This window comes from Falsiphaeobacter marinintestinus (assembly GCF_007923355.1).
GTDB classification, from domain to species: Bacteria; Pseudomonadota; Alphaproteobacteria; order Rhodobacterales; family Rhodobacteraceae; genus Phaeobacter_A; species Phaeobacter_A marinintestinus.
Map to the genome: position 1 here is coordinate 224850 of NZ_VOGO01000006.1, position 56802 is coordinate 281651.

Annotated in this window: 52 protein-coding genes and 1 pseudogene (1 of these 53 cut by a window edge); 25 read left to right on the top strand and 28 right to left on the bottom strand. The window is 58.3% G+C overall.

Annotated elements, in window-relative coordinates:
- Nucleotides 1-189 precede the first annotated feature (189 nt).
- Nucleotides 190-1329, top strand: coding sequence for a lytic murein transglycosylase (locus FOY56_RS14655; protein WP_146346608.1), 1140 nt, complete (start codon nucleotides 190-192; stop codon nucleotides 1327-1329).
- Between the two features lie 114 nt (nucleotides 1330-1443).
- Here FOY56_RS14655 and FOY56_RS14660 read toward each other — a convergent pair whose 3' ends face one another.
- Entirely contained in the window at nucleotides 1444-2406 is a 963-nt protein-coding gene (locus tag FOY56_RS14660; protein WP_146346609.1) for an acetyl-CoA carboxylase carboxyltransferase subunit alpha, read from the bottom strand.
- A 96-nt stretch (nucleotides 2407-2502) separates the two neighbouring features.
- On the opposite strand from FOY56_RS14660, the gene FOY56_RS14665 reads away from it, so the two are divergent.
- The 3 genes from FOY56_RS14665 to FOY56_RS14675 are packed head-to-tail and all read left to right on the top strand — an operon-like array spanning nucleotide 2503 to nucleotide 4415.
- Nucleotides 2503-3363, top strand: coding sequence for an AraC family transcriptional regulator (locus tag FOY56_RS14665; RefSeq protein ID WP_342779805.1), 861 nt, complete (start codon nucleotides 2503-2505; stop codon nucleotides 3361-3363).
- A gap of 7 nt (nucleotides 3364-3370) precedes the next feature.
- Nucleotides 3371-4021 carry a GyrI-like domain-containing protein gene (locus FOY56_RS14670; RefSeq protein WP_246139495.1) on the top strand — a complete coding sequence of 217 codons (651 nt, stop codon included), beginning with the start codon at nucleotides 3371-3373 and terminating at the stop codon, nucleotides 4019-4021.
- On the top strand, nucleotides 4011-4415 hold the full coding sequence (locus FOY56_RS14675) for a DUF1801 domain-containing protein (protein ID WP_146346610.1): 405 nt from the start codon (nucleotides 4011-4013) through the stop codon (nucleotides 4413-4415). The genes FOY56_RS14670 and FOY56_RS14675 overlap by 11 nt, the downstream gene beginning before the upstream one ends.
- Here the strand turns inward: FOY56_RS14675 and FOY56_RS14680 are convergent.
- On the bottom strand, nucleotides 4391-4987 hold the full coding sequence (locus FOY56_RS14680) for a LysE family translocator (protein WP_146346611.1): 597 nt from the start codon (nucleotides 4985-4987) through the stop codon (nucleotides 4391-4393). The two genes, FOY56_RS14675 and FOY56_RS14680, sit on opposite strands and share 25 nt — an antisense overlap.
- A 72-nt stretch (nucleotides 4988-5059) precedes the next feature.
- On the opposite strand from FOY56_RS14680, the gene FOY56_RS14685 reads away from it, so the two are divergent.
- Nucleotides 5060-5512 carry an Lrp/AsnC family transcriptional regulator gene (locus FOY56_RS14685; protein WP_146346612.1) on the top strand — a complete coding sequence of 151 codons (453 nt, stop codon included), beginning with the start codon at nucleotides 5060-5062 and terminating at the stop codon, nucleotides 5510-5512.
- A 106-nt stretch (nucleotides 5513-5618) separates the two neighbouring features.
- Entirely contained in the window at nucleotides 5619-6194 is a 576-nt protein-coding gene (locus tag FOY56_RS14690) for a PA14 domain-containing protein (RefSeq protein WP_146346613.1), read from the top strand.
- Between the two features lie 3 nt (nucleotides 6195-6197).
- Here the strand turns inward: FOY56_RS14690 and FOY56_RS14695 are convergent, their stop codons facing one another.
- Both FOY56_RS14695 and FOY56_RS14700 read right to left on the bottom strand, forming a co-directional pair.
- Entirely contained in the window at nucleotides 6198-6800 is a 603-nt protein-coding gene (locus FOY56_RS14695; RefSeq protein WP_146346614.1) for a hypothetical protein, read from the bottom strand.
- A 102-nt stretch (nucleotides 6801-6902) separates the two neighbouring features.
- Nucleotides 6903-7862: an L-malyl-CoA/beta-methylmalyl-CoA lyase gene (locus FOY56_RS14700; RefSeq protein ID WP_146346615.1), complete on the bottom strand. Its 960-nt coding sequence runs from the start codon at nucleotides 7860-7862 to the stop codon at nucleotides 6903-6905.
- 14 nt (nucleotides 7863-7876) lie between these two features.
- On the opposite strand from FOY56_RS14700, the gene FOY56_RS14705 reads away from it, so the two are divergent.
- The 4 genes from FOY56_RS14705 to FOY56_RS14720 all read left to right on the top strand — a co-directional run bounded on the left by FOY56_RS14705 (nucleotide 7877) and on the right by FOY56_RS14720 (nucleotide 11537).
- Nucleotides 7877-8437, top strand: coding sequence for a hypothetical protein (locus tag FOY56_RS14705; protein ID WP_146346616.1), 561 nt, complete (start codon nucleotides 7877-7879; stop codon nucleotides 8435-8437).
- A 167-nt stretch (nucleotides 8438-8604) separates the two neighbouring features.
- The gene (gene dgcN, locus FOY56_RS14710) at nucleotides 8605-9606 is read left to right on the top strand and encodes an N-acetyltransferase DgcN (RefSeq protein WP_146346617.1); all 1002 of its coding nucleotides are present in this window, start codon (nucleotides 8605-8607) and stop codon (nucleotides 9604-9606) included.
- A 75-nt stretch (nucleotides 9607-9681) separates the two neighbouring features.
- A complete protein-coding gene (dgcA, locus tag FOY56_RS14715; RefSeq protein ID WP_146346618.1) occupies nucleotides 9682-10647 on the top strand; it encodes an N-acetyl-D-Glu racemase DgcA in 966 nt (321 codons plus the stop codon).
- 26 nt (nucleotides 10648-10673) lie between these two features.
- On the top strand, nucleotides 10674-11537 hold the full coding sequence (locus FOY56_RS14720; RefSeq protein ID WP_146346619.1) for a D-amino-acid transaminase: 864 nt from the start codon (nucleotides 10674-10676) through the stop codon (nucleotides 11535-11537).
- 34 nt (nucleotides 11538-11571) lie between these two features.
- Here the strand turns inward: FOY56_RS14720 and FOY56_RS14725 are convergent, their stop codons facing one another.
- The 4 genes from FOY56_RS14725 to FOY56_RS14740 form a co-directional block, all read right to left on the bottom strand.
- Nucleotides 11572-12369 carry a DODA-type extradiol aromatic ring-opening family dioxygenase gene (locus FOY56_RS14725; protein ID WP_146346620.1) on the bottom strand — a complete coding sequence of 266 codons (798 nt, stop codon included), beginning with the start codon at nucleotides 12367-12369 and terminating at the stop codon, nucleotides 11572-11574.
- Nucleotides 12370-12479: 110 nt separating this feature from the next.
- A complete protein-coding gene (locus FOY56_RS14730; protein ID WP_146346621.1) occupies nucleotides 12480-12794 on the bottom strand; it encodes a DUF1244 domain-containing protein in 315 nt (104 codons plus the stop codon).
- A gap of 96 nt (nucleotides 12795-12890) precedes the next feature.
- Nucleotides 12891-13130, bottom strand: coding sequence for a DUF6868 family protein (locus FOY56_RS14735; protein ID WP_146346622.1), 240 nt, complete (start codon nucleotides 13128-13130; stop codon nucleotides 12891-12893).
- An 86-nt stretch (nucleotides 13131-13216) separates the two neighbouring features.
- Complete coding sequence (locus tag FOY56_RS14740) at nucleotides 13217-13954, bottom strand: N-formylglutamate amidohydrolase (RefSeq protein ID WP_146346623.1); 738 nt, start codon at nucleotides 13952-13954, stop codon at nucleotides 13217-13219.
- 129 nt (nucleotides 13955-14083) lie between these two features.
- Between FOY56_RS14740 and pyk the strand changes: the two genes are divergently transcribed.
- The 4 genes from pyk to rplT all read left to right on the top strand — a co-directional run bounded on the left by pyk (nucleotide 14084) and on the right by rplT (nucleotide 16586).
- Nucleotides 14084-15529 (top strand): pyruvate kinase, encoded by a 1446-nt coding sequence (gene pyk / locus FOY56_RS14745; RefSeq protein WP_146346624.1) that lies wholly within the window; start codon nucleotides 14084-14086, stop codon nucleotides 15527-15529.
- Between the two features lie 57 nt (nucleotides 15530-15586).
- Nucleotides 15587-15811 carry a hypothetical protein gene (locus FOY56_RS14750; RefSeq protein WP_146346718.1) on the top strand — a complete coding sequence of 75 codons (225 nt, stop codon included), beginning with the start codon at nucleotides 15587-15589 and terminating at the stop codon, nucleotides 15809-15811.
- A gap of 194 nt (nucleotides 15812-16005) precedes the next feature.
- Nucleotides 16006-16206, top strand: coding sequence for a 50S ribosomal protein L35 (gene rpmI / locus FOY56_RS14755; RefSeq protein WP_027263382.1), 201 nt, complete (start codon nucleotides 16006-16008; stop codon nucleotides 16204-16206).
- 14 nt (nucleotides 16207-16220) lie between these two features.
- A complete protein-coding gene (gene rplT, locus FOY56_RS14760; RefSeq protein ID WP_146346625.1) occupies nucleotides 16221-16586 on the top strand; it encodes a 50S ribosomal protein L20 in 366 nt (121 codons plus the stop codon).
- Nucleotides 16587-16866: 280 nt separating this feature from the next.
- Here the strand turns inward: rplT and FOY56_RS14765 are convergent, their stop codons facing one another.
- From FOY56_RS14765 to FOY56_RS14785, 5 genes are all read right to left on the bottom strand, one after another.
- The gene (locus tag FOY56_RS14765) at nucleotides 16867-18786 is read right to left on the bottom strand and encodes a beta-galactosidase (protein ID WP_146346626.1); all 1920 of its coding nucleotides are present in this window, start codon (nucleotides 18784-18786) and stop codon (nucleotides 16867-16869) included.
- A gap of 4 nt (nucleotides 18787-18790) precedes the next feature.
- A complete protein-coding gene (locus FOY56_RS14770; protein WP_146346627.1) occupies nucleotides 18791-20875 on the bottom strand; it encodes an alpha-galactosidase in 2085 nt (694 codons plus the stop codon).
- Nucleotides 20872-21720: a carbohydrate ABC transporter permease gene (locus tag FOY56_RS14775; RefSeq protein ID WP_146346628.1), complete on the bottom strand. Its 849-nt coding sequence runs from the start codon at nucleotides 21718-21720 to the stop codon at nucleotides 20872-20874. Before FOY56_RS14775 ends, FOY56_RS14770 begins: the two co-directional genes overlap by 4 nt.
- 1 nt (nucleotide 21721) lies before the next feature.
- Nucleotides 21722-22609: a carbohydrate ABC transporter permease gene (locus FOY56_RS14780; RefSeq protein ID WP_146346629.1), complete on the bottom strand. Its 888-nt coding sequence runs from the start codon at nucleotides 22607-22609 to the stop codon at nucleotides 21722-21724.
- A gap of 72 nt (nucleotides 22610-22681) precedes the next feature.
- Entirely contained in the window at nucleotides 22682-23920 is a 1239-nt protein-coding gene (locus FOY56_RS14785) for an ABC transporter substrate-binding protein (protein ID WP_146346630.1), read from the bottom strand.
- Between the two features lie 165 nt (nucleotides 23921-24085).
- On the opposite strand from FOY56_RS14785, the gene FOY56_RS14790 reads away from it, so the two are divergent.
- Nucleotides 24086-24865, top strand: coding sequence for an IclR family transcriptional regulator (locus tag FOY56_RS14790; protein WP_146346631.1), 780 nt, complete (start codon nucleotides 24086-24088; stop codon nucleotides 24863-24865).
- Nucleotides 24866-24881: 16 nt separating this feature from the next.
- On the top strand, nucleotides 24882-25943 hold the full coding sequence (locus FOY56_RS14795) for an ABC transporter ATP-binding protein (RefSeq protein ID WP_146346632.1): 1062 nt from the start codon (nucleotides 24882-24884) through the stop codon (nucleotides 25941-25943).
- Nucleotides 25944-26012: 69 nt separating this feature from the next.
- On the opposite strand, the gene FOY56_RS14800 is transcribed toward FOY56_RS14795, so the two are convergent.
- Genes FOY56_RS14800 through dctP form a run of 5 tightly spaced genes read right to left on the bottom strand, consistent with a single transcriptional unit; the run spans nucleotide 26013 to nucleotide 31696 of the window.
- Nucleotides 26013-27527 (bottom strand): malonate--CoA ligase, encoded by a 1515-nt coding sequence (locus tag FOY56_RS14800; RefSeq protein ID WP_146346633.1) that lies wholly within the window; start codon nucleotides 27525-27527, stop codon nucleotides 26013-26015.
- A gap of 4 nt (nucleotides 27528-27531) precedes the next feature.
- A complete protein-coding gene (locus FOY56_RS14805) occupies nucleotides 27532-28791 on the bottom strand; it encodes a malonyl-CoA decarboxylase (RefSeq protein ID WP_146346634.1) in 1260 nt (419 codons plus the stop codon).
- Complete coding sequence (locus FOY56_RS14810) at nucleotides 28788-30104, bottom strand: TRAP transporter large permease (RefSeq protein ID WP_146346635.1); 1317 nt, start codon at nucleotides 30102-30104, stop codon at nucleotides 28788-28790. The genes FOY56_RS14805 and FOY56_RS14810 overlap by 4 nt, the downstream gene beginning before the upstream one ends.
- A gap of 2 nt (nucleotides 30105-30106) precedes the next feature.
- Nucleotides 30107-30652: a TRAP transporter small permease gene (locus FOY56_RS14815; protein WP_146346636.1), complete on the bottom strand. Its 546-nt coding sequence runs from the start codon at nucleotides 30650-30652 to the stop codon at nucleotides 30107-30109.
- 57 nt (nucleotides 30653-30709) lie between these two features.
- Complete coding sequence (gene dctP / locus FOY56_RS14820; RefSeq protein ID WP_146346637.1) at nucleotides 30710-31696, bottom strand: TRAP transporter substrate-binding protein DctP; 987 nt, start codon at nucleotides 31694-31696, stop codon at nucleotides 30710-30712.
- 137 nt (nucleotides 31697-31833) lie between these two features.
- Between dctP and FOY56_RS14825 the strand changes: the two genes are divergently transcribed.
- From FOY56_RS14825 to FOY56_RS23795, 3 genes are all read left to right on the top strand, one after another.
- Nucleotides 31834-32490 (top strand): GntR family transcriptional regulator, encoded by a 657-nt coding sequence (locus tag FOY56_RS14825; RefSeq protein WP_146346638.1) that lies wholly within the window; start codon nucleotides 31834-31836, stop codon nucleotides 32488-32490.
- Nucleotides 32491-32657: 167 nt separating this feature from the next.
- Nucleotides 32658-34664 (top strand): DEAD/DEAH box helicase, encoded by a 2007-nt coding sequence (locus FOY56_RS14830; protein WP_146346639.1) that lies wholly within the window; start codon nucleotides 32658-32660, stop codon nucleotides 34662-34664.
- A 491-nt stretch (nucleotides 34665-35155) separates the two neighbouring features.
- Complete coding sequence (locus FOY56_RS23795; RefSeq protein WP_146346640.1) at nucleotides 35156-37912, top strand: sulfatase-like hydrolase/transferase; 2757 nt, start codon at nucleotides 35156-35158, stop codon at nucleotides 37910-37912.
- Nucleotides 37913-38545: 633 nt separating this feature from the next.
- Here the strand turns inward: FOY56_RS23795 and FOY56_RS14840 are convergent.
- The 3 genes from FOY56_RS14840 to FOY56_RS14850 are packed head-to-tail and all read right to left on the bottom strand — an operon-like array spanning nucleotide 38546 to nucleotide 41345.
- Nucleotides 38546-39343 carry an SDR family NAD(P)-dependent oxidoreductase gene (locus FOY56_RS14840; protein ID WP_146346641.1) on the bottom strand — a complete coding sequence of 266 codons (798 nt, stop codon included), beginning with the start codon at nucleotides 39341-39343 and terminating at the stop codon, nucleotides 38546-38548.
- A 10-nt stretch (nucleotides 39344-39353) separates the two neighbouring features.
- Entirely contained in the window at nucleotides 39354-40322 is a 969-nt protein-coding gene (locus FOY56_RS14845) for an LLM class oxidoreductase (protein WP_146346642.1), read from the bottom strand.
- A 27-nt stretch (nucleotides 40323-40349) separates the two neighbouring features.
- Complete coding sequence (locus tag FOY56_RS14850) at nucleotides 40350-41345, bottom strand: zinc-binding alcohol dehydrogenase family protein (protein ID WP_146346643.1); 996 nt, start codon at nucleotides 41343-41345, stop codon at nucleotides 40350-40352.
- A 107-nt stretch (nucleotides 41346-41452) separates the two neighbouring features.
- Here FOY56_RS14850 and FOY56_RS14855 point away from each other — a divergent pair, with 107 nt between their 5' ends.
- Nucleotides 41453-42358, top strand: a complete 906-nt coding sequence (locus tag FOY56_RS14855) for a LysR family transcriptional regulator (RefSeq protein WP_146346644.1) — start codon at nucleotides 41453-41455, stop codon at nucleotides 42356-42358.
- Between the two features lie 79 nt (nucleotides 42359-42437).
- Here FOY56_RS14855 and FOY56_RS24135 read toward each other — a convergent pair.
- A pseudogene (locus FOY56_RS24135) lies at nucleotides 42438-42617 on the bottom strand (transposase); the annotation flags it as partial.
- Nucleotides 42618-42701: 84 nt separating this feature from the next.
- Between FOY56_RS24135 and FOY56_RS14865 the strand changes: the two are divergent.
- Nucleotides 42702-44102: a M20 family metallopeptidase gene (locus FOY56_RS14865; RefSeq protein ID WP_146346646.1), complete on the top strand. Its 1401-nt coding sequence runs from the start codon at nucleotides 42702-42704 to the stop codon at nucleotides 44100-44102.
- A gap of 19 nt (nucleotides 44103-44121) precedes the next feature.
- On the opposite strand, the gene FOY56_RS14870 is transcribed toward FOY56_RS14865, so the two are convergent.
- From FOY56_RS14870 to FOY56_RS14885, 4 genes are read right to left on the bottom strand one after another with little or no spacing between them, the layout of a single operon-like run.
- The gene (locus FOY56_RS14870; protein ID WP_342779807.1) at nucleotides 44122-45822 is read right to left on the bottom strand and encodes a dipeptide ABC transporter ATP-binding protein; all 1701 of its coding nucleotides are present in this window, start codon (nucleotides 45820-45822) and stop codon (nucleotides 44122-44124) included.
- Between the two features lie 8 nt (nucleotides 45823-45830).
- Nucleotides 45831-46760, bottom strand: coding sequence for an ABC transporter permease (locus FOY56_RS14875; protein ID WP_425468368.1), 930 nt, complete (start codon nucleotides 46758-46760; stop codon nucleotides 45831-45833).
- Between the two features lie 5 nt (nucleotides 46761-46765).
- Nucleotides 46766-47734, bottom strand: coding sequence for an ABC transporter permease (locus FOY56_RS14880; protein ID WP_146346649.1), 969 nt, complete (start codon nucleotides 47732-47734; stop codon nucleotides 46766-46768).
- Nucleotides 47735-47785: 51 nt separating this feature from the next.
- Complete coding sequence (locus FOY56_RS14885) at nucleotides 47786-49345, bottom strand: ABC transporter substrate-binding protein (protein ID WP_146346650.1); 1560 nt, start codon at nucleotides 49343-49345, stop codon at nucleotides 47786-47788.
- Between the two features lie 386 nt (nucleotides 49346-49731).
- On the opposite strand from FOY56_RS14885, the gene FOY56_RS14890 reads away from it, so the two are divergent.
- From FOY56_RS14890 to FOY56_RS14905, 4 genes are read left to right on the top strand one after another with little or no spacing between them, the layout of a single operon-like run.
- On the top strand, nucleotides 49732-50724 hold the full coding sequence (locus FOY56_RS14890; RefSeq protein WP_146346651.1) for a TRAP transporter substrate-binding protein: 993 nt from the start codon (nucleotides 49732-49734) through the stop codon (nucleotides 50722-50724).
- A 36-nt stretch (nucleotides 50725-50760) separates the two neighbouring features.
- Nucleotides 50761-51258, top strand: coding sequence for a TRAP transporter small permease (locus FOY56_RS14895; protein WP_146346652.1), 498 nt, complete (start codon nucleotides 50761-50763; stop codon nucleotides 51256-51258).
- Nucleotides 51255-52529 carry a TRAP transporter large permease gene (locus FOY56_RS14900; protein WP_146346653.1) on the top strand — a complete coding sequence of 425 codons (1275 nt, stop codon included), beginning with the start codon at nucleotides 51255-51257 and terminating at the stop codon, nucleotides 52527-52529. Before FOY56_RS14895 ends, FOY56_RS14900 begins: the two co-directional genes overlap by 4 nt.
- A gap of 7 nt (nucleotides 52530-52536) precedes the next feature.
- Nucleotides 52537-53409 (top strand): isocitrate lyase/PEP mutase family protein, encoded by an 873-nt coding sequence (locus FOY56_RS14905; RefSeq protein WP_146346654.1) that lies wholly within the window; start codon nucleotides 52537-52539, stop codon nucleotides 53407-53409.
- 43 nt (nucleotides 53410-53452) lie between these two features.
- Here the strand turns inward: FOY56_RS14905 and FOY56_RS14910 are convergent, their stop codons facing one another.
- Entirely contained in the window at nucleotides 53453-55000 is a 1548-nt protein-coding gene (locus FOY56_RS14910; RefSeq protein WP_146346655.1) for an acetolactate synthase large subunit, read from the bottom strand.
- Nucleotides 55001-55061: 61 nt separating this feature from the next.
- Nucleotides 55062-56802, bottom strand: partial view of a TRAP transporter permease gene (locus FOY56_RS14915; protein ID WP_146346656.1) — the 3' portion only. It continues 266 nt past the right edge of the window; the window shows 1741 of its 2007 coding nt (coding positions 267-2007); its start codon lies beyond the right edge, outside the window; it ends in the stop codon at nucleotides 55062-55064.

Consider the following 56802-nt stretch of genomic DNA (forward strand, 5'->3'; position numbering starts at 1 on the left):
GTTACACATGAAAGCTTAGGGGCGGGACGTTTTGCGCGGCAAGCCCCGGCTTGGGTGACGTGGGGTCGGTACCAGGCGGTCTGAGCGATGAAACCCGCGAAACATCGCTGCATTGATGCCTGATCGCTTGGAGCGGCACCGGGTTTGAGATACCTTGTACAAAAGACAAGAAACCTGAGGCAGTTCAAAATGTATTTTACCCGTAGAACCGTGTGTTTCGGTATGGCCGCGACACTGTTGACCGCCTGTGGCGGCACCCCGCAAACGTCGGCATCAACGTCGACGCCCATGAAAACCGTGCCCAACGCAGGCTATGACGCCTGGGTGGCGTCATTCAAATCCCGCGCGTTGGCTAAAGGCATAACCCAGTCGACGCTGGATCGCGCATTCCGGGGAGCAGGGTACCTGCCTGAGGTGATCGAACGCGACCGGAACCAGACCGAATTCACCCGCACGCTTGAGGATTACCTTGCCATTGCGGCCTCGGATGACCGGATCACGACGGGTCGTCAGATGTTGCAGCAACACAAATCCCTTCTGAACAATATCGAAGCAACCTATGGCGTTCCCAAAGAGGTTGTCACGGCGATCTGGGGGCTAGAGAGCCGTTATGGCCAGCGACGCGGCGATATACAAGTGATGTCGGCCTTGTCGACGCTGGCTTATGACGGGCGACGTGGCGCGTTTTTCGAAAGCCAGCTGATCGCAGCGCTCAAGATCCTGCAAAACGGCGATACCACGCCGGACAAGATGACCGGCAGCTGGGCCGGGGCTATGGGGCATACCCAGTTCATCCCGACGTCTTATGAGCTGTATGCCGTTGATTTCACAGGCGATGGCCGCCGCGACATCTGGTCAGATAACCCGGCTGATGCGCTGGCCTCGGCCGCGGCCTATCTGAACCGATCCGGCTGGGTCAAAGGCCAGCCCTGGGGCGGCGAGGTCGGCTCGGCCGCAGCCAATTCGGGAACACCCTCGGCGATCCTGCAACCGCAGGCGCCAGGCCCGAAGTTCGCGGTGTTCAAGAACTTCAGCGTGATCAAACGCTATAACAACTCGGACAAATATGCGATTGGCGTCGGCCACCTGTCAGACCGGATCGCCGGGGGCGGACCGCTGAAGACCCAGTTCGGTCCGGACTCAACCGGGCTGACCCTGAACGACCGCAAGGAATTGCAGACCCGATTGACCGACGCCGGGTATGACACCGGCGGGGCGGACGGCGTGATCGGTTCGAAAAGCGAGGCTGCGATCAGTTCGTATCAACGGGCCAATGGGTTGCCGGTGACAGGCGACCCTTCGCTCGAACTGCTCAAGCGGCTCAGGTAAGGCCGAGGTCAAAGGTCAAGCACAACGCCTGCTCAATGCAGGCGTTGTGAATTGCAGCTCTTCACAATGGGAACATAGGTATGTCGCTGACCGTCTTTATTCTGGTCAGAACCTTCAGGCTGCCAACCCGCGCGATCCCATGTCCAGGAACTTGCGGCGGCGGTTGTGTACCAGTTCTTCGCCGCTTTGATTGTCAAACGACTTGAGCATTCGTTCGATGGTTTTGCCGACAGCCTGAATTGTGGTGTCGCGGTCGCGATGTGCGCCGCCCCTTGGTTCCGGGATGACGTCGTCAACCACATTCAGCTTTTTCAGATCCTGCGCGGTCAGGCGCAGCGCTTCGGCGGCTTCGCGCATCTTTTCGGCATCTTTCCACAGGATTGACGCACAGCCTTCGGGGCTGATCACGGAATAGATCGAATGCTCCAGCATGGCGATCCTGTTGGCGGTCGCAAACGCCACGGCTCCGCCCGATCCGCCTTCGCCTATGATCACGCTGATCAGCGGCACCTTGATCTGCAGGCAGGTTTCGGTTGCGCGTGCGATGGCTTCGGACTGGCCGCGTTCTTCTGCGCCCTTGCCGGGATAGGCGCCGGGGGTGTCGACCAACGTGACCACTGGCAGGCCGAACTTGTCGGCCATCTGCATCAAACGGATCGCCTTGCGGTATCCTTCGGGGCGGGCCATGCCAAAGTTTCGTTCGATCCGCGATTTGGTATCGTCGCCCTTTTCGTGCCCGATCACCATCACCGGCGTGTCGTTCAGCCGTGCCAGACCGCCCATTACGGCGTGGTCGTCGGCGAAATTCCGATCCCCGGCAAGTGGTGTGTATTCCGAGAACAATGCGTCGATATAGTCGCGGCAATGCGGGCGCTCAGGATGACGCGCCACCTGGCATTTCCGCCAGGGGGTCAGATCTTTGTACAGATCTTCCAGCATCTTGCTGGCTTTGGCGTCAAGGGTGGTCGCCTCGTCGCTGACGTCCATTTCTTCGTTGGCACGCGCCATGGCGCGCAGCTCTTCGGCTTTGCCTTCGATTTCGGCCAGGGGTTTTTCGAAATCCAGATACTGGGTCATGGGCTCTCTCGCGGCGAATTCTGATGGCTATATGGCCTTCAGGCGGGTCAGATGCAACTCAGCAAGATTTGTTCAGGGCATTCATGCGAGGACAAGATGGCGAAACAGGGCGGGACCCATATGGCCGAAACCTATGAGAAGCGGATGCTGCGGGTACTGGACTATATCCACGTCAACCCCGACGGAGATCTGTCGCTTGACCGGCTGGCAGATGTCGCCGCGATGAGCCGGTTTCACTGGCACCGGGTGTTTCATGCGATGACCGGTGAAACCTGCGCCCAAGCGGTGCGCCGTGTCCGGATGAACCGGGCGGCCTGCTGGCTGGTTCAGACTGACTGGCCCGTCGCTGAAATCGCGGCGCGTGTCGGGTATCCTGCCATTCAAAGTTTCGGCCGGGTGTTTCGCCAGACCTTTGGTCTGACCCCGGCCAAATTCCGGACTCAGGGCACGATCTGTGCCCCGGGCCTGCAAACCCGAGAAAGGCCAACCAGAATGTATGACGTAACCATTGAACAGGAACCGGCCCGCCAATTGGCTGTTGTGCCGCACAAGGGGCCTTATCTCGAAATCGGCAAGGCCTTCGAATCGATCGGTGCCATTGCGACCGCTCGTAATCTGTGGCCCGATATCGAACGGATGGTGGGTGTGTATCTGGATGATCCCGGTACTGTCGCGCCTGAAGATTTGAGGTCTATGGCCGGGTTGGAACTGAAACCGGGCGTCGACGCGCCGCAGGATCTGGACAGCCACCAAATCGCAGGCGGCAAGGTTGCGCGGTTGCGATATGTTGGGCCGTATGCGGGGCTATCCAACGCTTATGATTATCTGTTCTGCAGTTGGCTGCCCGAGTCCGGCGCGGACCCAGACGATGCTCCGTGCTATGAAGTGTACATAAACTCCCCGGCTGTTTCTGCGCCGGAAGAACTGATTACAGACATTTGTCTGCCGCTGAAGTGAGGCTGACGTGACTGAAAAGCTGGATTTCAAGAAGGCGGATAAGGCGTTTTACACCGGAAAACAGGGCCGATGGGATCGGCTGGCTCTGCCCCTGATGCAGTTTGTGATGATTGACGGACAGGGCGATCCGAATGGGCCTGATTACGCCAAGGCTTTGCCCTCACTCTATCCGGTCGCCTATGGGATCAAGGCGATATGCAAGGCGGCAGGGCAGGATTTTACCGTGCCGCCATTGGAAGCCGTGTGGTATGCAAAGGATCCTTCGGCGTTTGTTCGCAATAACCGGGCAGAATGGCGGTGGACGGCGATGATCAGGATGCCGGATCACGTGATGCACGACGTATTTGATGCGGCGTTGACTGCAAGCTTGGCGAAATCGGCCAAAAAGAAGGACGCTGCGACCGACGCCGACACGATGAAACGCGTACGATTTGAAGCGGTAGAAGAGGGAGATTCCCTCCAGACGTTACATATCGGGGCCTATACGGACGAAGCTGCCACACTGGCCGACCTGCATGATCGGCTGATGCCAGAGCTTGGGGTGACGTTTAACGGACCGCATCACGAAATCTATCTGAGCGATCCACGCCGAACTGCGCCGGAAAACCTGAAGACGATACTGCGCCAACCTGTGAAAGGGACCCGGGATGAAAAATGACGTGGCCGCTGCCTTTGCGGCTTTTCCACCGCAGGCACGTGCGGGCCTTCTGGCCCTGCGCGAACAAATCTTTGCCGTGGCCAGTGAAACCCCCGGTGTGGGGCGAGTGTCTGAGGAACTGCGTTGGGGCCAACCGGCCTATTTGACCCCCGAGACCAAGTCGGGCTCGACCGTCCGCCTCGGTGTGCCCAAGACCGGGGGATTCGCGCTGTATGTCCATTGTCGGACCCGGCTGATCCACGACTTTTGCGCGATGGCCGGGCCGACCTGGCAAGTTGAGGGCACCCGTGCCGTTTTGTTCGCAGACAAGGACCAAACCAGTGATCCGGCCATCCGCGACCTGATCCGGAATGCGCTGACGTATCATCGTCACCCGGCACGCAGCACCGGGTAAAGCGACGCCACCAACAGCGTGGCCATTGTCCAGTTGAACATCGTCAGACGTCGCGGGTTGGTTAGCCAGCGTGCCAGTTGTTGTCCCAAAATCGTCCAGGTGCTGACCGACGGCAGATTGATCGCCCCGAAAACGATCGCCACCAGAAGGATCGCTGTCAGGGTTTGACCGGGCGCATAGGCGCTGATCGCGGTCAACGCCATCGCCCAGGCCTTGGGATTGACCCATTGGAACGACGCGGCTTGCAGAAAGCTCATCGGGTGGCCGCCAGCGTCGCGTTTCCGGATTGGGGCTGCATTGGCGATTTTCCACGCCAACCACAGCAGATAGGCCACGCTCGCAACTTTCAGCACGATGTAACTGACGGGAAACGCATCGAACACCTGCACAAGACCAGCGCCAACCATCACGATCATGAACGTAAAGCCGATCCCGATCCCGAGCATATGCGGAATGGTCCGGCGAAAGCCAAAATTTGCGCCCGAGGCCATCAACATCAGGTTGTTGGGACCGGGGGTGATCGACGAGACGAAGGCAAACACGGCCAATGCAAGGAACAGTTCATAAGTCATGGCGGCATAATTCACTGGTTCTCAGCAAATGAAATTGCGTTTTCACTCACCTGTATCCAATATACGCAATAAATGGCCGATTTGGACGATATCAACACGCGCATATTGCGCGAGCTTTCGCAGGATGGACGGATCAGCAATCTGGAGCTTGCTGACAGGGTCGGGCTGTCACCCTCGGCCTGTTTGCGTCGCGTGCAGGATCTGGAACGCAAGGGCATCATCACCGGCTATCGTGCTGTGCTGGATCCGTCGGCCATGGGGGTCGGCTTTGTTGCCTATATTGGCGTCGGGCTGGGCGAACATACCAAGGCCGTGCAGGAAGGGTTCGAACGGGCCGTGGCGAAATCGCCGGAAGTGGTCGAATGCCACAACATCACCGGAACCCTCGAATATTTGCTGCGAGTCGAATGCGCCGATCTGAAATCATACAAGACCCTGCACACTGATGTTCTTGGCACACTTCCGCATGTCACATCGATGATTACCTATGTTGTTATGGGGTCGCCCAAGGATTTGCGCTCATGAGTTCGTGAACCGGGCTTGTCGCATGTCAATTCGATGCCTACCTTCTATCTCGGACGGATGCATTCTTTGCGGCGGCAGGCCGCCAAAAAACGGAGAGGTACGATTGATGAAGACTATCGTTTTGAGCACAATTGCAGCCATGGGCATTCTTGCCGCGGCGGCTGCGTCGGCGGCACCGACACTCAAGCCGGCAAGCAAACAGTCGGGCATCAAGTCCGGGCTGTCTGTTAAATATGCATGGGGCGGAAACCCTCCGTCGAAAATCCAGAGTATGTCTCAGGCAATTTCGATGCTGGGTTCGGCGAAGTCCGGCAAGCCGCTTCGTGGGTTGGATTATCGCGACACCAACGAAGGCGACCCTGTTCTGACGCATAAGGAACACTTTAACGTCGCAGCCGATATTCGTGGTTATATCCGTTTTGATGCGCCGGGTGTGTATGAATTGGAAACCTGGTCGAACGACGGCATTGATGCACAAATCGGCGGTCAGTCCGTTGGACGTGTGGACGGGCGTCAGGGCTGCGAGGCAAACCAGCGTGTGACTGTCGAGGTTCCGCAGGCCGGTTGGTATGATCTGCGGATCAAGTACTTCCAGAAATACGGCACCGCCTGTCTGATGATGAAATGGGGCAAGCAGGGTCAGGGTTTGGCCTGGGTTCCCAACAGCGCCCTCGGACGCTAAGGCCTAGCGCCTGAACAGGTCGCGCAAGGCTTGTTCAGGCGACGACAACACTGGTGTCGGGCTGCGAATCAACGCGGTCGCGCCAGACATCGACGCTTGCGCCAGAACAGTGCATTTGACTTGTTGTTGCTGCAACGCGTCTTCCACGTGATCAGCAATCGCGTGTTCGAACGCGTCGGATCTGCCGCTTTCGAACAACGGCCAGACCTGACCCAGACTCAGCATCGCGACATCAGGTGTATTTGGGGCAAATGCCTGCTTCAGCAGGTCCAGTGACGGCCCTAACGTGCTTTCCAGGCAATACACGAAGAGGATGGGGGCGCCGATTTCGGCGGCGCGGGACATCATGGGCCGGTCCACACGGATAGCACCAACCGTTTCGGCCATGGGGCCGATTGTCGTGCAGGTGCACATCGCAGGATCGGTTGCTTGGCCGATCTCTTCACATATTTCCGCCTGCAGATCGGCACTGATGCCGTTTTGCGCCCGCGCAAGCCAGTCTTCGCGCACGTGGTGGTTCAGCACGGCGTCGGGGGCAATCCGATCCCGGATCCGGTCAAACCGGTCAACATGGCTGTGCGAGGTGTGAAACAGCGTGGCTTGCATCAGGTGCTCTCATTTTCATTCAGACAGGTGCAAAACCTGTAAACAAAGCGGCCCTCGTCTGTCGACGAAGGCCGCGATGAAATGTCAGCGGTATTCTAAGACTCAGCTTCCGGCGATCAGTTCAGACTGGCGCACAATGACTTCGGCCTGCTTGATCGACGCGATATCGACCAGGCGACCTTTGTAAACGGTTGCGCCTTCGCCGTTTGCCTTGGCCGTTTCCATGGCGGCCAGAATCTCGCGGGCTTCGGCAACGGCCGCTTCGGACGGGGTGAAAACCTCGTTGGCCAGTGCGATCTGCTTGGGGTGGATCGCCCACTTGCCGACCATGCCCAGCGTCGCCGAGCGCAATGCCTGCGCGCGAAAGCCTTCATCGTCCGAGAAATCACCGAACGGACCGTCGACCGGCAGAACGCCGTGGGTGCGGCAGGCGGCGACAATGGCGGCCTGTGCCCAGTGCCATGGGTCGGACCAGTGCTTTACGCCGTCGCGCAGCATGTAATAGTTTTCCTGCGTGCCGCCGATGCCAGTGGTCTGCATGCCCATCGACGCGGCAAAATCGGCAGCGCCAAGGCTCATCGCGACCATGCGGGCCGAGGCGGCGGCGATTTCTTCGACATGGGCGATACCGGCAGCGGATTCGATGATCACTTCGAAATCGATCCGTTTGGTGCGGCCCTTGGCGGCCTCGATCGCAGTGACCAGAGCGTCAACGGCATAGATGTCGCCAGCGCAGCCCACTTTCGGGATCATGATCTGGTCCAGACGCTCGCCTGCCTGTTCCAGCAGATCGACCACATCGCGGTACCAGAACGGTGTGTCCAACCCGTTGATCCGGACGCTCAGCGTTTTGGTGCCCCAATCCACGGTGTTGATCGCTTCAATTGCATTGGCGCGCGCCATGTCCTTGTCGCTCGGTGCCACCGAATCTTCGAGGTCGATATTGATCACATCGGCGGCTGAGGCGGCCATCTTGGCAAAGAGCTTGGTGTTCGAGGCCGGGCCAAACAACTGGCAGCGATTGGGGCGGGCCGGGGCGGCAGGTTGAAGACGGAAGCTCATGAGCGATGACCTCTATGGGTAAGGAAATTACGTTTTTCTGGGTTCAGGAGGTATTAAATTGCGCGAACCCACGCAAGCGGAATTATGCAGGTGCAGCATTCTTCTGCCGTGCAATAGGGGCTTATATTGACAGAAGGGCTGACCGCATGGCTTGCTTTGATGATTACTTATTGGACATGAAGAGTTTGGCGGTTTGTTTGGTTTTCTCGATTTCAGTCGGTTTGGGGGCTGGGGCGGCAGCGGCAGCGGCAGCGGCTTGCGGGTCATCCGCGCCAAAAAATGGCTGGAACCTGCACAGCGATGATCAGCGTGTGACTGCCGATTTTCTTGCCAAAACGTTGGAAGGAAAGGAGGTCAAGTACGACGGTGGCACCGAAACGTACCGTACGGATGGAAGCTATGCCTACAAAGCTGGATCAGAGACATGGAAAGCGCCGGGGTACAGGTTCTACAAAGACGGTGTTCGGTGTATCGACTATTCGAAGCCGCGCTATGATCTTTACGTCGTCAACAACGGAAAGCTCGTTTTGGTAAACTGGGGTGGCGGACGGTATGAGGGTCGGCTGACGAAATAGGGACCGTTCGAATCGTGTGCATTTTTCGGGCGGGTCTGGAGTTTCTTCGACAAAAGTTTGATTTGATCGAAGAAGATTGCACGGCAGCGGCGCGTTAGAACGAAAAACGCGAAACACTCGTTCCTGCAATTTCCTAGAGTTCGCGAGAACAAAAGGAGAGCCGCGCGATGATCGAAACCCCGTATCTGTTGTTCCTGGGCGATGCGCCTGACCAACTGGCCGCCAAAGTGGCTCAGGGTATCAAGGACTGGCGCCCCGAGAACGCGGTTGGCCAGTACCGGATGGATGGCTGCAAGGCTGATCTGGGCCTGCAAGACATGGACCTGCTGGCGGCAAAGGCTGCCGGTGCGAAGACGCTGGTGATCGGTGTTGCCAACAGGGGTGGCGTGATCAGCCCCGAGTGGAAAAAGGTTCTGGTGATGGCGCTGGAAGAAGGCTTTGACCTTGCCAGCGGCTTGCACAACCTTTTGCGCGAGGAACCCGATCTGGTGGCCGTGGCAGAAGCAACGGGCCGTGCCCTGCATGACGTTCGCGTCCCGGAAGTGGAGTATCCGATTGCCAACGGCGTCAAGCGCACGGGCAAACGGTGTCTGGCTGTCGGAACCGATTGTTCGATCGGCAAAATGTACACGGCTTTGGCGATGGACGCCGAAATGCGATCGCGTGGTATGAAATCGACCTTCCGCGCCACGGGCCAGACCGGTATTCTGATCACCGGCGATGGTGTTCCGCTGGATGCGGTGATTGCCGATTTCATGGCCGGATCCGTTGAATGGCTGACCCCTGACAATGACGAGGATCATTGGGATATGATCGAAGGGCAGGGATCGCTGTTCCACGTGTCCTTTTCCGGGGTGACGATGGCCTTGGTGCATGGCGGTCAGCCGGATGCGCTGATCCTGTGCCACGAACCGACCCGGACGCATATGCGCGGGCTGCCCGGATACGCGTTGCCGACGCTGGAAGACCTGCGGGATACGGCACTGCCATTGGCACGGGTCGCAAACCCCGCGTGTCAGGTCGTTGGTATTTCGGTCAACACGCAGAATTTGGCTGATGACGACGCACGAGCCTATCTCGCAAAGCTGGAAGCAGACATGGGGCTGCCCGCGACTGACCCGTTCCGGTATGGTGCAGGTAAGCTGGTGGATGCGCTGGCCGCTATCTGATCAGGCGTCGGCAAGACTGTCGGGGGCTGGGATGCCTCCGGCGGGAGTATTTTCAAAGAGAAGAAGGGCAGGGCAGTGAAAATCGAAGTCACGCGAGATGTTTTCAAACTGGCGCAGGCCTTTACGATTTCGCGCGGCTCGCGGACCGAAGCGAAAGTGTTGACGGTTCGGCTTACGCAGGATGGCATCACCGGCTGGGGCGAATGCGTGCCCTATGCCCGTTACGACGAAACGCTGGACAGTGTGACCGACGAGATCAGCGGCCTTCCCGAGGCGTTTGATCATGACAGCCTGCGCGATTTGCTGCCAGCGGGCGCGGCGCGCAATGCCGTGGATTGCGCCCTTTGGGATCTTGAGGCCAAGGCCGCAGGCAAGCGGGTTTGGGATCTGGTCGGGCTGCCCGCACCGGGGCCAGAAATCACGGCGTATACCTTGTCGCTGGATACGCCGGAGGCGATGCAGGCGCAGGCGGCATTGAACGCGTTTCGACCGCTTTTGAAGATCAAACTGGGCACACCCGACGACATGCCGCGGTTGGAAGCGGTGCGGGCGGGCGCGCCCGCGGCGCGGATCATCGTTGACGCAAACGAAGGATGGTCGGCCGAGGTATATGCCGATCTGGCGCCGCATCTTGTGCGATTGGGTGTTGATCTGGTGGAACAGCCCTTGCCCGCCGGTGAGGATGACGCCCTGCTGGGGATGGAGCGTCCGGTTCCGGTGTGTGCCGATGAAAGCTGTCATGATCGCGACAGCCTGCCGGGACTGAAAGGCAAGTACGATGTCATCAACATCAAGCTGGACAAGACCGGTGGTCTGACCGAGGCGCTGGCCTTGAAAGCAGCAGCTCAAGCCGAAGGTTATGGTATCATGGTTGGCTGCATGGTCGGCAGTTCTCTGGCGATGGCGCCGGCTGTTCTGTTGGCGCAGGGTGCGGCCGTGACAGACCTTGACGGGCCGCTTTTGTTGGCGGAAGACCGAACCAACGCTTTGACATTTGACGACCGGGGCGTTCATCCGCCAGCAGCCGCGCTGTGGGGATGACCCGGCCAGAGACAAGGAACTGACAGATGAGCCGCATTGTATACGTGAACGGTGAGTACCTGCCCGAGGAAGACGCAAAGATTTCGATCTTTGACCGCGGGTTCCTGATGGCGGATGGCGTTTATGAAGTGACCTCGGTTCTGGACGGCAAGCTGGTTGATTTTGAGGGCCACGCCGTTCGGCTGGAACGGTCATTGACTGAACTGGACATGGCCGCGCCGGCCACCAAGGACGAATTGCTGGCCATTCACCGCGAGTTGGTCGAGCGTAACGGGATTGTTGAAGGCATGATCTATCTGCAGGTCACGCGCGGCGCGCCCGGTGACCGCGATTTCGCCTTTCCTGACCCGGAAGAAACTCCGTCGACCCTGGTGCTGTTTACCCAGAACAAGCCGGGGCTGGCCGACAATCCGGCGGCGAAAAAGGGCATCAAGGTTATCTCGATCGAGGATATCCGCTGGGGTCGGCGCGACATCAAAACGGTACAGTTGCTGTACCCGTCGATGGGCAAGATGATGGCCAAGAAGGCCGGTGCAGACGATGCCTGGCTGGTCGAGGACGGGTTCGTGACCGAAGGCACCAGCAACAATGCCTATATCGTCAAGGGTCGCAAGATCATCACCCGCGCGCTTTCATCCGACATCCTGCATGGCATTACCCGCGCTGCGGTTCTGCGGTTCGCCAAAGAGGCGCAGATGGAAGTGGAAGAGCGCAACTTTACCATCGAAGAAGCGCAAGATGCCGATGAGGCGTTCATCACGTCTGCCAGCACGTTTGTGATGCCGGTGGTCGAGATTGACGGCGCGCAGATCGGGACCGGCACGCCGGGCGAAGTCGCGCCGCGCTTGCGCGAAATCTATCTGGAAGAAAGCCTGAAGGCGGCTGTCTGAGGCGCCTTCAAGACTGGCAGAATTCGGCTTGGGGTTACCCGAACCGGTAGCTTGATGCCGTGACGCCACCGAAAATGTCGGTCTGGTGATACACCCGAATGGCTGTGTCATGTTCTGCAGCACCGAGTGCCACGAACAGCGGGACAAGGTGATCTTCTTGTGCGTGACAATCGCGTGCGCTGGGGGCCTTTTCCCAGTCGAGCACCGTTTCGGTGCGCTGGTCCGGGGGCAAAGCCAGTGATTGGGTGAGCCAGTTGTCAAAGGCTGTCGACGGTGCTTTTGCCTGCGGGCCGAATTCGCGCAGGTTATGATAGCTGAGGCCGGATCCGATTATCAGGACACCCTCGTCGCGAAGCGGAGACAGCGTCTGACCCAAGGCAAAATGTTCGGCCGGATCATAGCTGTGCCGCATCGACACCTGAAACAGCGGCACATCAGCTTTTGGGTACATGACCGCCATCGGCACAAAGGTGCCGTGGTCGAACCCGCGGTCAGCGTCCTGCTGAACCGGCAGACCCGCGTCCCCGATCATCTGCGCAACGCGACCGGCGAGTGCAGGTGCGCCCGGGGCCGGGTACTGGATTTCGTACGTTTCGTGCGGAAAATTGTAATAATCGTACAACATCGGCGGGTGTGGCGAAGTCATGACCGAAAAGTCATTGGTTTCCCAATGGCCCGAGATCATCAGGATCGCTTTGGGCGTCTGACCGATCTCTTGCGGGATCCGGGCCAGAGAAGCAGCCAGTGGCTTAAGTTGCGCTGCCATGTTGGGGAGCCAGGGCCACGGACCGCCGCCATGTGAAATGAAGTAGGTGGGCAAACGATCAGGCATACGGCGCTCCGGTGGATTGGACGGTTTGTGACCCGCTCACCATAGTCCTGATAACTCAAGCACAGAAGTTGATAAGCCGAACAAATTCTGTGCGCCACTGCACCAAAAGATTAGCTTTTCTTGGTGACGTTTTCGTCAAATGCAACTTCGAAGGCGGCTTGTTTGTCTGCGCTGGCTTCGGTCTGATGTGCGGTTTTCCAGTCGTCATAGGGCATGCCGTAATAGATTTTGCGCGCCTCGTCCTTGCTTATCTCGATGCCTTGCTCAGCGGCGGCTTCCTGATACCAACGGCTCAGGCAGTTCCGGCAAAACCCGGCCAGATTCATCAGATCGATGTTCTGTACATCACGCCGATCCTCCATCAGGTGCTTTTGCAGGCGGCGGAAGGCGGCGGCTTGAAGTTCGATTTCGGTCTGTTGATCCATGATGGGCTCCGAGTGTTGGGGTGTGCTTTGTATGAGGCGTAGCAATCGCAGGCGATGGTTACAACAAACGGTGGTTTGTGTGGGTCGTTTTCGCCGTCACATCAGCCTCAAGGCCAGATAAGGCCCAAGGGCAAAGATGAACGTCATCACCTTGTACTGGGCAAGATAGCGGAAATAGGCGGCGCGCACATCTGCCGGTTCCATGCGGAACATGCGGCCGTGTATGCCGGTTACCCAATCCATCATCGTGACCATCGCGATGCTGGTAAAGGCCAGAAAGCCGATATTCAGTACGGTCATCCAACCAAAGAAGGTTGTCAACGTTTCTTGTGTCATGTGCTTCTCCTCGCGGGACCATCAGGAACCTGCACGTTTTATGCAAGGAGCGGGGGGCTTGGTGCAAGGTTTGCGGCTGGGTCGGGTCAGACGCCGCTGCGATCCAGCGCCTCTTGCAGCACCGGAGCCAGCCGTTCGGCCCAGGCCTTTTGTTCTGTATGGTCCGCGATCAGATCGTTTCGAAGTTCGATTAATAGATTGGGGCGTCCAAACGCGATGGCGTGTTTGTCGACGGCGTCGCCGGGCAGGTGGCCGGAATAGGGTTCATTGTCGCCAACTGTCAGGTCGCTGTCTGCGCTCAGGATATCAATGAAGGGTCGGGCCAGCCGGTCATCTTCGGCATAGAGCGCCCCAACTTCCCAAGGGCGGGGCGGACGTCCGCGCAACTGCCTTGTATAAGAATGGATCGACAGGATCACAGCATGCGGCAGGGCGGCCATGCGGGCCAGTTGTTCATGATAAGGCCGATAGCACAGGTTCAACCGGCGTTCGATCTCGGCGTCATCAGCATCGCGATTTCCGGGGATGATGGAGCCGTCATAGAGCTTCATCAGAAGTGTCGGATCATCTTCGCCCCGGTTCGGATCGATCACAAGGCGCGAGAAGTTCGACGCGATCACCGGGGCGTCCAGCAAAACACCAAGATGCTGCGCCACCCCGTATGATCCGGGATCAAAGGCGATGTGGCGTTCCATATCCTCGCGCGCCAGCCCCAGATCGCCGCTGTTCACCTGTGGCGGCACAGTGTTGGCGGCGTGATCACAGGTGATCAGCCAACGCGCGGGGCGGGTTTCGCCATGAATGAAAAACGGAGTATATGTCATATGCCTGCCACCAGTGTTGCGGCAGATATGTAGGGGAGTTGCCCGGGAATGGGAATTGGGCGATAAGCACCCAATGAAATTGTTTGCGGTAACATATCGCAATTCCGGAACATTGGAGAGAGCGGGACCATGCGACGTCTGAGAAATGTGAAAATTGTGGCGACTCTGGGCCCGGCCTCTGAGACCTATGACATGATCCGCGCCCTGCACGAGGCTGGCGCGGATGTCTTTCGCCTAAACATGAGCCACGGCACCCATGACGAGATTCGCGAAAAACACAGGATTATTCGCGAGGTTGAGCGCGATTTGGACAGCCCGATTGCCATTCTTGCCGATTTGCAAGGCCCCAAGCTGCGGGTTGGCAGCTTTGCAAATGGATCCGAAGAATTGGAAGACGGCGCAAGCTTCCGGCTGGATCTGGACACCGCTGAAGGCGATGCAACCCGCGTCTGCCTGCCTCACCCCGAGATTTTTGCGGCCCTCAAGATGGGGGCATCGCTGTTGGTCAACGATGGCAAGATTCGGCTGAAGGTCGAAGATTGCGGACCGGATTATGCCGAATGTACCGTGGTCGCAGGCGGCACCATTTCGAACCGCAAGGGCGTGAACGTGCCCGATGTCGTGTTGCCGCTGGCTGCGCTTAGCGAAAAGGATCGGGCCGATCTGGAAGTCGCTTGTCGCCTTGGCGTCGACTGGCTGGCGTTGTCCTTTGTTCAACGCCCTGAAGATGTGGCTGAGGCGCGCGAATTGGCGGATGGCCGGGCGGCGATTCTGGCCAAGATCGAAAAGCCCTCGGCGGTCGAACATTTCGATGAGATTCTGGAAGTATCTGACGGGATCATGGTTGCACGCGGGGATCTTGGGGTCGAGTTACCGCTTCAGCAGGTGCCGCCGATCCAGAAGCGTCTGATCCGCAAGTGTCGCTATGTGGCCAAGCCGGTGATCGTCGCGACCCAAATGTTGGAAAGCATGATCGAAAGCCCGGTTCCGACCCGCGCCGAAGTGTCGGACGTTGCGGCAGCAATCTATGAGGGCACGGACGCGATCATGCTGAGCGCGGAATCGGCCGCCGGCCAATTCCCGATCGAAGCAGTCCAGACCATGGACAAAGTCGCGATCGAGGTCGAAGCCGACCCGAATTATACCGGCATCATCGCCGCGTCTCGGGGTGGGCGGAAGCACGGCGTGGCCGACGCCATTGTCGGGGCGGCCCGCGAGATCGCCGAAACCACCGACATCAAAGCGATCTGTGTTTTCACGCAAAGCGGCACAACGGCGCTGCTGACCGCGCGTGAACGGCCCGGTGTGCCGATCATTGCAATGACCTCGTTGCGGGGCACGGCGCGCAGGCTCTGCCTGAGCTGGGGCTGCAATTGCGTGATGACAGAAGTGCTGGAGCGGTTCAAAAGCGCGGTGGTCAATGCGGCGCGTGCGGCGCGCTCGGGTGGGTTTGCTGTGGAAAGCGACCAGATTGTTGTTATGGCCGGTGTGCCGTTCAACATGCCAGGCACAACCAACATTCTTCGCGTTGCCCCTTGTGATGAACGTTTGATCTATAGCACGGATCCGGGTTAATCTTTTCGGCGCGATACTGACCTATCGTCTGTGGATTATTTAAAGGGTGGGAACGTGATGAATACGGATGTGCTCCTTATCGTGGGCTTGATACTGGGGGTGCTTTGCATTCCGGCAATCATGTCGGCCTTCAGTGAATCCCGCCCACCCCGCGCGCCCATATTCATCATCATCATTTCGGCCGCCATGGTGATCTATGCGGTGAAAACGCATCCAGGCGGGTACGAGATCAGCGACGTGCCGGATGTTTTTCTGAAAGTTGTTGGCAGCATCATCCCCTGATCGGTCCACTGTATGTGGCAAAGAAGCAGGGTTTGATGGCGGTGTTCGGACCGTCGGTCATGTTCGTTGGCCTGATACGGCGGTTTTCCCTTGCCTGTCCCGCCTATCTTTCGTATTGGGCGCCTCTATTCGTACGGCCGGCCGATCGAGGCATGCCGAGTCGTGCGTAACGAAATCGACTCAAGGAGACGAAAATGCCCAAGATGAAGACGAAGTCGAGCGCCAAGAAGCGCTTTAAGGTGACTGCCACCGGCAAGGTTATGGCTGGTCAGGCCGGCAAACGCCACGGCATGATCAAACGCACCAGAAAATTCATCCGTGATGCCCGCGGCACCACGACCCTTTCCGCCCCCGACGCCAAGATCGTCAAGGGCTTCATGCCCTACGACCGTTAAGAGGAGATTTAGATATGTCCCGCGTAAAAGGTGGAACCACAACTCACGCCCGTCACAAGAAGGTTATCAAGGCCGCCAAAGGTTACTATGGCCGCCGCAAGAATACCTTCAAGGTCGCCCGTCAGGCCGTTGACAAGGCAAACCAGTATGCAACCCGCGACCGCAAGAACCGCAAGCGGAATTTCCGCGCGCTGTGGATCCAGCGGATCAATGCTGCTGTACGCTCGCATGACGAAGCTCTGACATATTCGCGCTTCATCAATGGTCTGAACATGGCTGGCATCGAAGTGGACCGTAAGGTTCTGGCCGATCTGGCCGTGCATGAGCCCGAAGCATTCAGCGCTATTGTTGAGCAAGCCAAAGGCGCACTGGCCGCCTGATCCGGCACCAACTGCGAACAAGTAAGATGTAGAGAACCCCGCAGATAGCTGCGGGGTTTTCTTTTTTGAGGGTCACCTTGGGTGCCAGTCAGCATCATGCATCCGGAGATGGTTGGATCGGGCAGGCATTCTGCGGTGCAGGAACTCTCAGACCTGTTCGCCGCTCTCCGTCTGACAACTGGCTTGAAGAGTTCTGAGGCCACCCGTGTTCGACGTCGGCCACGACATCCTCACATCGAACCGAACTGCCCGATGGCGTAAGCTTGATTTGCAGGACGTGTCATGGCGTGTCTCGTGACACCGATGCGGCAGGGAAAACTCTGCCGGAAAAGGTCACGGGCTTGGCATTGTGGTTAAACCAGAAGCGCTCGGTTTCGGTGTCGCGCAGGCGCAGGCCTTCGGGCAGGTTCAGGGTGTCAACACCGGCCTTCGTGCAAGCCTGACGTAAAACCCGCCGCCAACCTTGATGGTCGAGCCAACCACCGACGTACTGAGTATTCATACCGGACATGGCAATCGCAGCACCATCCTGTGAAACCAGGTCAACCGTCGCGCTGCCTTCCAAGGCTTCCACATAATGCGTAACCGCGCCGTCGCCCTGCAGTGGGACGGGCATGTCCGGTCGCAGGCTTTCGACATAGGATACGGTTACGTCAATTCCGGGCAGCGCAGGTGGCAGTGGCACCGGAATGGACATGTCCTGATCCCGCGCCCCGCTTCTTGGCCCGACGACAACCTGTGCCCCGCTTTGCAACAACGCCTCTTTCAGGGCATCCGGCATGTGCATAAGCCCTGGCGCGGCGATCAGGCGATAGCCAGAGAAATCTGTGGTGTCCGGCGGCAGGATGTCGATGGATAAACCAAGAGTGCGCATCGCCTGATACACCTGAAAAACCAGTCCGAAATAGCTGAGCCCCTGCCCATGTGGCTGGACGGACCAGGCGAAATCGGCGTCGTAGTCGAATATCAGCGCGACCGACGTGCAAGACGCCCCGACCGCCGGGGCGCCAGAGATCTCTGACGCCAGTTGTCGGACCTCGTGCATTGCCGGGGCCTCGGCGTTGTCGGGTCGCAGCAACCCTGCATGCATCTGTTCCTGGGCCATCGGGGCTTGCCTCCAGCGGAAATAGCACACGGCTTCTGCACCATGAGCGAACGCTTCCCAGCTCCACAGCCGGACCATGCCGGGCAAGGGGGCGGGGTTATAGGGTGCCCAGTTGACCGGTCCCGGCTGTTGTTCCATCACCCACCAGCGGCCGCGGCCCACGGCGCGGTACAGGTCATGGTGAAAGGCCTGAAAATCGGGATCGCCCTGTCTGGCAAAGCGGCGTTGATGATCCGGTGTGGCCCCGACGCGATCTTCAAGAAAGCCCAGCGGATAGCTGTCCCAACTGGCAATATCCAGATCTGCCCCGACGGCGAAATGGTCAAAATCTGTGATCCGCCCCATGTAATTATGCGCGATGGGCGCATTTGTGCGCGCCCTCAGGATGTCTGTCTGAAGCCGGTTGAACCGAACCACCTGATCCGAACTGAAACGCCGAAAGGCCAGACTGTGCGCCGGGTTCGGTTCGGTCACTGTCAGGTTGGGTAGACCGATCTGGTCGAAGTCGTCGTATTTCATCGACCAGAACACATTGCCCCAGGCCCCGTTCAGTGCGTCGATGTCGCCGTCATTGCCGTCGCCCGGATACCGCGCCCGCAACCAAAGCCTGAAGGCTGATCGCGCGGCTTCGCTGTATGAGATCGTGGTGTCGTGGCAACCGTATTCGTTGTCGGTTTGCCAGGCTGCGACATGCGGGTTGCGGCCATAGCGTCTGGCCAGTGCGGTTACGATCCGGGCGCATTCCTGTTTATAGCCTTCGTGACTGAAACAGTAATGGCGGCGCGACCCGAATTTGCGGGGTCTGCCCTTGGGATCCATGGCCAACATGTCGGGATGACGATCCAGCATCCAGCGCGGTGGTGTCGCGGTGGGCGTGCCAAGAACCACACGCAATCCGGCAGCGCCAAGCGTTTCTATCGCGTCATCAAGCCATCCGAAGTCATAGGCTCCGGCGGTCGGTTCCAATTGTGACCATGCGAATTCACCGATGCGGACCCATGTCAGACCCAGATCGGCCATGCGGGTAGCATCGTCCTTCCAGGTGCTTTTGGGCCAGTGTTCGGGATAATAGCAGGTGCCAAGTGTACGTTTCATGAGGTCACAGACGGGTCCCTTCGATCACCCACATCGTTTCCGGAAAGCTCCACGGCAAGGTTAAACCGTGCTGCATCAGGTATTGCCCGCTCACCGTGATGGCGCCTGTTTTCAGGGCCGGATTGCCGCGCGACAGGGCGGGTGCGTCGTCCCGGTTGATCAGGTCGACCCGATAGTATGCGTCCGGCGACAGTTGGGTCAGAGGCAAAGGCCGGGGCGCGATCTGGCGTGAGGGTTCGGCCCGTCCTGCAAACACCACAAATCTGTCACCACCTTGCGCCAATTGCTGCTCGGCGATCACGGCAGGGTCCGGGCTGTCCAAGCGCAGAATATCGGCGTGGAGCATCCAGTCACGATTGGCTTTCCACCATCCCGTCACGCCCGTCAAAACCTCGGCTTCTTCATCGGTCAGTTCGCGCGGGTCCATTTCGAACCCCATATGCCTCTGCGCGGCCACCCAGGCGCGAAACCTGATATCCATCACCCGCCCCGAGGTATGACACCGCCGTGGTCCGACATGGCTACCGGTCACCGCCATGGGCAGGAAAAGCGCAGCATTGTGCTGTATCTTCAGACGTTCCAACGCGTCGTTGCTGTCTGACAGCCACACCCGGTGCGTTCGGGACAGAATGCCAAAGTCGATCCGCCCGCCGCCTGAAGCGCAGCTTTCGATTTCCACTTTCGGATATGCGGCGCGCAGACGGTCGATCAGGGCATAGGTCCCCTGTGTCTGGGTCGCGTCCGGCAGGGGCAGCACGCGGTTATGATCCCATTTGACATAATCGATCTCGTGGTCGCGCAGCACGGCAGAGATACGGTCAAACAAGAACTCGCAAACCTCGGGCAACGCCATGTTCAGCGCCATCTGATGCCGCCCGAGGATTTGGTCGGTGTCGCCGAGTGCCCAGTGCGGGTTGGCGCGATAGACGTCTGAATTCGGGTTGATCATCTCGGGTTCAAACCAGATGCCGAAGGTCATGCCCAGCTTGTGAACATGATCGATCAGCGGGGTCAGCCCGTCGGGGTATTTGCGCCGGTCGATATGCCAATCTGACAACGCCTGGGTGTCGTCGTCTCGTGTTCCAAACCAGCCGTCGTCCAGCACAAAGCGTTCTGCCCCCAGTTTGGCGGCCCGGTCAGCGATGTCTGTGAGGACTGGCAGGCTGTGATCAAAATAGACCGCTTCCCAGCAGTTATAGTGAACTGGTCGCGACCGTGCTGGGGTGGGAAACCGGACAATCTGGTCTCGCACATGCCGTTGAAAGGCCACGGCGCATCCGTTGAACCCAGCGTCCGAGAACACGGCGTACAGCGGCGCTGTTTCGAACCTCGTACTGGAAGCGTTTTCTAACCCAGTGGCGTGACCAAACTGAATTTGGCGGCGCCCGTCCGGCAGTTCTTCGGCGACCATGCGATGACCGCCAGACCAGCCATAGTGAAACGCATACGCGTCGCCGGCGGTGTTCGTCGCCCCTTTGCACGGGACAATCAGGCCGGGAAAATGTTCGTGCCCGGTGCGGCCGGTCCGGTTTTCACGAAGCCGGATACCCGGGGACCAGGGCGTGACATTCACCTGAAATTCGCCACACCAACGCCCGGAAAAATCGATCATCTCGTCCGAGTGCTGCGGAGCAGGAAAGACCGGCGCGGAAAGCCAATGCACGCGAACGGGGCGAGATGCCTCAAGCGTGGCCCGCGCTTCGATTACATGGGTTTTGGCGTTGATCAGGAACCGCGCCGAATAGGTCAGAGCAGCAGCGCTGTCCGTGTAGGTCAGGGTCAGCTGATCGTCTGTCTTCTGCGCCTCCGACAAACGGAAACGGGGCAGCAGCGGTGAGCCATTTGTGTCGTGCAGGACCATTCCGGGTTGGCCGGGAAAGGTGCGGGTGGCTTCGGGGCACACGGAGAGTTCAGGGTTGGCGTCCAGCATTCCGCCGGTCACGTCCAGATCGTGCGCCGCATAAAGCGTGGCCAGATCTTCGTCGTTGGGCAGCCGCGCCCCCCAATAGATCACCTCGGCAAGGCGGTCATGGCGGGATCCGAGCACAACCGTCTGACGCGCGTCGTCAAGCCGCCAGCATCGGATCATTTCACGGCCCCCAACGTCAGACCGGCGATAAAGTGGCGTTGCATCAGGAAGAACATCAAGACCGGCGGCAGGGCCGCCACAATGGACCCGGCTGACACCAGATGCCATGCCGCAACCCACTGGCCGTTCAATGAATAAAGGCCTGCAGTTATGGGCTGCGTGTCTGCGCCCTGCGTCAGCACGGTGGCCCAGAAATAGTCGTTCCAGATAAAGGTAAAGATCAGCACCGAAAGCGCGGCGATTGCCGGTTTCATCAGCGGAAGCACGACGTACCAGAAAATCTTGATTTCGCTGACGCCTTCGACCCGCGCCGCCTCGATCAGTTCAAACGGCATGGCCTTGATGAAATTGCGCATGAACAGGGTGCAAAAACCGGTCTGAAAGGCGATGTGAAACAGCGCCAGCCCGGCGGTGGTGTTGTAGATCCCCATGTTCAGCGTCAGGTCGCGGACGGGCACCATCAGGATTTGAAAGGGCACAAAGTTACCAGCGACGAACATGAAAAACACGATCAGATTGGCACGGAATTTATAGACTGCCAGCGCAAAGCCAGTCATGCAGCTTAATGCGACCGAGCCGATCACAGTCGGGATCGTCACCTTGAATGAGTTCAGGATATATTTGCCGATCGGCGTGTTTTCGAAGATCGCGGTATAGTTTGCCAACAGATTGAAGCTGGTCGGCCACCCCCAATAGTTGCCCGCTGTGATATCCCCCGCCGATCGTACCGAGGTCAGCGCGACTGCAATCAGTGGCAACAACCACAGGACCAGCGCAACCGGCAGCGCGATCTTATAGGCGATCTGGGTGCCAGAGGATGTCCTTGCTATCGGGGTCGGAAACACCTCAGTACCCTCTCTCGTCGCGGTACATCTTGTACAGGAAGACCGAGATATAGATCATCATGATGGCGAACAGCACGACCGCAATCGCGGCGCCGTAGCCCATCCGGAAGCCGTATTCGCTGAACGCTTGTTCATACATGTAAAAGGCAAGCACGCGGGAACTGCCCCAGGGGCCGCCATCGGTCATGATCGAAATCAGATCGAACGACCGCAAAGCGCCAATCACTGTCACCACAACCGCGATGAAGGTGGCGGGCTTGAGTTGCGGCAACACCACGTACCACAGCAACTTAAAGCCTTTCGCGTTGTCCAGCCGCGCCGCTTCGATCTGTTCGGGATCAACCGCGTTCAAACCGGTCAGATACAGGATCATGCAATAGGCTGTTTGCGGCCACAGGCCAGCGGCGATGATGCCGTAGGTTACCCAGGTTTCGTCAGCCAGAACTGGTATCGCCTCGAACCCGAGAGAGGTCAGAAAGATGTTCAGTAGCCCGTATTTGGGATCATAGAACCACGAAAAGACCAGACCGACCACAACCTGAGAAATGACAAAAGGGAAAAAGAACAAAGACTTATAAATGCGGATGCCGCGTACGGTTTGGTTCAGAAACAGGGCCACGAACAGGCCGGCAGGAATGGCCAGCATGTAAAGGACCAGCCAGAGGACGTTGTTTTTCAAAGAGGTGTAAAACGCCTCGTCGTCCATCAGTTCGACATAGTTGCCCGCGCCGACCCATTCGCGTTCACCCAAACCGTCCCAGGCATAAAAGCTGATGTTCACTGACTGGAAGATCGGAATGATCACGTACATCAGGAACATGAAGATTCCCGGTGCCAGGAAAAGCCATGGCGCAAGCCGTTGCTGGTTCTTCTTCCAATAGGCGGACACTGTTTTCCCTCTCAGGCAAGGCGCGCTGGTAGACCTGCCCCCGGATTTCGCCAGAGACAGGCCTGTTCAGGATTATTTGTAGACGCGGTTCCGGACTTTCTCGAGACGTTCAAGGATCTTGTCCAGACGTTCGGGCTTGACCATGAATTCCTGAAAGCCCTCCATTCCGGCTTTGGCCATCTCGGCGGGTGCGTCACGGTCAAAGAACTGCGCGATGCCGCCGTCGGTTGAGCTTAGCATTTCGTAACCGGCCTGCAGGAACTTGTCGTCGCCGACTGAGCTGTCTTTGTTGATCGGCAACTGTCCGAGCGTCATGTTGATCTCGGTCTGCACATCGGCGCGCGCCAGATAGGCCAGGAATTTCTTGGCGTCTTCCTTGTTCTTGGCGTTGGACGGAATGTGGATCGTGTCGGTTGGGGCCTCTTCGGCCAGTGGTACGTCAGGATTGATCACCGGGAATTGGAAGAACCCAAGCTGATCGTCAGTCAGGCCAGCCTCGCGCAAAGGTGCGACAGCGAAGTTGCCCATGACGTACATGGCGGCTTCACCCTGTACCATCGGTGCCAGTGCTTCCTGCCAGGAATAAGCAGCATGGTTGTCGAGGAAGAAACCGGCATCCAGAAGCTCTTTCCAGTTGGCCATGGTGGCCCTGACGCGATCATCGGTCCAAGGGATTTCACCCTTGGTCAGCGCCATGTGGAAATCATAGCCATTGGTGCGCAGGTTCAGATAGTCGAACACGCCGCCAGCGGTCCAAAGATACTTGGTGCCAATGGTGATCGGGGTGATGCCTGCGGCGGTCAGTTTGGCGCCGGCGGCCTTGAAGTCGTCCCAGTTTTTCGGGACGGCAATGCCGTTGGCCTCGAAGATGTCCTTACGATAGTACACACCCCACTGATAATACGTATAGGGCACGCCCCAGATCTGGCCATCGATGGTCATGGACCCTTCGGACGAGGCCAGCGTTTCGTGCAAGTTGTGTTCGTCCCAGACATCGTCAACAGGCTCGAACAGGCCGGCGTTGACATAGGGCAGCATCCGGTTGCCTGCATACCAGTTCGCCAGATCCGGGGCATCTGCGGTCAGAAAGTTGCGGATCGAGGTTTTGTATCCTTCGTGGTCAAACAGGTTCCAGGTGACCTCGACGTCGGGATTTTCGGCTTCAAAGCCTGCAATCAGGGCTTCGAATGCGGCTTTGGGGGCAGGGTCCGATGTATCCGTATTTATGACCAGCTCACCTGCAAAGAGCGGCGATGCAAGCAAAGTCGAAGCAGCGAACGCGGCCGCCAGGGTCTTGGTGCGATGGAACATGGTTTCCTCCCTTGATGTCCCTCTGATCCGCCGTCTCCGGCGGGGTTAACAAAAGTTCCAAATAATGGAACATGATATCAACTATTGAAAACAGTGCAGGACGCAGATACCTATGTCAACAGTTTCGCATTTCGGGGATTTTCAGGGCAGGGAGGGTCATTTCTGATGAATAAGCAGGCATCTGGCGATGGCACTGTCGGCAAAGCCCTGGATATCCTGGATATGGTGGCCGAAATCGGCCGCCCGGTTCGCTTTTCGGATTTGCTTGAGCAAAGCCCGCACCCCAAGGCCACGCTGTATCGGTTTCTTCAGACCCTGACGAACCAGGGCATGTTGAAATATGATGGCGAGCGTCAGACCTATTCGCTGGGTTTGCGTTTGGTCCGGTTGGCGCATCAGGCATGGGCGCAAAGTTCTCTGGCCCCTCTGGCGCGGCTGCATCTTGAGGCGCTTGCCGTCGAAACTGGCGAAACCATCCATCTTGCGCAGATGGAGAACGGACAGGTTCTGTTCATCGATAAATGCCGCAGCTCTAATCGGTTTGACACGCTGGCGCAGGCGGGTCGTATTGCCCCGGCGCATTGTACGGGCGTCGGAAAAGCAATTCTGGCGCACCTGACGCCAGAACGATTTGACCGCGCCATGTCGCATCAGACCTATCTGAAATTCACCTCGGCAACGCACGATACTGCAGACGGCGTGATGGCTGAATTCGACCAGATCCGCGCAGAAGGGGTGGCCTATGACCGCGAAGAGCATGAAGATGGCATCATTTCCATTGCCGCGCCCATTTTCACCCAAAGTGGTCGCGTGATCGGGGCCATATCGATTGTGTCGTCCACGTCGCGACGCTCGCTTGAGGACCTGACGGCCTTCAAACCGCAACTCATAGAAACTGCCGGAAAGATCGGGGCCGAAGCCTCGGCCTGGCAGTTCCCGTCCTGACTGATCGGAGAACCACATGTCTGGTGTCATCCTGAACCAAGTGATCAAACGGTATGGTGACGCTAAGGTTATCCATGGTGTTGATCTGGAAATCGAAGATGGTGAGTTCTGCGTTTTCGTTGGCCCGTCTGGCTGCGGCAAGTCCACGCTGTTGCGGATGGTGGCCGGTCTTGAAGAAACCTCGGCCGGTCAGATCAGCATCGGCGGTCGTGATGTAACCCGCGCGGACCCAGCAGATCGTGGGGTCGCAATGGTGTTTCAGACTTACGCGCTTTATCCGCATATGACCGTGGAAGAAAACATGGGTTTCGGCCTGAAGATGAACGGCATGCCCAAGGCCGAAGTGGCCCGGAAGGTCGGCAAGGCTGCCGAAATCCTTCAGCTTGGCCCGTATCTCAAACGCAAACCCAAAGCTTTGTCAGGCGGGCAACGCCAGCGCGTGGCCATTGGCCGTGCGATCGTCCGTGGACCCGAGGTGTTCTTGTTTGACGAACCGTTGTCGAACCTCGACGCGGAACTGCGTGTCGACATGCGTGTTGAAATCGCCCGACTACATAAGGAAATCGGGGCCACGATGATCTATGTGACCCATGATCAGGTCGAAGCGATGACGTTGGCAGACAAGATCGTTGTACTGCGTGCCGGCAAGATCGAACAGGTTGGCACCCCAATGCAATTGTATCAGAATCCCGGCAACAAGTTCGTGGCCGGATTCATCGGATCGCCCAGCATGAATTTCCTGAATGGCGTTGTGAAAGATGGCAAGGTCTGTGTCACTGCGTTGGACAACCGAATGGTGGAGAGCACAGTTGCCTTGCCTGCCGAGGGCCAGTCCGTCATCGTCGGCCTGCGGCCTCAAAACATCACGGTTCGGGAAGCGGAGTCGACGGTGAGCATTGAAATCCGCGAACGTTTGGGCGGCGTTGCTTATGATTACATGAGCACATCAACCAAAGAACGGATCGTGGTGGAAACGAAGGGGGATGAAGCGATCCCCATCGGCACAAATGTTGCGTTGGACTTCGACCCGGCATCGGCGATGGTCTTCGACGCCGAAACCGAAGCGCGCCTGAGGTAAGCTGCATTTTCCCGCAGCAGCAGATAAAATGGGAGAAAACGGTGCTGGGACTTAAACGAAACGGGGCGGTTACGGGGTGAACATTTCCCGATACTGGTCGCGCAGGATGTTCTTCTGAACTTTCCCCATGGTGTTGCGCGGCAGTTCGTCGATCAGGATCAGCTGGCGGGGGTGTTTGAACCGGGCCAGCGATGTGCGAACGGCTTGCATCATGCCGTCCAGATCCGGGGACTGACCGTTTTCAGGTACAATGATCCCCAGCACGGTCTCTCCAAAATCAGGATGCGGCACGCCGATCACGGCACTTTCCAGAACCCCGGGCTGGTCGTCCAGCACCAGTTCGATTTCCTTGGGATAGATATTGTACCCGCCCGAGATGATCAGATCCTTGTTTCGGCCAACAATCTGAACATAGCCGTCGTGGTCAGTTTTCCCAAGGTCGCCGGTTATGAAAAACCCGTCCGCCCGCAGCTCGGCCGCGGTTTTCTCGGGCATTTGCCAATAGCCTTTGAATACGTTCGGACCACGAACTTCGATCTGCCCGATCTCACCGGTCGGCAGTGTTTTACCCGTGTCGGGATCGGTGATCTTCAACTCGACGCCGGGCAACGGCAGCCCGACCGTGCCAGCGCGCCGATCACCGTCATAGGGGTTCGAGGTGTTCATGTTGGTTTCGGTCATGCCATAGCGTTCAAGGATGCGGTGTCCGGTCAGGGTTTCGAACTGAACATGGGTTTCTGCCAGAAGCGGGGCCGAGCCGGACACAAACAGGCGCATGTGCGCTGTCAGATCGCGGGTAAACCGGTCATCTGACAAAAGGCGGGTATAGAACGTCGGAACCCCCATCATCGTTGTCGTTTTCGGCATCCATTCGATGATCTGATCGACGTCGAATTTCGGCAGAAAGACCATGCTGCCGCCTGCGGCAAGCGTCACGTTTGAGGCCACGAACAGCCCATGGGTGTGAAAGATCGGCAGGGCGTGCAGCAGCACATCGGCATCGGTGAACCGCCATTCGTCCACCAGCGTTTGCGCATTGGACAAAAGGTTGGCTTGCGTCAGCATCGCGCCTTTTGAGCGCCCTGTGGTGCCTGACGTGTACAGAAAGGCCGCAAGATCATCGCCGGTCCGGTTAACAGTGTCGAACTGCGCGGGCATCGCGCGCGCCTGATCTATCAAGGTGCCGCTGCCATTGGCATCCAGCGTTTCGATCTGTGCACCCAGGCTTTGCGCGATCTGGGTCAGGCCAGACCGGCGGGCGGAATCGCAGATAATCAGGGCGGCGCCACTGTTTTCGATGAAATAGCTGAGCTCATCGACGGTATAGGCGGTGTTGAGCGGCAAAAAGACCAGCCCGGCCTGCGCGCAGGCGGCGTATATTGCCAGCGCTTCCGGGGATTTGTCGACCTGAACGGCAACACGGTCACCGGGTGCCAGCCCGATACGTGTCATCACATGGGCAATCCGGGCTCCCATCTCAAGAAACATCTCATGCGAGATCACTCGGCCGTCGGCAAGAAACAGGAATGGGGTCGATTTGCCCGAATGAACACCGAACAAGCCATCATAAAGGGGGTTCGACATAGGGCTACCTTTCTTGGCTTGAGGGGATATCGACCGTTGCCGCCAACGCCCTGACATCCGCCGAAGCGACGACTTCGCGCGTGGTGGCAAAGCTTTCGTGATTCTGTGAGATCCGGGAAAGATCATAGAGATAGTTCACCATCGTGCCGCCGGATTGGGCGCGACCCTTTTCCGACGTGTCAGCATCGGCGTGCACCGCATGGATGATGGCTCCGTTGCCCAGGTGAAACCGGGCGACCGGATCAAAGGGCAGCCCGTCCTGCGATTTTGCGGTCAGCAGGTAATGTGCGGCCAGGGCGGCCATGGAATCGGGTTTTTCGATGTCGGCGGTCAGATCCTGTTCCCGCATCCATCTGGTCAACTCAGGGATCGGGGACAGCGTGACAAAGGTTTCAAGACCGGGCAACTCTGCTGACAGGTCCGACGCGACCTGTTTGATCAGTGAATTGCCGAACGAGATGCTGGCCAGCCCGGCCTGACAGTTCGAGATGGAATAGAAGACGGCTGTATCCGCCTCGTTCCCGGACATGGCTTCGCGGTCTTCGGCCAAAAGCGCCTGCACAGACCCCGGAATACCCCGGATCAGAGCGACTTCGACAAAGATCAGGGGTTCATCCGGCATTGCCGGGTGGAAAAAGCCAAAGCAGCGCCGGTCGCTGGGTTCCAGGCGGCGGCGCAGGTCGTCCCAACTGTCGATGGCATGAACTGCTTCATAGGCGGTGATCTTTTCAAGGATATGCGCCGGGCTTTCCCAACTGATCGGACGCAGCACCAGAAAGCCGCGATTGAACCAGCTGGAAAACAGATGGCGGAAATCAAGGTCCAGCGCCTGCAGCTCTGGTTCACCCCGACCCAGCCGCAGCAGATCAGCCCGCATTTTCACGAGGGTTCCGGTGGCACCCGGAACATGGTTCAGTCTGCGGATCAATTCCTGACGGGCGGGTTCCACGGCTGCGGCGAAGGCACGATAGCTGGCTTTGGACGGGTTTTGTTCATACTCGTCCAATGTGGTCCGCACGGTTTCCGGGTCGATGTTCATCGCGGTCGCGATATTGCGGAAGAACTCCAGTTTTGCGTCGTCCTCCATCGCCTGAAACCGAGACAGGATTTCCTTGGCCAGCGCCAACCCCGAGGTTTCTCCGGCTGACCCGACCAACGCGGCGGCCAGATCTTCCAAAGGGCGTCCATCCCAGTTGGAATCAGATGTTTCGCGCCTGTATCGCCGCTCGAATACGGTCGAAAGAAGGTCAGCAAGCAAGGTCATATCGCGCCTCCCATCACCATGTTTGGCAGCCAAGTGGCCAGTCCGGGGAACATGCACAATAGAATAATGGCGATTATCATGCACGCCACATAGGGCAAAGACCCCATGAGGATTGTCTTCAGCGAAATATCGGGCGCGATGCCGTTGATGACATACAGGTTCAAACCGACGGGCGGTGAGATCAGGCCGATCTCCATGTTGATGGTCAGCACAACCGCGAACCAGATCGGATCGAACCCGGCGGTGGTGATGATCGGCAACAGGATCGGGGCGGCCATCAGGATCACCGCGACCGGCGGCAGGAAGAAGCCCGCGATCAGCAGGAATACGTTGACCGCGCCCATCAAAACCCAGCGGTTCACATCCAGCGTGCCGATCCATTCGGCAATCGACTGGGTGATGAAAAGCGAACTCAGCATGTAGGAAAACACACCCGCAGCCGCGATGATGAACAGGATCATCACCGATTCCTTGGTGCTGTCGCGCAATACCGCCCACAGATCAGCCGGGTTCCACAGCTTATAGATGACCATCGCGATGATCAGACACAAAAGCGCGCCAACAGCAGCCGTTTCCGAAGGAGTCGCGATGCCGCCATACATGGCGTAAAGCACACCAAGAATGATCAGCAGAAACGGGATCACGCGGGGCAGAATCTCGAACCGTTCGGCCCAGGTATAACTCCCCGACGCCAAAAGCTCGGCATCGCCGGATTTCCACGTTGAATACAGTGACCAGGCCATGAACAGGCCGACCAGCAACAGGCCGGGGATGACACCGGCCAGAAACAGACGTCCGATCGAGGTTTCGGTAGCGATGCCGTAAACGATCATGGTGACCGATGGCGGGATCAGGATGCCAAGTGTGCCGCCAGCCGCGATGGACCCGGCAGCGACCCCGTCAGGATACCCGCGTTTGCGCATCTCGGGGATGCCCATTTTACCAATTGCGGCGCAGGTGGCCGGGGATGACCCCGACATCGCCGCAAACAACGCGCAGGCGCCAAGGTTTGAAACGACCAGCCCGCCGGGAACGCGGGTCAGCCAGCGTTCCAGCGCTTCGTAGAGGTCAGCACCAGCGCGGGTTGAGGCGATGGACGACCCCATGATGATGAACATCGGGATCGACAACAGCGCGAAATTGTCCAGCTTTCCGAACAGGATTTCGGGCATCAGTTCCAGCGACCGCATCCCGTCAAACGCGATCAGGAACCCGGCCGACACAATCAGCAACCCGATGGCGACGGAGACGCCGGAAAACAGCACCATGATGGTGACAAGGGCAACCAGCCCTCCCAGTGTGAGCGGATCCATTGTTATACTTCCAGTCCAAAGGGGGCTTCGATACGCAGGATAAGCGCGACCAGATCGGCGATCATCTGCAGGAGCAGCAGGCCAAATCCGACAGGCAGAGCCAGATAGGGGATCCAAAGACGCACGCCCCAGATCGTGTCAGACCGCCAGCCTCGGTCCCACGCGAAATGCCAGTATTCATACCCGTACCACAGCATCACGGCCACGATAGAAATCGACAGAACCGACGTGAAAACCGCCAGCACAAACCGCGGTTTCGGAGGCAGCGACAGCGGAATCAGATCGACGTTCACATGTCCGCGCAAACGTTGCACATACGGCAACCCGACAAGGGTGGCGGCGATCACCAGATAGATCACGGCTTCGGTTTGCCACACGGTGGATCCGTTCAGCACAAAGCGCACGATGATCATCTGGCAGGTGATAGCAACGGCGGCGACAATCATGGCCGCAGAACACCAGCCTGCCAGTGTCGAAATGGCAGCAACGACGCGCAGGAACGGATTGTTCCCGGTCTGCGCAACACGGGCTGAGGTTTGTCCGGCCATTCTGGCCTCCTGAATTCTTGGGGTGGTGGGGCGGCCTATGACCGCCCCTGAACCGTATCAATCGACGGCGAGCGCCATATCCAGCAACTGCTGACCATCAGGAACTTCTTCGACGAACTTTTTGTACGACGTTTCCATCGCCAACTGACGCCATGCATCGAAGTCTTCTGCGCTCATTTCGGCAATCTCGACACCAGCGTCGGCGAAGACTTTGGCCGACGCCGCGTCCTGACCCTTGGCGTTCTCAAGGTAATACGCTTCGGCTTTGGCAGAGGCGGCCAGCAAAGCAGCCTGCTGGTCAGCATTCAGTCCGTCAAAGGTGCTCTTGTTCATCAACAACGGCTGATACATGAACCATAGCGCCACATCGCCCGCAGGCGTATAGCACGCGACCTGTTCGTAGATCCGATAGGACACGAAGGACGAAGACGATGTGTTCGCGGCCTGCAGAACGCCGGTCTGCATCGCGTTGTAGATTTCGGACGACGCCATTGACGCGATCGACGCGCCAGCACCTGCCAGCATCTGTTCGAACGACTTGCCTGCGGCGCGGGTTTGCAGACCTTTCACATCGTCGGGTGCCGTGATGCACTTTTCCTTGCCGGCGAAACCGCCAGCCAGATAGCCATGCACCAGAACCATAACGTCGTCATCGGCCATCTTGGCTTCTAGCGCTTCCATGAAGGGCGAATTGCTCAGCCGTGCCGCGTGGTCGTGGTTCTTCACCAGTCCGGGCATCAGCGTCAGGTTATAAGCGGGCTGTTGACCACCCGCATAGCTTAGCGGAAGCACGGTCATGTCCAGCTGGCCACGGCTAAGCGGCTTGTACTGCTCGCGCGGTTTGAACAGCGATTTTGAGCCGAAGATCTTGATCTCAAGATCGACGTTGGCTGCTGCGACCTCGTCGGCCACGATCTGCGCGACCTGATGACGGATGTCCTTGTTCGACCACTGGTGCGACAAACGCAATTCTTCTGCACTGGCCAATGTGCCCGCAGATGCAAGCGCCACGGCGGCAACGGCCGTTTTCAGCAAAGATTTCATAATTTCCTCCCAAAGAATCCCACACGGCGCAGGCCGGGGGTGGCCGTAGGGTAGGGGCGAGGTGTTTCTTAAGTCAAGCTTTAGTATACAAGAATTGCTTCCTTGAATTCCAAAACCACATTTGATAATGCGGAAACATGGAGAAACGCCCGGCTGACATCATTGCAAAAGACCTCGAAGAACGGATTTTTGACGGAACGTTTTCCGATGGCGACCGATTGGACGAAGTCAGGCTGGCCGAACAATTCGGGGTATCGCGCACTCCGTTCAGAGAGGCGTTGCAGCGTCTGGCCCGGTCGGGACTTGTCGAACTGATCCCACGACGGGGCGCTTTCGTGCGCCAGCCCGGCCCGGTCGAACTGATGGAAATGTTCGAAGTCATGGCCGAGGTCGAAGCCGTCTGCGGACGGCTGGCGGCCAAGCGGATTTCCGATGATGCATTGAACGATCTTCGCGAGGCGAACATCAAGTGTCAGGCCGCTGTCGATCAGCGCGATCACATTGCCTATTACGCTGAAAATGAACGGTTTCACCAAATCATCTACACCCAGTCCGGAAACAGCTTTCTGGCATCCGAAGCCCGTGCATTGCATCGGCGTCTTCAGCCTTTCCGGCGTCAACAGTTGCGCCTGCGCGGCCGCATGGCGCAATCGATGACCGAACACAGGGCTGTCGTTGAGGCATTGGAATCGGGGGATTCCGAAGCCGCAGCAAACGCGCTGCGCAGCCACGTCGCGATCCAGGGTGAGAAATTCCACAGTCTGATGGCGACGCTTAGAAAAGCGGGCGAGTAACCCGGGCTGCATCAAAGACGCATCCCCGCCATACCCAGCCTGACTGGCTGGAAACCGCCTTCAGACTATACATCCCTGCTCTGACCGGGTAGAGGCGGTCCTTTCATGGCTGGCGAATACGGTTTTGCGCGGCCCGGACACCATTCAAAAACGAAAGTAGACCTGCTGTGAAAGAGGCTCTCTCAGAATCGCTCAAGGCCCGTGGCTATGACACCCTGACGGCGGTGCAAGAGGCGGTGACGAACCCCGAACTGACAGGCAAGGATCTGTTGGTCTCTGCTCAGACAGGATCGGGTAAAACGCTTGGCTTTGGCCTTGCCATTGCGCCGGGCCTCTTTGGCGATGCCGAGGTGTTTGGACGGGCCGACGCCCCATTGGCGCTGGTTATTGCCCCGACCCGTGAACTGGCTTTGCAGGTCAAACGCGAACTGAGCTGGCTTTATGAAAAGGCGGGCGCTGTCGTCACATCGACGGTAGGTGGCATGGACATGCGCGATGAACGTCGCGCGTTGGCCCGTGGCGCGCATATCGTCGTGGCCACGCCGGGCCGTCTGCGCGACCATATCATGCGCGGCTCGATTGATCTGGAGTCGCTGAAAGCGGTTGTTCTGGACGAAGCCGACGAGATGCTGGATCTGGGCTTCCGCGAAGATCTTGAGTTCATTCTTGAACAGGCGCCAGCAGATCGTCAGACCCTGCTGTTCTCGGCAACTGTACCGGGCGACATCGCCAAGCTTGCCAAAAGCTATCAGAAAGACGCGGTGCGGATCGCCACAACATCGGGCGCGTCCCAGCATGCCGATATCGAATACCGCGCGCTGCGTGTGTCGGCGCGTGACGGCGAAAACGCCATCATCAACGTGTTGCGGTTTTACGAAGCCCCCAACGCGATCGTGTTCTGCAACACCCGCGCGATGGTTAACCGCCTGACCACACGTCTGTCCAATCGCGGGTTTTCAGTTGTGGCCCTGTCTGGTGAGCTGTCACAAAGCGAACGGACCCATGCCTTGCAGGCCATGCGCGACGGACGTGCACGGGTCTGCGTGGCGACCGACGTGGCCGCGCGCGGCATTGACCTGCCGAATCTTGAGCTGGTGATCCACGCCGAATTGCCAACCAATCAGGATACGCTTCTGCACCGCTCGGGTCGGACTGGCCGCGCTGGGCGCAAGGGCGTCAGCGCGATGATCGTGCCACCTGCGTCACGCAAAAAGGCCGAGCGGCTGCTTGGGTGGGCCAAGCTGAAAGCTGATTGGGCCGAAGCCCCCTCTGCCGAAGAAGTCACCGCCAAAGACGAAGAACGTATGTTGGCCAGCCCGGATTGGCTGACCCCGGTTGAACCGTCGATCCAGAATGTTGTGACCAAGTTGACCGAGACATTCACGGCCGAACAGATCGCGGCGGCTTACATCCGGCTTTATCGTCTGGGCCACTCTGCGCCCGAAGAGCTTTCCGACATTTCAGAAGCCGCGAAACCGCGCGAAGCCTTTGGGCCCAGCGTCTGGTTCTCTCTGGAAGGCGGGCGAAGCGCTGGCGCAGAACCGCGCCGTTTGTTGCCGATGTTTTGTAAAATGGGGAACCTGTCGCGCGAAGACATCGGGGCCATTCGCATCCAGAACGAAACTTCGCTGGTCGAAATACGCGAACGCTCGGTTCCCGGGTTCCTGAGCGCTGTCGGGCCCGACATGGTTCTGGAAGACGGCGCCGCGCTGAAACGCCTGCCCGGTGCGCCCCAGTTCGAACGCACGCCGCGTCGGGATACCCCGACATCCGCGCCTGAGCGAAAGCCGCGCTCGACCGCACCGGCCAGACCCGAAAAGTCTGCTCAGTCGCGGCCTTCCGGAACAACCAAGCCGGTCGATTGGAACGACGATCCCAAACCAAAGCCGAAGAAGCCAAAGCCCGGTGCGAAACCTGCGACCAGCAAGTACAAACGCGATGACAAAAAGGCTTCTGATACCGTGTCAGTAGAGCCATTGAAGGCGCGCAAACCCAAATCGCCCGGGTCCAAGCCTGCAGGCGGCAAGCATCAGCCGGCACGCGGGCCACAGCCGCCCAAGGGGAAGCCCAGCAGCAAAAAAAACCGGGCAAGGAAACTGAGCGCGGCAAAAATGGGCGGCACTGGTCCCGCAATGCGCAAGTCCAAATCGGACAAACCTGGCGGAAAATCCTAAGGGCCGACAAACAGGTCCACTTGAATAGCCGGTCCATTTAACCTGGGCGCGGCGATGACCTATTTCTCCGGCCTGCCTTTTTTGGTCCCTGCGTCGTTGTTGGCAACGCAGGGACCGGTATTTGACACCAATGCCAACCGCCCTCGACCCGATCTGGACGCGGCAAATCGGCGTGCCGATGGCACATTGGCCTTGGCATTTGTATGTGATGCCCAGGCTTTGTCTGAGGTTCAAAATCCTGCACAAATCACCCCCGAAATCGATGAGGTGACTGCACTCCTCGATTGCGCTCCGGTTGTGGGTGCGGCAGGCGCATAGCGTTTAAGTTGCGGAAATTACACTGATATGGGCAAGGTGCGCCCATTTTGGACAGCAAACAGCGTGCGAGAGCAACAAAATGGCGCGGCGACAAATTTTTTGTTGATACGCAACGGGTTTGTGTGGGAGTCTCTCAGATATTAACCGTTTATTAACTTTTTATAATTGAGCACATGAGCAAATTGATTGTCATTAGTGTTGATGACTTAGCCCAGTGGGCCGGGCCATCCAGCGCGTATTCATCCCAGATACACACCCCGAACATTGACCGTCTTCTTGATACAGGAGTCAACTTTACCAACGCCTATACGCCCGAAGCAATCTGCAATGCGGCGCGGACGTCGACGCTGAGCGGGCTGATGACGCACAACACGGGCGTGCATTCCAACGTCCAGCCCTGGGGAGACTATATTACGGCGGACCAGACATGGCCCGCGTATTTTCTAGAGGCCGGGTACGAGGTCGGCGGCTTTGGCAAGATCCTGCACAGCGGTTACATTCCCTGGTCAATCGCCAGTCAGATGTTTTCGGACTATCAGCACCTGCAGGGGTACAAAGGCGGCAACCCAGCGTCGAGTTTGGCCGAACCCCTGCCTGACCCGCTTGAAGAGTCCGACATGGCCGACTCGATCACCGTCGATTATGCGATCGAGTTCCTTGAGGATCATGGCGACGAGTCCTTCATGCTGAATGTGGGTCTGTTCAAGCCGCATCTGAGTTGGGTTGTTCCACAGGAATACTTCGATCTGTACCCGATAGAGGACATCGTTGTTCCGGGACTGGATGGGGACGACATAAGCGGAATACCCGCGTTCATCCTGGATCAGTTGCCAGGGCGGGGAACCGTGCCCGAAACCATCGAAAAGGCCAAGCAGTTCATGCAGGGGTATCTGGCCAGCGTGTCCTTTGTGGACGCCCAGATTGGCCGGTTGCTGGACGCCTTGGAAGATGAAGGGATCTATGACGATACCAGCATCGTTTTGTTCAGTGATCACGGGTTTCACCTGGGCGATCATGACAATACCTGGGGCAAGTTCACCCTGTGGGAAGAAGCGGCCAAAGTTCCGCTGGTCGTCAAAACCGCAGGCAACGTGAACGGCGGAACAGAAGTCGACGACCCGGTGAACCTTGTCGATATCTTTCCGACGATTGTCGAAATGGCGGGGATGGATCCACCCGATCATCTGGATGGCACGTCCCTGATGTCATTGGTACTGGGCGAAGACGGCGCCGAAGGGCCGGGGTTTTCGGTCACATGGATGTACGGGTCGGTTCTGTTTCGCACCGATGACTACGCCTACATTTTGTACGAAGACGGCTCGCAGGAGCTGTATGACATGATCGCAGATCCGGCTCAGACCGTGAATCTGGCGCTTGATCCGGCGTATGCCGACATCCTGGTGCAACAGCGGGCGGCCTTGTATCAGGCCGTTCCCTTCCAGCACGTGGAAGGCAGCGTCACCGGTGGGGCCGAAAACGATACCTTTGTTCTGTCCGATGCCAGCGACACTGCCGCAGGACAGGAGGGGAACGACCTGTACTTCATCAACAACCGGTATGCGACCGTGATTGAAGCTGCGGACGAAGGCATTGATACGGTTTTCACCAGCGTCAGCTATGCCATGTCGGACAACATCGAAAACCTGCATGTGAAAGAATACGTCTCCGGGGCGATCACGGTGTGGGGCAATACGCTCGACAATTTCATCACGCTCGACGGATATGATCAGGTTGCTTACGGCGGCGCCGGAAATGACGACATTCATTCGACCTGTCTGCGGTCCGAGATCTATGGCGAAGATGGCGACGACAGCATTCACGGCGGATATAACGACGACATCCTGAGCGGTGGGTCGGGACAGGATATCATTTACAGCGGTGGCGGTGACGACCAGTTGTTTGGCGAAGCGGGCGACGATTTTCTGAAGGGCAGCAGCGGCGACTCGGTTTTGTCGGGTGGGGCTGGCGATGATATCATCAAAGGCGGCTCGGGGGATGAGGTTCTGGTGGGCGGCAGCGGTGCCGACTATATGGATGGCGGCGAAGGAACTGATTTGGCAGCGTATTGGGTCGCCACATCTGGTGTGACAGTCGATCTGAAGTTTCCCAGCCGGAACAAGGGCGACGCATCTGGCGACATGCTTGTGTCTATCGAAAACATGCATGGCAGTTCGTTCGACGATCAACTCTCGGGCAATACGGCCGGGAACGAGATCCGCGGCGGAAACGGACACGATACCATCGACGGGCGCAGCGGCGCCGACGATCTGAGTGGCGGCAAAGGCGACGATACCCTCATCGGCGGACTTGGAAACGATGCTTTGGATGGCGGTGACGGGGCCGACGACCTGTCCGGGAATCAAGGCTCGGACGCCCTATTTGGTGCCACCGGAGATGACATTTTGTCTGGGGACAACGGTCGCGATTTCCTTTTCGGTGGAATTGGAAACGATATCCTCAGCGGAGGGGCGGACCGGGACGTTTTATATGGCGGGGACGACAACGACATACTGTTTGGAGGGTCCGGCGGTGACACTCTGTCTGGCGATGCAGGCGATGACGATCTGAGCGGCGGTTCAGGCAGGGACTTTCTGTTTGGCGGAGACGGAGCCGACATACTTGCAGGTGGATCAGGTGTAGACAACTTGAGCGGCGGCGCCGGAGACGACACACTCGAGGGAGGGTCGAACTCGGATGTGTTTGTGTACAGCTCTGGCGCTGACGTGGTCCTGGATTTTGTGGACAACGTTGACACGCTGAGGTTCGACAGCACCCTATGGGGCGGCGGGGCATTGACCAGCAAACAGATCTTGACCTTCGCACGGGTTGATGGGGCGGATGTCGTGTTCGATTTTGGCGACGGCAATACGCTGACAGTGATGTCTGTCTACGACACGTCCATTCTATTTAACGATATCGACTATTTCTGACTTGGACGGTTGATCTGAGATAGTCAGTTTGAGCCTTGCGCCGCAATCATCCATGGCTGGGTCAAGCGGATCGAGACTGGCGATGGCGTCCACAATGTTGAGCTTTGCAGCGAAGAACGCGGTGTGACATCACAGAGGTGTTCAAGTTCATTGCCGCAAACAGATCGGGTATTCGATCCGGATGATGTCACGCATTTGGGCTGTTCTCGCCCCGAGGACAAAAAAACCACTTCAAACCAGAGAAAACTGACAGTCGCCCACGCCATTGCCGTTCAGTAGGGAATGCAGACTGACCCAAATTCTCATGGACCACATGCAACGCCAGGGGAGCAGCAGGCACTCCGCCTGCATCGGGCACGACAAGGCATCGGCTACCACTTCCGCTGATCGAGGCGATCTGGCGAACGAACCGTGCCGCTCGCCGGGGCGTTCAACGATCTGTTCAGGGCGCGGCGCGACCTCCGACTCTAAACTCGCATGATTGATCGAGCAGTATCGCGCGTCAGCCTGTGCTGGCGCTCGCAGCGGTGCCAGGATGCGGGAATGTAGTTTTGGGCCAGGTTGTTCGAAGTGTTTTCAATCAAGTCTCCTGCGTCCCGTACCGCAGGGCACTTCCGATGCAATCGGCAAACATTAACAAGCCTGCCGGTCTTTTCCAGCGAGATCCCTGATTGCCGTCATGACGCTGGCCACATGCGTTTTATCGCGCGCTGCGGGGTTGGGCTGAGCAAAGCTTCCGCTGTCATTGTCGAAATAGCGACCGGATGCTTGTGCGAACTCATCCGACAGCGCGGCTCGGCGCAGGATGTCGACCCCCACGCCCAAATCTTTGCCCGCGACACCGAAGCCTTCTTTGACCATTTTGGACGCCAGCAGCGAACCTGGGTTCACGGCGATGAATGCGGGTCCGTCCGGATGCGCCCGAGCCATCTCTTGCGTCCAGATCGTGATTGCCAGCTTGCTCTGGGCATAGGCACCCATGTGATCGAGGCTTCGTTTGCCGCGCAGGGCCTCCACGTCCACAGGGGCCTGTGCCGCCGAAGAGAGGTTCACCACGCGGCCAGTCGCCTGGATGATCGGCAACAGACGTTGTGTCAGCAGGTAAGGGGCGATGGTATTGACGACAAAGCGCGTATCGAGCCCCTCGGGCGTGCGGGGTTGCGGCGTCTTGAGGACTCCGGCGTTGTTGATCAAGACGTCGAGCCGATCATGGCGGGCCATGATCTCTTTTGCCAACGCCTCGACCTCTTCCAGCCGGGTCAGATCGGCGCGATAGGTGTCCGGCGCGCCGACGACTTCCGTTGAAGCGGCCTCCAGCTTTTCGGCACTGCGACCGTGGAGCAGCACCTTGTGGCCTTCCTTTGCGAGCGTCTTCGCGGTCAGCAGGCCGATACCGTCGGTCGCACCAGTGATAAGGATGGTCTTGCTCATGTGTTTTTTCCTAACTTGTGAATTCGGGTAGGATATCGGCCGCCAGCCGTTGCAGGGTGGCCTCGATCTTCGCCTCGTTGAACCGCAGGTTCAGCGCGACGTGGTTGATGCCGAGGTCACGGACTTGCGAAAGATAGCGCCGCAGGTAGTCGGTGCCTGACTGGAAGCCGAGGTGGATTGGTCTGGGCGGCGAGTCTGCGGGCTCGACAAGGTCCACGTAGAGCGATTGCATCACCGGCTTGTCAGGCAGGCCCGCTTCGCTGATCCGTTGGCGATACTCGGCCACCACACGTCCCTGCGCCACCGCATCGCGTGGATAGGTCATCCAGCCGTCGCCATTGCGGGCGACCCAGTCAGGCGATTGCTGACTGCCGCCGGTGATCAGCAGCGGCAATTGTCCGCCCACAGGCTTGGGTAGCATGTCGATTCCACCGGACAACGTGCCGTGCGCGGTCTGATGCTGTGGGTAGGCCTCAGCCATCGTGCGGATGTAGTCAACGCTGTCGCGGAACCGCGCGCCCCTGTCTTCGAACCCCATGTCCAGCGCCGGGTATTCATCGGGCCGGTCGCCCGAGGCAACGCCCAACAGCAGCCGACCGCCGGAAAGAATGTCCGCCGAGGCGGCGGCCTTCGCCACATGCGCCGGGTGCCGAAGCGGCAGGACGATGCTGGCCACGCCGAGAGCGATGTCCTGGGTCGAGGCCGCAAGAGCACCGAGGTAGACGAAGGGATCAAAGACCTGCCCAGCATCGCCGAAGGACGGCACGTTGAACGGCACGTCGCGCAGCCAAAGTGCCGAGAACCCCAGTGCGTCCGCCAGTTGAGCGCGCTGGATATGGCGTGTCATGTCGGGCACTGCGGTGTGTGCGTAACTCTCTAGTGGTACCACGAGGCCAACGCTCAACCGACCGGGTTGAAAGACCGAATTATAGGCGCGGTTGAGGCGTGGGAACGCCTTCTTCTCTGTATGATCCAGCATCTGTGATCTTCTTTTGGCGTGAATGGCTCAGAATCCTTCCAAGACTTGCTTGCCGATCACGCTTCCGCTTTCCTGGCGGATGTGGGCGGCGCGCAGGGTTTCTGCACTTATCTGGCCAGCGTGTTCGGTCACGGTGGATTGCAGGGTGCCTGCGTCGACCATCGCTGATATCCGGTTCAACAAATCGCTCTGTACTTCGATATCCTTGGTTCCGAACATAGAGCGGGTGAACATGAACTCCCAATGAATGCTCAGCGCCTTCGGTTTCGCTGGTTTGATATCCAGCACCTCCGGGTCATCGATCAGCGCAATCTGCCCACGCGGAGCAATCATTTCGATGATGGCCGGCCAATGCTGATCCGTTGCGGTGAGTGAAGCGACGTGGGTCGGGGTGATGCCAAGGGCAGCGATCTGGGCGACAAGATCGCCACGGTGATCGACAACGTGATCCGCCCCCATCTTGCGCACCCAGTTCTGGGTCTCGGGGCGGGAGGCGGTGGCAGTCACGGTGAGTTTGGTCAGCGTCTTGGCCAACTGAATCAGGATTGAGCCCACACCGCCGGCCCCGCCGATAACCAGCAGGTTTTGCCCTTCGCCATTGCCTTCGGTCAGGCGGAACGCGTCAAAGAGCATCTCCCAAGCCGTGATCGACGTCAGCGGAAGCCCGGCTGCTTCGGCGAAATCGAGGCTTTGCGGTTTGCGCCCGACGATCCGTTCATCGACGGCGTGGAACTGGGCATTGGTTCCGGCGCGCGTCACGTCTCCGGCATAGAACACCTCGTCGCCGATCTTGTAACCTGCGACGGCGTCGCCGATCTGTGTCACGACACCCGCGGCGTCAAAACCCAACACACGCGGTCCGCCGTTCGGTTGAACTGCGCCGCGCAGCTTGACGTCCACGGGGTTGACCGAAACGCCTTTGACCTCGACCAGAATATCGCGGGGGCCGACATCCGGCAGCTCGACCTTCACGAGATTCAATTCAGCCGCAGCCCCGGCGGTGGTGTAACCAATAGCTTTCACGCGCATGTCCTCAGTGAAGTTGTCCTGGAATCTAGGTTATCTCTTGCGAAATTTCAAAAAAACGACTGTTATTGGATTTCTTTTTTCGGTTTTGAAATATAATCACCATGGATACCGATAATCTGCGCTTGTTCGTCATGGCGGCCGAGCGGCTCAATATTTCTGCTGCGGGACGTGAGCTTGGCCTTGCACCGGCAGTCGCCAGTGCGCGATTGGTCAAGCTGGAACAGGAACTCGGGGTTGAGCTTCTGCACCGCACGACCCGCAAGGTGTCCCTGTCAATCGAAGGATCAGATTTCCTCCCTTATGCACGCGAAATACTTGCGCAAGCCGATGCTGCCAAGGCAGTTCTTGGAGGGCCAGAGACTGGACTGAAAGGCACGTTGCGTTTCGCGGCGCCTAGCAGTTTTGCTCAACTGCACATCATGCCGCTGCTCCCGAAGTTTCACGTGCTCTATCCTGATCTCACACTTGACCTGCGCCTGTCGGACACACGTTTCGATGCGATCGAGGGCAGCTTCGATCTCGCCCTGCGCAGCGCTCCGTTGACCGACAGCAGTCTGAAGGGGCGTAAGCTTGCCGACGACACGCGCATTCTGTGCGTATCGCCCGCCTATCTGAAGGCCTTTGGCGTTCCGACGGCACCTTCGGAGTTGTCAGGACATCACCTGATTGCATGGAATAATATTGAGCGGCGAGACTTGATCAGCTCGGCTGGTGAAACCGCCACACTCGACCCTGCAAACATGGTTTGCCGAACCATCCTGGATGACGGCGATGCGCAGCGCGAAGCGACCATCGCGGGGGCTGGACTGTCTGTGAACTCGCTCTGGAGCGTTGCCCATGAAATCGCCTCGGGCCGACTTGTCCGGGTTCTTCCAGAGTGGCACGTGAACGACCACTCAGTACTCTGGCTCGTCTATCCGCGATCGAATGTGCTGACTCCCAAGACGCGGGTTTTCATGGACTTCTTAATCGGGCATTTGGGCAACCGCTCCGACTGGAGCGAATAACGGTTCGCCGGTGATATACGCACAGACTGCGGCTGTACGATCAGATTGGGCTGCTGCCCGATTGATAACGGCGACTCGTGCAGTAGCGTTCCGCCGACAAGTTCAGATGCAAGACTTCGCAAAGTCGCCCCTCGAACCGGATATCCAAGCAAATGCCGACCAACAGCATCCGGATTACAGGCTCGGGATCGATTGATGGACGGTTAGTGTCGCTGTAGCGATCCGCCAAATGAGTAAGAATGAGGGGTAGATCGGCGAAATATACCGATGGTGGCCATTTTTGCCGTAACACCCTAGGCAGGACCAAACGGTGGTTCGCTTACGATTTGAGGGGCAAGGTAATATGAAACCAATAACAGGTCGCGACCCGGTTTCTGGTCGCACAGGCGTGATACAAGCTGCGCAAACGCTTGTCGACAGTGGGCAGTTCGCGTCGGACCTGGCGGAGATCGTTTCCCGCCCCACGGAAAGTCAGAATCCGCAGCGGTGTAACGAGATGCAGGCCTATCTCGCAGAGATGCTGATTCCGCGTCTGACCACTTCTGGGTTTGTTTGCACGATCCACTCTAACCCCTTGGGCCATCCGTTTCTGGTAGCGCGCCGGATTGAAGATGCCATTTTACCAACCGTCCTTGGGTATGGGCATGGGGATGTTACCCGTGGACAGGAAGGCGAGTGGGGCCAAGACCGCCAGCCTTTTGAGCTTGGCCAAGAGGGAGACCGCCTTTATGGCCGGGGCACGGCAGATAACAAAGGGCAGCACCTGATCAATCTGCAGGCGCTTGAATGTGTCCTCGCCGCCCGTGGACGCCTCGGGTTTAACGCGATCTGGCTTTTTGAGATGAGCGAAGAGACCGGTTCGCCCGGGCTTGTCGAATTTTGCGAACAGAACAAAGACCTGCTTGCTGCGGACGTTCTGATCGCCTCGGACGGGCCGCGCATGTCGCCTGAGGTGCCGCTGGTGTTTCTTGGGGCACGCGGAGCCGTGAATTTCAGCCTTTCCGTCGAGTTGCGCGATGGCGCGCATCATTCGGGCAACTGGGGCGGGCTTTTGGCTGACCCTGCTGTGATCCTTGCTCATGCCCTTGCCACAATCACGGACCGGCGCGGGCAGGTTCAAGTGCCGGAATGGCACCCGACCAGTCTGACACCGGATATCCGTGCCGTGATCGAAAAGCTGCCTTTGCCGGTCGGACCACAGATCGATGCAGATTGGGGGGAAGAAAACCTGACGCCTCAGGAACGGGTTTACGGCTGGAACTCCTTTGCAGTGCTCGCCATGGAAAGCGGCGTACCTTCGGCCCCGGTGAACGCGATTGCAGGAAAGGCCCGCGCAACTTGCCAATTGCGTTTCGTGACGGGAACCGACGCTGATGACATCCTTCCCGCTTTGCGCCGCCATCTTGATGCCAAAGGGTTCCAGCAGGTTGTTCTGGAGCAAGAGGAGAGCGGCTTTTTCCCCGCCACCCGCTCGGCCCCCGACAATCCTTGGGTGGCCCGAGTCGTCGACTCGCTTGAACGCACGACCGGTGTCGCCCCGCATTTGGCGCCCAATCTTGGTGGGTCACTTCCCAACCATGTGTTCATGGACATTCTTGGGTTGCCAACAATCTGGATCCCGCATTCTTATGGCGGCTGCAATCAGCACGCTCCTGACGAACACATGCTGATACCCGTGGCGAAGCAGGCGCTTGGCTTGATGGCCGGTTTGTATTGGGATTTGGGTGAACACACCCCTGACTAAGTTTCGAAGGTCAGGTTTTTCAGGCCCGCGCACTTCCCAACAAATCCATACGCGGCATCAGATCCAACAAGTGGCGCGAATACTCGTGCTCAGGTGCGCTGAACAGGGTTTCGGTCTCGGACACTTCGCAGATGCGACCATGCCGCATAACGGCGATCCGGTCACACATCTGGCGCACGACGGGCAAGTCATGGCTGATGAACAGCATGGTCAGCCCAAGTTCCTGTTGCAGGTCCTTCAGAAGGTTCAGAATTGTTGCCTGCACCGACACATCCAGCGCCGATGTCGGTTCATCGCAGATCAGGATGCGCGGTCGCGACGCCAGGGCACGGGCAATGGATATGCGTTGGCGCTGCCCTCCGGAAAACTCGTGCGGATAGCGCAGCGCAGCTTTGGCCCCAAGACCAACATGGTCCAGCAGGTCTCCGACAATCTTGCGGGTTTCAGCCTCGCTGCTCGTCAGTTTGTAAAACCGGATTGGTTCGGCAACGATATCAAGCACCCGCATACGTGAATTCAGCGATGAATAGGGATCCTGGAAAATCATCTGCAATGCGCGACGCGCTTCGCGGGCCGCTGCACTGCGCGGAGACGAGACAACATCCTGTCCAATCACACGAATGTTCCCGGCATCCGGTCGATAAAGCCCGGCGATCAGTCGCGCGACAGTCGACTTGCCCGAGCCGGATTCGCCGACCAGCCCAAAGGTTTCACCTTCGGCGACCGTAAAGGTGACATCGTCAACGGCCTGCAACATCTTGCGGTTTCGCTTGAGCACAGACTTCTGAAGCACAAACGAAAGACCAAGGTTCTCGACCTCGATCGCCGCGCCACTGCGGCGATCATGCAGCGATTTTCCCAACCAATGGGTTTGGATGTCGATCCGCTGAAACGGTTTTGTGCCGCCCTCGATATAATCGACTGAAGAAAACCGGTCCAGTTTTCTGTCCGCGCGCGGAACAGCGGCGATCAGTGACTTGGTGTACTCATGTTCAGGCGCGCCCAGGATCTGCGCGACATCTCCGGTCTCAACCACTTCGCCACGGTACATAACCGCAACCCGATCCGCGATATTGGCGATGACGCCGATATCGTGAGTCACAATGATAACGCCCAGTTCCCGCTGACGACAAAGCTGCTTGATCAGGTCGAGGATCTGCGCTTGAATCGACACGTCCAGCGCCGTGGTCGGCTCGTCCGCGATGATCAGATCAGGGTCGCCCGCCAGCGCCAGCGCAATGACCACCCGTTGCCGCATCCCCCCCGAGAACTGGTGCGGATACGCCTGCAAACGTGCTTTGGCTTCGGTGATACCGACTTGTTCCAACAACTCGATGGCGCGTTCTTCGGCTTTGGTCGCGCTCAGGTCATTTGTTTTTTCGATGGTCTCAACCAGCTGTGCACCCACTGTCATCAGGGGATTCAGGGAGGTTTGTGGATCCTGAAAAATCATCCCGATCCGGTCGCCGCGGATGCGTCGCATCTCGGCTTCGTTGCGTCCGCGCAGCTCTTCACCTTCGAACAAAATCGAACCGGCACTCACGCGCCCTGGTGCTTCGAGAAGATCAATAATGGCATTGCCGATGGTGGACTTTCCAGCGCCGGATTCCCCCACAAGCCCCAGGACTTCTCCGGGGCTAACGGTCAGACTGACACCCCTTGCCGCCTTAACCGTGCCGCGGCGGGTCGGGAATTCGACATCGAGGCCGTCAATTTTCAAAAGGTCTGTCATCTCAGTTTTGGATTTAGGGCGTCACGCATCCAGTCGCCCAGAAGGTTAACGGCAAAAACAAGAACCACCAGTGCGATGGCAGGGAAGAAGGTGATCCACCACAGGCCTGAAAACAGGTATTCGTTGCCGACCCGGATCAGCGTTCCCAGCGAAGGTGTCGTGGGCGGTATGCCCTGTCCCAGAAACGACAAAGTGGCTTCGGCGATGATGGCCAGCGCAAGCCCGATCGTGGCGATCACCAGAACAGGTCGCAGGGTGTTGGGCAGAATGTGGCGCAGCATGATCCGCCAGCCGGGCAACCCGATGATGCGCGCCGCCTGAACGTATTCTTTGTTTGCCTCGACCATTGTCGCGCCGCGCGCCACACGCGCAAATTGCGGCCAGTCGGTCAGGCCAATAGCGAAAATGACAACGTAAATCGCAAACTCCTGGCGCAACTCCAACGGCAGGAACGCACGTCCGATCCCGTTGATCAGGATCGCCAGCAAGATGCCTGGAATGGTCAGTTGGACGTCCGCAATGCGCATGATCACCGCATCCGTCACGCCGCCGACATATCCCGAAATCACACCCAGCGTCACGCCAAGCACCATGCCAAGGCAAACCGCTGCCAACCCAACAAGGATCGAAAGCCGCCCGCCATAAAGGATCGTCGACAGCATATCGCGGCCCTGATTGTCGGTTCCAAGCAGGTATTGCGGTTGCCCGCCTTCGATCCAGGCTGGTGGCAACTTGCCATCCCAAAGCGAGATCTGGCTTGGGTCAAACGGATCGAATGGCGCGATCAGAGGGGCAAACAAACACGCCAGAATGGCAATCGATGTGATCGCAGCGGCGACAATTGCACCGGGTGAATGCAGGAACGACCAGACGATGTCGTTGTCTTTGAACCGCTCCCAGCGGGTCATCGGGTGGTCTTGTTGCATCGACATTAGTCCCCCAGCCTGATGCGAGGATCAACGACGAAGTAAAGGATGTCGACAACCAGGTTGATCAGAACAAACAGCAACGCAACGAACACCAGATAAGCCGCCATGATTGGTACGTCCACAAAGTCGACGGCCTGAATGAACATCAACCCCGTACCGGGCCATTGAAACACCGTTTCGGTGATGACGGAAAAGGCGATCAGCCCGCCGATGTTGATCCCGATGATGGTGATGACGGGCACCAATGTGTTGCGCAACGCATGACGAAAGTTGATGGCGCGTTCGGACAGGCCGCGTGCCCGGGCGAACTTGATAAAGTCGGTCTGCATCACCTCTAACATCTCGGCCCGAACAAGCCGCAGTATCAAGGTCAGCTGAAACAGGGATAACGTGATGGCCGGAAGTATGATTGCGCGCCAGCCATCCACGGTTAGAAGCGAGGTTTTCCACCACCCTAGGTCGACCGTTCCGCTGCGCCCAGATGACGGCAACCACCGCAAATGAACCGCAAAAATATAGATCAATGCGATCCCGATGATGAACGTCGGCAGGCTGACACCCACAAGTGAGATCGACAGGATTGCCCGGCTGGCCCATGACTTGCGCCGTATCCCGGTATAAACGCCCATGGTTATCCCGACCAAAAGCGCGATGATCGCGCTGACGAAGACCAACTCAAGCGTCGCTGGAAGGCGTTCGAATATCAACTCGTCGACCGGCCGTTTGATCCGATAGCTGAGACCGAAATCACCCTGAAGCATATTGCCCAGAAACCGTGTGTATTGGGTCAGCACCGGATCATCGAGTCCAAGTTGCTGTCGGATTTCAACGCGTTGTTCACGCGTGGCGTCCTGGCCGACCATGTTGTTGACCGGATCACCAACAAAGTTGAACAGCGAAAAGCTGACAGCCGAAACGATGGCCATCACCAGTATCGATTGCGATAGCCGCTTGAGAATAAAAAAAAGCATATGAGCGCCAATTTGCGTCGGGGCTGGCCGAAACCCGCCCCGACAGTTCTTTTACTTCATGACGGCATAGCGTGGACGGAAGGCATCATCCGCGGCAATCGGGATGTCTACGTTGTCCGCGATACCCCACGCCAGAACCTGGTGATGGATCGGCACATACGGCATGTCCGCTTTTACGTGCGTCCACGCCTCGTCGATCAGGGCTGTGCGCTTGTCGATGTCGATCTCGGTGACGATCGCTGTGGTGATCTCGTTCACACGCGGGTTGCTGTAACCGGTCGCGTTCCAGGATCCTTCGCCGTCCAGAAGATACGAGAAAACATAGTGGCTATCGAGCGTTGGCACACCCCAACCCAGCATGTAGAAGTCGGTTTCACGCTTCTGGATCTTGGGGAAATGCTGCGCTTTCGGGATCGCGTCGAGGTTCACTTTGACGCCGATCTTCGCCAGCATCGCAACCGCAGCCTGACAGATCTTTTCGTCGTTGTTGTAGCGGTTGTTGGGGCAATCCAGCTGGATCGAGAACCCATCGGGGTATCCCGCTTCGGCCAGAAGTGCCTTGGCTTTTGTCGGATCGAACCCATACGACGGGTCATTTTCGGGCGTGTTGCCCAGAACACCCGGCGGTGTGATCATGCCAGTCGGGAAGGACAGACCCTCCATCACGACACGCTGGATCGCAGCTTTGTCGATGGCCAGGTTAAAGGCCTCGCGCACTTTGGCATCTTTGAACGGATTGCCTTCGGCGTCCGAGGTGCGAAGCTGATCGATCCCCTGATCCATGCCAAAGAAGATCGACCGGATCTGGGCGACTGTCTTTACGCCAAGCCCATCCGAGCTTTCGATTCGCTTGATGTCCTGCAGTGGCGGATCAAGGACGAAGTCGACTTCGCCCGACAAAAGTGCTGCCACGCGTGTCGCCGCATTGGTGATCGGGCGATATTCGATCTTGTCGATATTGCCGGGGAACATGCCTTCGCCCCACCAGTCGGCGTTACGCGCCAGGACTGTCATCTCGTCCGGTGCGCGGCTGACCAGAGCGAACGGGCCGGTGCCGTTGGAATTCCGCACGGCATAGGTTTCTTCCTTTGCCTTGAAATCCTGAGGGGCAACCACGTTGTTTGCCTCGGCCCAGCCCTTGTCGATCATATAGATCGAGGTCAACTGGTTCGGCAGGATCGGGTTCGGGCCGTCTGTCATCAGCTTGACGGTGTGATCGTCAATGACTTCGACTGAAGTGACGTTCTTGGCCTGCTCTTTATAGTCCGAGGCTTCGTGATTGGCGCGCTCAAATGAAAACACCACGTCTTCGGCGGTAAAATCCGCCCCGTCGTGGAACTTCACGCCTTTGCGCAGATTGAACGTCCAGCCATCGGCACCAGCTTCCCAACTTTCGGCCAGTTCGGGCTGAAGGTTAAGTTCGGCGTCGCGGGTGACCAGAGATTCATAAATCTGGCCGTTCATCGCGATGGTCGGGCCTTCGTTCTGCGAATGCGGGTCCATGGTCAACGCATCACCCTGGCTGGTCCAGCGCAACACGTTTTCAGCCAATGCCGGGTTGGCGACCGTTAGGGCCGCAACCGAAACGGTTAGCAGTTTTTTGAAGTGCATTTCTTCCTCCGTGTTTTATGCGAACGTCTCGTCATGTCTGACATCGCGCTCTTACTTCGACCATACTACACCGGAGAGCCGCGTAAAGAACGCAATCAAGGCAGTGCAAAGGTCAGGATGTCTGACGGAATGCGCCGACGCCTTGCATTTGATAGAATTCGAAAGATGTTGCCTGCAAAAGCAGCCATGGCAGTCCCATCTCCCCGACCGCACCAGGCGCGGGTCTGGTTCGCCTTTCATCCACAACGGTCTTCGGCGTGTCACGAATGGCTCCCCGCACATCCTTTCCACGCGGTGATAGGCAATCATGCGCCATGGAATGTCTTGTGATCTTGTTAGTGTTCAATAAAGTGCCGAGACGCATTCTGATTTGGGAGGATTTTGAAATGTTCAACAAGCATATCTTTACTGGCGCGGCGCTGGCGCTTGGTATGGTGTCATCGCAGGCGTTCGCGGCTGACACGACCATGCGGATCTCGTTGCAGCTGCCGTTGAAAAGCCACCTCGGGCAAAATCTTGTCCTCTTCAAGGACGAGGTCGAAAAACTGTCCGGCGGTGATATCTCGGTCGAAATTTATGATTCTGCACAGCTTTACAAAGACAAGGAAGTGCCTGCGGCGGTCGGGTCAGGGTCAATAGAAGCAGGCGTTGCGTCGCTAACCCGCTACGTTGGTGACATTCCGGCCGTTGATGTTTTTTACATGCCGTTCCTTCTGAACAGCGAAGACAAGGTTCGTGCGGCAGTGGCTGCAGGATCACCCGTACGCGGGCCAATCGACGAAGCGATCAAGGACACCGGGTCAACCGTTTTGTGGTGGCAAGCTTATGGCGGCGCAATCATGCTGACCAATGGCGGGCCGCTCAAGACACCTGCAGACATGAAGGGCAAAAAAGCCCGGGTCTTTGGCAAAACGCTCGGGGATTTTGTGACTGCGACAGGCGGGGCACCGACGCTGGTGTCAGGCTCGGAGCAGTATCTGGCCTATCAGCGCGGAACGGTTGACGTCGGTATGACCGGCGTATCCGGCGTCAAATCCCGCAAACTGTGGGAAGTCATGGATACGATCACCGTTACCAATCACGCTGACATCGAATTTATCGTTGTGGTCAATACGGACTGGTGGAACGCCTTGCCCGCAGATCACCGCGACATGATCAGTAAGGCGGCTGTCATGGCGGAAACTGACGTTCGGGACCGGGTGTCACAGATCGAAGCTGACGCTTATGCGGCTGCGGTCGAGAACGGGATGACCGTCTATACTCCGACGGATGCTGAAATTGATGCGTGGAAACAGGCATCGACATCGGTCTATGACGATTACCTTGCGAAAACCGGCGATATGGGTGCTGCGATTTTGAAGGCGGCCAGCGGGTTTTGAGCCCCTTACTTCGCCTGACCATCTCAAGAGGTCGACATGGGTGTCTTTAACCGGCTTGTCTTTGGTCTGGCCTGGGTCGCGGCAAGTCTGTTTGTCGCGGCCGGTGCCATGCTGACCTATGAAGTCATTGCACGTTACTTTTTCGTTCGTCCGACAATCTGGGCGGCGGAACTGAGCCAGCTTTGTCTGATCTGGGGGTGCCTTCTGGGCATGGCGTGGCTGCTTTCGGCCCGTCGCCACATCGCAGTCGATGCGGTGATTCAACTGTTGCCAGCAGGAGCGCGCAATCTGATCGAGGCGGCGGCAATGCTGTTGGTCGCAGCCTTTAGCGCCATGGTGACCTGGAAGGGGTGGGGCATCTTCTGGGATTCTTTTGAACGCGGGCGCACAACGGGGTCGATGCTGGACTTGCCAAGTTGGATTGTGGAATTGGCAGTGCCAATGGGCTTTGCCCTGCTCTTCGTCCAGGCCTTGATCGAGGCGGTGCGATCGGCTCGCGGTCAGGCTGCAGACCGGGAGATCGCGATCGAATGACCGTCGTCATCATTCTTGCCTCGCTGTTTTCCTTGTTGCTTGCGCGGGTGCCTGTGGCCTTTGCTTTGGGGGGCATGGGGCTTGCCCTTTTGGTGCTGGGTGGGTTTTCGCCGCTGATGGCACCGCAAGCCATCTTGTCCACGCTGGACGGATTCATCTTGCTGGCGGTGCCGCTGTTCCTGCTGATGGCCAATGTGTTGCTGAAGGGCGGGGTCGGGGACGATCTGTTTGCCGCTGTCAACTCATGGGTCGGCCATTGGCCCGGCGGGCTGGCCGTCGCGACGATCCTGTCCTGCGCCATCTTTGCTGCCATCAGCGGCAGTTCGGTCGCCACGGCGGCGACCATCGGCACAGTTGCGATCCCAGCCATGATCGCACGTGGCTATGACAAACGCTTCGTCTATGGGCTGCTGGCCGCAGGCGGCACCTTGGGCATTCTGATCCCGCCGTCTATTCCGATGATCGTCTATGGGTTCATCACAGAAGAATCCGTAGGCGCGCTGTTTCTGGCGGGCGTCGGACCGGGCATGGCGCTTGTCGTGCTGTTCATCGGCTATTCCATGGTGCATGCGCGCATCACGATGGTGCAGGGGGCCGGAACACCCGCGACGATGTCGGAACGCCGGACGGCAACGGCCCGTGCGTTTCCGTCGATGGCTCTGGCAATGCTTATTATCGGCGGCATTTATTCAGGTGCATTCACCCCAACCGAGGCTGCTGCAATTGGCTTTTCAGCCGCGTTGTTTGTGACGGTTGTTGTGCTGCGTTCGCTCAGCTGGGCAGGGTTTCGTGAGGCGGTGTTTGACTCGATGATCACCACGGTGGCGATCCTGTTGATCGTTGCCGGGGCCAAGATATTCGGCAAGGCGATTACGCTGTACCGGATACCGCAAGACATATCGACCATGATAGCGCAGGCGATTGATACACCGCTTGTGTTCATCCTGGTGGTCAGCGTTGTCTTGCTTTTGATGGGGCTGGTGTTCGAAGCGCTTTCGATGGTGCTGATCATGACTCCGGTTTTGCTTCCATCGGCGCTTGCGATGGGATTTGACCCGATCTGGTTCGGGATCTTCATGGTCGTCATGGTGGAATGCGCCCTGATCACGCCGCCTGTCGGCCTGAACCTGTATGTGATTCAAGCGGTGGCGCGGGCCAGTCTGGGCGATGTGGCGCGCGGTGTCCTGCCGTTCCTGTTGTTGATGTTCCTCTGTGTCGCGTTGCTGTATGCGTGGCCTGATCTTGCGTTGTATTTGCCTTTCAAATTGTGAGCCCCAGATGACGACTCAACCTGACAAACTGCGTGCCTTGCTGGCACAGGATCAGCTGCATGTGATGCCTTGCTGCTATGATGCCCTTTCGGCCAAACTGATCGAACAGGCCGGTTTCGGTCTGACGTTCATGTCTGGCTTTGCCACATCGGCGTCGCGTATTGGCGCGCCGGATCTTGGGCTGATGTCGTATTCCGAGGTCGTCGACAGCGCCCGAAACATTTGCGATGCGGTTTCCATCCCCCTGATCGGGGATGGCGACACCGGGTATGGCAATGCCATGAACGTGCAGCGCACGGTGCGTGGGTTTGCCCGGGCCGGGTGTGGCGCCGTCATGATCGAAGACCAGCGGGCCCCCAAACGCTGCGGTCATACGCCGGGCAAGGAAGTGGTCGGACGGGATGAGGCGTTTGATCGGATCAAGGCATCGGTGGATGCGCGCGGCGACGATGACATCCTGATCCTTGCACGCACTGATGCCCGCCATGATCACGGTCTGGCCGAAGCCATAGACCGCGCGGCGATGTTCCATGAACTCGGGGCCGATATCCTGTTTGTCGAAGCCCCGAAGACAACCGAGGAAATGCGCCAGGTTTGTGCCGACTTGCCCGGCCCCAAAATGGCAAACATCGTCGAGGGCGGAGAAACACCTGACCTCGGCCACGCCGACCTGCACGAGATCGGATATGCTATAGCCGCCTATCCTCTAGCACTGATGTCTGCAGCAATGCAGGCCATGACCGTGACATTGCAGGCGTTGGCCGATGATACCCCCCGTGACCCGATGCTGATGGATTTTGCCCAGTTGCGGCGCAAGATTGGCTTTGATGAGTATTATGAAGCCTCAGCTGCGTACAAATCCTCTTATCGGTCCGGCTAAACCGTTCATTTGCAGTTGACCGTCAAGGCAGTGCTACAATCACTTAAGGACAGACGACTTCGATCAACGACGGGCCTCCACTTTCAAGGCCATGTGACAGCGCCCGCACGAAATCGTCCATGGTGTCCGCCCGAGAGGCCGGAACGCCGTGCCCCTTGGCCAGCGATACCCAATCCAATTCGGGGCTTTCGACATCAAACATGGCCTGCGCGTTCCGTCCAAAGCTTTCGACCCCGACATTGGTCAGTTCGTTGCGAAGGATCTGATAGCCGCGGTTGGCAAACACAATCACGGTGACGTCCAGATTTTCTCGGGCCATCGTCCACAAGGATTGCACCGTGTACATCGCCGACCCGTCCCCCGTCAGCGCGATGACTTTCCGGTCGGGGCACGCGACAGCCGCACCTGTCGCAGCGGGCAGGCAAAGCCCAATTGCGCCGCCCGTCCCGCTCAACACGTCGTGCGGACGCGCGGTTGCCGTTGGCGGCATCACGTGAAACCCGGATGTGACCGATTCATTGCAGAGAATGGCGTTCTCGGGGATCAGGGCCGCCAGCGCCAATCCGACCTTTTGCAGCGTCAACTCGCCCGTGGGCATTTCCGGAAGGTCCAGTGCAAAACACGTCGGAGCTGTGTCCTTACGCACACCCACGGCATCCGCCAGCGCCTGAAGGGTCCAGGCGATATCCATCGTCGGGGTGCAGAGCTCGGCCATGACGCAGTCAGCAGGTTCCGGGACGCTGGGTTTGTCGGGATAGGCAAAAAACGCAACGGGACGGTCGGTGCCGACCAGTGTGATCGATGCCGTGTTTTCCAACTGTGCGATCTTGGGGTCCACCGGATACACCAATTGGTCGATCTTGGCGGTGCCCGCGCCTTTGGCGATGCGTGGGATCAGCGTGTCGGCTACAAGTCGGCAGCCGGTTTTGGTTGCGATCTGGCCAGCAAGCTGGCGCAGGTCTCCAAACAAAGCGTTACCGCCAATCAACAGGACTGCATTGGCAGTCGTCAACCGTGCCGCCGCCGCGTCGATCTCGGCGTTGGAGGGCCGTGTTAATGCATGTCCGGGCAAGCTGGCAGAGGGGCCGGTTGCCGGATCCCACGCGGTGTCCGCCGGAAGGATCAAAGTGGCGATCTGGCCGTTTCGATCACGCGCCGCACGGATTGCGGCAGCCCCGTCTGGCGCCACGCTTTCCGCATCGGGCGAAACCCGGGTCCAATGGCTGATCGACTGGCTTATGCCCAAAATGTCGCCCTTGAGCGGGCTTTCGTAACGCAAGTGGTGGATCGCATGATCTCCGACGACATTCAGCACGCCGGACCCGGCTTTGCGGGCATTGTGGAGGTTGGCAAAGGCATTCCCAAAGCCGGGCGCAAGGTGCAAAAGCGTTCCGGCTACATCGCGTTTCATGCGGAAATACCCATCGGCAGCGCCAGAGGTGCCGCCTTCGAACAGGCATAGAACGCAGTTCATCTCGGGGTGCGCGTCCAGCGCGGCGACAAAATGCATCTCTGATGTGCCGGGATTTGCGAACACGGTATCCACGCCATTGTTCAGCAGCGTTTTCACAAGGGATTCTGCACCGTTCATATCAGTCTCCATTCAGTCGGTTGGCAGGGTGGGCCGACAAAGCAGCAGCAACTAAAGCCAATCAAATCACGCTTTTCTGATCGTTGGCCGGGACAGACTTCTGGCCAGCGCGCCAGGCATAGGCAAGCGGCGGCACCGCTATGACAAACCCGCCCAGGGTCAACATCAAATGGCTCAGACCTGCAACGCCGCCCGCTGGGGCAGCAATCAACAAACCGGCGCACAGCAGGACGATCCGCATGATAATACTGCCCATACCGGAAGCGAGCGGTCCGACAAAACTGACATAACCCTGAAAAGAGGCGGAAATGAACCAGACCCCGATCAACGCACAAACCAGCACCATGGCAACTTCCGCTGGTGGGCCCTGACCGATCAGTGCAGGGTTCAGCACGAAAAAGAACGGAACGACGTAAATCACACCGCCCAGTTTCATCGCTTCGAAGCCTGTCCTGAATGCGTTCGCGCCTGCCATCGATGCGGCGGCGAAGGCGCCCAGAGCAACCGGTGGCGTGATGAAACTGACCATTCCCCAGTACAAGATGAACAAATGCACGGCGAGTTCGTTCAATCCTGCCTGAACCAACGCAGGGGCCAGAACCACTGCAAGAAAGATGTAGCAAGCCGTTACCGTCATTCCCATGCCGAAGATAAACGACGTAAGCGCGCCCATCAAAAGCAACATCGGCACCGAATTGCCCGCCGCGTGCACCAGCTCATTGGCCAGCGGTCCGGTCAGCCCGGTGGCCTGAAATGCACCGACGATCATGCCGATCCCCAGCAGAACGGCGACCAGTTCAGACAAGGTCCGGCCCACGGAGACGATGATGTTCAGAAAACCATCCCACGACACGCGGTCGTTTGGATTGAACTGATTGACAATCAACAGCAGCAGCACGGCATAGAACGGCGCTGTCTTTTCCCAGCGAAAGGCGACCATCAGGAAAATAAGCAGCGCAAATACCGCGATATACAGCCAGCCCTGGCGTAGCGTCTGCCAGACCATCGGTCGATCCGCGCGGGCCAGTCCCTTAAGTCCGCGCCGGGCCGAATAGGCGTCGATCTGTACAAAGAGGCCAAAGAAATACAGCAGCGACGGGATCGCAGCCGCAAGCATGATCTCGACATATGGCCGGCTCAGCCATGATGCGATCACAAAGGCGGTTGCCCCCATGATGGGCGGCATCAAGACACCGCCGGTCGACGCACAGGCTTCGGTTGCGGCTGCATAACGCGCCGAGAACCCGGTTTTCTTCATCGCCGGGATAGACACCGCTCCGGTGGTCAACACGTTCGAAATCACCGAGCCCGACATCGAGCCCATGAACCCCGACGCAAAGATCGACACCTTTGCCGCCCCACCGCGATACCCGCCAACCAGCGACAGCGCGAGATTGTTGAAGAACTTGCCGCCGCCGGTGAATTGCAGGACCGCGCCGAACAGAATGAACCCGATGACCAGATTTCCGAAGGCGCGCATCGGGATACCGAATGAGGCTTCGGATGAGATCATGAAATAGGGAATGACATCCAGGAATGGCTGGGTGAAGCCATTCAGGGGGTCGGGCACCTTGTCGGCAAACGTCGGGTAGAGCGAAAACACCAGTACGATCCCGAACAAGACCAGCCCGCCAGCGCGTCTCGTGCCCTCAAGAATAAGTAGATACAGAGCCACCGATGCCCAAACGGCTTTGGTCGGCGCGGCGTATTCCCAACCGGAATCAAGGCTTTCGCCTGCTGTGACCACAAAGAATCCAGACACAGCAAGAGTTGCGAAGGACAAGACCCAGTCATACCAAGGT

What these genes read in the sequence shown, in the direction of transcription:
- FOY56_RS14740 (WP_146346623.1), bottom strand. Translation starts at nt 13,954, where the DNA reads ATGACATATACTCCGTTTTTCATTCATGGCGAAACCCGCCCCGCGCGT.
- FOY56_RS14700 (WP_146346615.1), bottom strand. Translation starts at nt 7,862, where the DNA reads ATGAGCTTCCGTCTTCAACCTGCCGCCCCGGCCCGCCCCAATCGCTGC.
- FOY56_RS14895 (WP_146346652.1), top strand. Translation starts at nt 50,761, where the DNA reads ATGGGTGTCTTTAACCGGCTTGTCTTTGGTCTGGCCTGGGTCGCGGCA.
- FOY56_RS14795 (WP_146346632.1), top strand. Translation starts at nt 24,882, where the DNA reads ATGTCTGGTGTCATCCTGAACCAAGTGATCAAACGGTATGGTGACGCT.
- FOY56_RS14880 (WP_146346649.1), bottom strand. Translation starts at nt 47,734, where the DNA reads ATGCTTTTTTTTATTCTCAAGCGGCTATCGCAATCGATACTGGTGATG.
- dctP (WP_146346637.1), bottom strand. Translation starts at nt 31,696, where the DNA reads ATGAAATCTTTGCTGAAAACGGCCGTTGCCGCCGTGGCGCTTGCATCT.
- FOY56_RS23795 (WP_146346640.1), top strand. Translation starts at nt 35,156, where the DNA reads ATGAGCAAATTGATTGTCATTAGTGTTGATGACTTAGCCCAGTGGGCC.
- FOY56_RS14725 (WP_146346620.1), bottom strand. Translation starts at nt 12,369, where the DNA reads ATGCCTGATCGTTTGCCCACCTACTTCATTTCACATGGCGGCGGTCCG.
- FOY56_RS14690 (WP_146346613.1), top strand. Translation starts at nt 5,619, where the DNA reads ATGAAGACTATCGTTTTGAGCACAATTGCAGCCATGGGCATTCTTGCC.
- FOY56_RS14750 (WP_146346718.1), top strand. Translation starts at nt 15,587, where the DNA reads ATGAATACGGATGTGCTCCTTATCGTGGGCTTGATACTGGGGGTGCTT.
- FOY56_RS14695 (WP_146346614.1), bottom strand. Translation starts at nt 6,800, where the DNA reads ATGCAAGCCACGCTGTTTCACACCTCGCACAGCCATGTTGACCGGTTT.
- FOY56_RS14665 (WP_342779805.1), top strand. Translation starts at nt 2,503, where the DNA reads ATGGCGAAACAGGGCGGGACCCATATGGCCGAAACCTATGAGAAGCGG.
- rpmI (WP_027263382.1), top strand. Translation starts at nt 16,006, where the DNA reads ATGCCCAAGATGAAGACGAAGTCGAGCGCCAAGAAGCGCTTTAAGGTG.
- FOY56_RS14655 (WP_146346608.1), top strand. Translation starts at nt 190, where the DNA reads ATGTATTTTACCCGTAGAACCGTGTGTTTCGGTATGGCCGCGACACTG.
- FOY56_RS14885 (WP_146346650.1), bottom strand. Translation starts at nt 49,345, where the DNA reads ATGCACTTCAAAAAACTGCTAACCGTTTCGGTTGCGGCCCTAACGGTC.
- pyk (WP_146346624.1), top strand. Translation starts at nt 14,084, where the DNA reads ATGCGACGTCTGAGAAATGTGAAAATTGTGGCGACTCTGGGCCCGGCC.
- FOY56_RS14785 (WP_146346630.1), bottom strand. Translation starts at nt 23,920, where the DNA reads ATGTTCCATCGCACCAAGACCCTGGCGGCCGCGTTCGCTGCTTCGACT.
- FOY56_RS14790 (WP_146346631.1), top strand. Translation starts at nt 24,086, where the DNA reads ATGAATAAGCAGGCATCTGGCGATGGCACTGTCGGCAAAGCCCTGGAT.
- FOY56_RS14720 (WP_146346619.1), top strand. Translation starts at nt 10,674, where the DNA reads ATGAGCCGCATTGTATACGTGAACGGTGAGTACCTGCCCGAGGAAGAC.
- FOY56_RS14855 (WP_146346644.1), top strand. Translation starts at nt 41,453, where the DNA reads ATGGATACCGATAATCTGCGCTTGTTCGTCATGGCGGCCGAGCGGCTC.
- dgcN (WP_146346617.1), top strand. Translation starts at nt 8,605, where the DNA reads ATGATCGAAACCCCGTATCTGTTGTTCCTGGGCGATGCGCCTGACCAA.
- FOY56_RS14815 (WP_146346636.1), bottom strand. Translation starts at nt 30,652, where the DNA reads ATGGCCGGACAAACCTCAGCCCGTGTTGCGCAGACCGGGAACAATCCG.
- FOY56_RS14770 (WP_146346627.1), bottom strand. Translation starts at nt 20,875, where the DNA reads ATGATCCGATGCTGGCGGCTTGACGACGCGCGTCAGACGGTTGTGCTC.
- FOY56_RS14840 (WP_146346641.1), bottom strand. Translation starts at nt 39,343, where the DNA reads ATGAGCAAGACCATCCTTATCACTGGTGCGACCGACGGTATCGGCCTG.
- FOY56_RS14910 (WP_146346655.1), bottom strand. Translation starts at nt 55,000, where the DNA reads ATGAACGGTGCAGAATCCCTTGTGAAAACGCTGCTGAACAATGGCGTG.
- FOY56_RS14905 (WP_146346654.1), top strand. Translation starts at nt 52,537, where the DNA reads ATGACGACTCAACCTGACAAACTGCGTGCCTTGCTGGCACAGGATCAG.
- FOY56_RS14805 (WP_146346634.1), bottom strand. Translation starts at nt 28,791, where the DNA reads ATGACCTTGCTTGCTGACCTTCTTTCGACCGTATTCGAGCGGCGATAC.
- FOY56_RS14845 (WP_146346642.1), bottom strand. Translation starts at nt 40,322, where the DNA reads ATGCTGGATCATACAGAGAAGAAGGCGTTCCCACGCCTCAACCGCGCC.
- FOY56_RS14890 (WP_146346651.1), top strand. Translation starts at nt 49,732, where the DNA reads ATGTTCAACAAGCATATCTTTACTGGCGCGGCGCTGGCGCTTGGTATG.
- FOY56_RS14730 (WP_146346621.1), bottom strand. Translation starts at nt 12,794, where the DNA reads ATGGATCAACAGACCGAAATCGAACTTCAAGCCGCCGCCTTCCGCCGC.
- FOY56_RS14825 (WP_146346638.1), top strand. Translation starts at nt 31,834, where the DNA reads ATGGAGAAACGCCCGGCTGACATCATTGCAAAAGACCTCGAAGAACGG.
- FOY56_RS14685 (WP_146346612.1), top strand. Translation starts at nt 5,060, where the DNA reads ATGGCCGATTTGGACGATATCAACACGCGCATATTGCGCGAGCTTTCG.
- FOY56_RS14660 (WP_146346609.1), bottom strand. Translation starts at nt 2,406, where the DNA reads ATGACCCAGTATCTGGATTTCGAAAAACCCCTGGCCGAAATCGAAGGC.
- FOY56_RS14800 (WP_146346633.1), bottom strand. Translation starts at nt 27,527, where the DNA reads ATGTCGAACCCCCTTTATGATGGCTTGTTCGGTGTTCATTCGGGCAAA.
- FOY56_RS14735 (WP_146346622.1), bottom strand. Translation starts at nt 13,130, where the DNA reads ATGACACAAGAAACGTTGACAACCTTCTTTGGTTGGATGACCGTACTG.
- FOY56_RS14765 (WP_146346626.1), bottom strand. Translation starts at nt 18,786, where the DNA reads ATGAAACGTACACTTGGCACCTGCTATTATCCCGAACACTGGCCCAAA.
- FOY56_RS14865 (WP_146346646.1), top strand. Translation starts at nt 42,702, where the DNA reads ATGAAACCAATAACAGGTCGCGACCCGGTTTCTGGTCGCACAGGCGTG.
- FOY56_RS14900 (WP_146346653.1), top strand. Translation starts at nt 51,255, where the DNA reads ATGACCGTCGTCATCATTCTTGCCTCGCTGTTTTCCTTGTTGCTTGCG.
- FOY56_RS14810 (WP_146346635.1), bottom strand. Translation starts at nt 30,104, where the DNA reads ATGGATCCGCTCACACTGGGAGGGCTGGTTGCCCTTGTCACCATCATG.
- FOY56_RS14675 (WP_146346610.1), top strand. Translation starts at nt 4,011, where the DNA reads ATGAAAAATGACGTGGCCGCTGCCTTTGCGGCTTTTCCACCGCAGGCA.
- FOY56_RS14680 (WP_146346611.1), bottom strand. Translation starts at nt 4,987, where the DNA reads ATGACTTATGAACTGTTCCTTGCATTGGCCGTGTTTGCCTTCGTCTCG.
- FOY56_RS14705 (WP_146346616.1), top strand. Translation starts at nt 7,877, where the DNA reads ATGGGTAAGGAAATTACGTTTTTCTGGGTTCAGGAGGTATTAAATTGC.
- FOY56_RS14875 (WP_425468368.1), bottom strand. Translation starts at nt 46,760, where the DNA reads ATGCAACAAGACCACCCGATGACCCGCTGGGAGCGGTTCAAAGACAAC.
- rplT (WP_146346625.1), top strand. Translation starts at nt 16,221, where the DNA reads ATGTCCCGCGTAAAAGGTGGAACCACAACTCACGCCCGTCACAAGAAG.